The following is a 57,671-nucleotide window of genomic DNA, read 5'->3' on the forward strand; positions in this document are numbered from 1 at the left end:
GACGAGGTCGAGGGCCCCCTCGGCTGGGAGCTGCGCGCCCAGGTTCCGGTGCAGCTGCCGGACGGCACCGGCGGCGTGCAGGTCGTCCGGTTCGTCGGCGTGGACGGGCCGCGCTGGTTCCTGCGCGGCGTCATCTCCGGCCAGGGCGCGGTGCAGCCGGAGGCCGCGGGGCTGCTCGAGCAGATCTTCCTGGACACCGTGGTGGTGCGTGGCGAGGCCCCGATGGCGCCGCGCGACCCGATCGTGCTCAAGCTTCCCGAGGACGCCCAGATGGTGGCCGAGGGCTCCCAGGAGAGCGAGGAGGGCTCCCGCTTCGCCGGCGGCATGGCCCGGCTCGCCCGCGGACCCGAGATCACCGAGGTGCGCTGAGCGCCTCGTCCCCGCCTTCGTCGAGAGGTCTACGGGAGGGCCGCACCCCGCGCTGTAGGGTGCGGCCCTTCCGCGTACGCGGGCAGCCCCCGCCGTGGCCGTGGCCGTGGCCCATCAGAATCGCGTCAAAGGCGCCGGGAGAGGCCCCCCTCGTCCGTTATGCCGGAAATCCTGGCCGTAAGGTCCTACGCAGGTGCACGGCGAGTCTGCCGGGCGGCTGACGGAAGATACTGGGGCCATGGGACGCGGCAAACTACGCATTTACCTCGGGGCGGCACCGGGCGTGGGCAAGACCTACGCCATGCTCGCCGAGGCGCACCGCCGTGTGGAGCGGGGCACCGACTGCGTGGTCGGCTTCGTGGAGCCACACGGCCGCCCCCGTACCGAAGTGCTCCTGCACGGCCTGGAACAGGTGCCGCGCAAGCAGCTGGAGTACCGCGGCGCCGTCTTCTCCGAGATGGACGTCGACGCGGTGCTCGCCCGCCGCCCGGCCGTGGCCCTGGTCGACGAGCTGGCGCACACCAGCGTGCCCGGCTCGCGCAACGGCAAGCGCTGGCAGGACGTCGAGGAGCTGCTCGCCGCCGGGATCGACGTCATCTCGACCGTCAACATCCAGCACCTGGAGTCCCTCGGCGACGTCGTCGAGTCGATAACGGGCGTACGGCAGCGGGAGACCGTACCGGACGAGGTGGTGCGCCGCGCCGACCAGATCGAGCTGGTCGACATGTCGCCCCAGGCGCTGCGGCGCCGGATGGCGCACGGCAACATCTACCAGGCCGACAAGGTCGACGCGGCCCTGTCGAACTACTTCCGGCCCGGCAACCTCACCGCGCTGCGCGAGCTCGCGCTGCTGTGGACCGCCGACCGGGTCGACGCGTATCTCCAGCAGTACCGGGGCGAGCACAACATCCGCTCCACCTGGCAGGCCCGCGAGCGGATCGTCATCGGCCTCACCGGCGGGCCCGAGGGCCGCACCCTGATCCGCCGCGCCGCCCGGATGGCCACCAAGGGCTCCGGCAGCGAGCTCCTCGCCGTGTACATCTCCCGCAGCGACGGCCTGACCTCCGCGTCCCCGAAGGAGCTGGCCGTCCAGCGCACCCTCGTCGAGGACCTGGGCGGCACCTTCCACCACGTCGTCGGCGACGACATACCGGCGGCGCTGCTCGAGTTCGCGCGCGGCGTGAACGCCACGCAGATCGTCCTCGGCGTCTCCCGGCGCAGACCCTGGCAGTACATCTTCGGACCCGGCGTCAGCGCCACAGTGGCCCGCGAGTCGGGGCCCGACCTCGATGTGCACCTGGTGACCCACTCGGCGATGGGCAAGGGCCGCGGCCTGCCGGTGGCGCGCGGCGCCCGGCTCGGGACGTCCCGGATGGTGTGGGGCTGGCTCACCGGCCTGGCCGGACCGGCCCTGATGACGTTCCTGCTCACCCACATCGACACCGACCTCGGTCTCGCCAACGACATGCTGCTGTTCCTGGCGCTCACCGTGGCGTCGGCCCTGCTCGGCGGCCTGCGGCCGGCGCTCGCCTCGGCGGCCGTCGGGTCGCTGCTCCTGAACTACTTCTTCACACCGCCGTACCACCTGTGGGGGATCGCCGACTCCCGGAACATCGTCGCGATCGTGGTGTTCGTGGGCGTCGCGGTGGCGGTCGCCTCGGTGGTCGACCTCGCGGCCCGGCGCACCCACCAGGCGGCCCGATTGCGCGCCGAGTCGGAGATCCTCTCGTTCCTCGCGGGCAGCGTGCTGCGCGGCGAGACGACTCTGGACGCCGTCCTCGAACGGGTCCGGGAGACCTTCAACATGGAGTCCGTGGCGCTCCTTGAACGCTCCAGCGACGTCGAGCCGTGGACCCGCACCGCCAGCGTCGGACCCACGCCCCTCGGCCGCCCCGAGGACGCCGATGTGGAGATGCCCGTGGGCGACCACATGGCCCTGGCCCTCTCCGGCCGTGTGCTGCCCGCCGAGGACCGCCGCGTGCTCGGGGCGTTCGCCGCGCACGCCGCCGTCGTCCTCGACCGCCAGCGGCTGCGCAGCGAGGCCGAGCAGGCCCGCGCCCTGGCCGAGGGCAACCGCATCCGGACCGCGCTGCTCGCCGCCGTCAGCCACGACCTGCGCACCCCGCTCGCCGCGATCAAGGCGTCCGTCAGCTCGCTCCGCTCCGAGGACGTCGAGTGGTCCGAGGCCGACCAGGCCGAACTCCTCGAGGGCATCGAGGACGGCGCCGACCGCCTGGACCACCTGGTCGGCAATCTGCTCGACATGTCACGCCTGCAGACCGGCACCGTGATGCCACTGATCCGCGGCATCGACCTCGACGAAGTGGTGCCGATGGCGCTCGGCGGCGTGCCCGAGGGCAGCGTCGAACTCGACATCCCCGAGACGCTGCCGATGGTCGAGGTCGACAAGGGGCTGCTGGAGCGGGCCGTCGCCAACATCGTGGAGAACGCCGTCAAGTACAGTCCCGACGGCGTCCCCGTCACGGTGCACGCGAGCGCGCTCGGCAACCGGGTCGAACTGCGGGTCGTGGACCGCGGACCCGGCGTCCCGGACGAGGCGAAGGACCGTATCTTCGCGCCCTTCCAGCGGTACGGCGACGCTCCGCGCGGGGCGGGCGTCGGGCTCGGCCTCGCGGTCGCCAGGGGCTTCGTCGAGGCGATGGGCGGCACCCTGGCCGCCGAGGACACCCCCGGCGGCGGCCTCACCATGATCCTCGTACTGCGGGCCGCAGGAGACCAGGACCGGCCCGCACCGGACCTCCCCGCCCAGGTCACCTCGTGACCGCGACCCATCCGGCCCCGGCGGCAGCCGCCGCGCGGGCCGGCTCAGCAGAAAGGCAGCCCAACATGACCCGGGTGCTCGTGGTCGACGACGAGCCGCAGATCGTACGCGCCCTCGTGATCAACCTGAAGGCGCGCAAGTACGAGGTGGACGCGGCCTCCGACGGCGCCTCCGCCCTCCAGCTCACCGCCGCGCGCCACCCCGACGTGATCGTGCTCGACCTGGGGCTGCCCGACATGGACGGCGTCGACGTCATCAAGGGCATCCGCGGCTGGACCCGGGTGCCGATCCTGGTGCTCTCCGCCCGGCACAGCTCGGACGAGAAGGTCGAGGCCCTGGACGCGGGCGCGGACGACTACGTCACCAAGCCCTTCGGCATGGACGAGCTGCTCGCCCGGCTGCGCGCCGCCGTCCGCCGCGCCGAACCGGTCGGGGACGGCGAGGAGGACGAGGTCGTCGTCGACACCGGCGACTTCACCGTGGACCTGGCCGCCAAGAAGGTCCACCGCGACGGGCGCGACGTACGGCTGACCCCCACGGAGTGGCACCTGCTCGAAGTGCTCGTACGCAATACGGGACGCCTCGTCTCCCAGAGACAGCTGCTCCAGGAGGTCTGGGGGCCGTCGTACGGGACGGAGACCAACTATCTGCGGGTCTACATGGCCCAGCTGCGCCGGAAGCTGGAGGGCGACCCCTCGCACCCGCGGCACTTCATCACGGAGCCGGGGATGGGGTACCGCTTCGAGCGGTGAGGGCGGCGCGTTCGAGCGGTGCGTCCAGCGGCGAAGTGCGTGGTGAAGTGCGCGGTGATGCGGGCGGAGACACTGGCCACGGACGGTGTCGGTGGTCCCCGGTACGCTTCCTGTATGAGTGAGGTTCCTCGTTCCGAAAAGCCGGTGGGCCGGTTCAAGCGGCTCCTCGGCCGGCTGTCCTCGACCCAGGAGGAGCTGGAGTCCGAGGAGCTCCGTGAGGACGCCGCGACAGCCGGATGTACCCGCATCGGGGACTGCCAGGATCGAGAGATAGTCACGGTTACTGGTACCTTGCGCACGGTCACTCTGCGCCCACGCGCGGGCGTCCCGGCCCTGGAGGCCGAGCTGTTCGACGGCAGTGCCGCCCTTGACGTGGTGTGGCTCGGCCGGCGCTCCATCGTGGGGATAGAACCGGGGCGCAAGCTGATCGCATCGGGCCGGATCTCGCTGAGCCGGGGACGCCGGGTGCTGTTCAACCCCAAGTACGAACTCAGACCGCTCGGACGGGAGTAGCCGGTGACGTCTGCCGACAAGCCGACCGACCACCACACCGCGCCCGGTCAGGCCGAGGGGCCCGACGCCGGTGTGAAGACCGTGACGGAGGCCGCGCTCTTCGAGGCGTTCGGCGGACTGCGGGGCATGGTGGAGACCGTTCTCCCCGGCCTCCTGTTCGTGACGATCTACACGATCAACAAGGACCTGCACCTCTCCGCGCTCGCCGCGCTCGGGGTGGCCCTGGTGTGCGTCGTCGTCCGCCTGATCATGCGGGACACCGTCAAGCACGCCTTCAGCGGCGTCTTCGGCGTGGCCTTCGGTGTGGTCTTCGCGATGATGACCGGCAACGCCAAGGACTTCTATCTGCCGGGCATGCTCTACACGTTGGGGCTCGCCATCGCCTACATCGTGACCACGCTGGCCGGGGTGCCGCTGATCGGGCTGATCCTCGGGCCGGTGTTCAAGGAGAACCTGTCCTGGCGCACCCGTAACCCCGGCCGCAAGAAGGCCTATGCCAAGGCCAGTTGGGCCTGGGGCCTGATCCTGCTCGCCAAGTGCGCGATCCTCTTCCCGCTCTACTTGTGGGCGGACACCACGCAGCTCGGGTGGGTCCTCGTCGCCCTGAAGATTCCGCCGTTCCTGCTCGCGGTCTGGCTGACCTGGATCTTCCTCGCGAAGGCACCGGCGCCGATCGATGTGTTCGCGGAGATGGAGGCGGCGGAGGCCGCCGAAAAGGCGGCAAAGGCCGAGCGGACGCGGGCGGCTGAGACGGAGGCGCAGTTCTCCGAGGCGATGCAGCCGGTCGTCGACGAGACGCTGCAGCGGCTTGCCGAAGGGGAGACGGGAGCTCGGCACCGCAAGCCCTGAGGCGGCGCTCGGCCAGCCCTAGGTGCCCCCGAGCCGGGGCACCCCAGGTCGTCCGTTGCGCACTCGGCGACGCTCAGCCCGCCGCTTCCTCCCGGCGCACCGACAGGAGTTCCTCAAGCTGCTCCTCGCGGGCCTGCGCGGCCACGAAGAGGAGTTCGTCGCCCGCCTCGAGGGAGTCCTCGACCGTGGGGGAGAGGACCCGGGTGCCGCGGATGATGGTGACCAGCGAGGTGTCCGCGGGCCACTCGATGTCCCCGATCCTGGTGCCCGCGAGCGCCGACTCGGGCGGCAGCGTCAGCTCCACCAGGTTCGCGTCGCCGTGGCTGAAGCGGAGCAGCCGGACCAGGTCGCCGACGCTGACCGCCTCCTCGACCAGGGCCGACATCAGGCGCGGCGTGGAGACCGCGACATCGACGCCCCAGGACTCGTTGAACAGCCACTCGTTCTTGGGGTTGTTGACACGGGCGACGACACGCGGGACGCCGTACTCCGTCTTCGCGAGCAGCGAGACGACCAGGTTCACCTTGTCGTCGCCCGTCGCGGCGATCACGACATTGCAGCGCTGCAGCGCCGCCTCGTCCAGGGACGTGATCTCGCAGGCGTCGGCGAGCAGCCACTCCGCCTGCGGCACCCGCTCCACCGAGATGGCGGTCGGGGCCTTGTCGATCAGGAGCACCTCGTGCCCGTTCTCCAGGAGCTCCCCGGCGATGGACCGGCCCACCGCGCCCGCTCCGGCAATGGCGACCCTCATCGGTGACCGCCCTCCTCAGGACCTTCGGCGAACGCCGCCTCGACCTTCTCGATCTCGTCGGTGCGCATCATCACGTGCACCAGGTCGCCCTCCTGGAGCACCGTCTGCGAGGTCGGCAGGATCGCCTCGCCCAGGCGGGTGAGGAAGGCGACGCGGACGCCGGTCTCCTCCTGGAGCCTGCTGATCTTGTGCCCGATCCAGGCGCTGTCCGTGTGCACCTCCGCGAGCTGCACCCCGCCGCTCGGGTCCCGCCACAGCGGCTCCGCGCCCGAGGGCAGCAGCCGGCGCAGCATCTGGTCGGCGGTCCAGCGGACCGTGGCCACGGTCGGGATGCCCAGGCGCTGGTAGACCTCGGCGCGGCGCGGGTCGTAGATCCGGGCCGCGACGTTCTCGATGCCGAACATCTCGCGGGCCACCCGGGCGGCGATGATGTTCGAGTTGTCGCCGCTGCTGACCGCCGCGAAGGCGCCGGCCTCCTCGATGCCCGCTTCCCGCAGGGTGTCCTGGTCGAAGCCGATTCCGGTGACGCGGCGCCCGCCGAAGCCGGCGCCCAGGCGGCGGAAGGCGGTGGGGTCCCGGTCGACCACGGCGACCGTATGCCCCTGCTGCTCCAGGGCCTGCGCGAGTGCGGCACCCACGCGTCCGCAGCCCATGATGACGATGTGCACGACCGTCCTTCCGGCTTCAAGCGTTCTGATACGTGACTACGTCGGCCGATACGGGTCCGGCGCGGGATGTGGCGTCGCGTCCGCTCGGCCCTCACAGGGTCTCAGACCGCCGCCCAAGCTACACACGCGCGGTCGGCCGACGGGACCCCCGTGCGGCGGCCGGTGCGACGGGCTCGATCCGGTTCGTGGTGTGGCTTCGGTGCACCTTCGAGTGAACCCTTACGATCCTCGGGTGTCCAAACTGACCGACCTGCCCAAACGCATTCTCATCGGGCGCGCACTGCGCAGCGACCGGTTGGCGGAAACGCTCCTGCCCAAGCGCATCGCGCTCCCCGTGTTCGCCTCCGACCCGCTGTCGTCGGTGGCGTACGCGCCGGGAGAGGTGCTCCTCGTCCTCTCCCTCGCGGGTGTGTCGGCGTACACCATGAGCCCCTGGATCGCGGCCGCGGTCGTGGTGCTGATGTTTACGGTCGTCGCGTCGTACCGGCAGAACGTGCACGCGTATCCGAGCGGCGGCGGCGACTACGAGGTCGCGGGCACCAACCTCGGCCCGAAGGCCGGACTCACCGTGGCGAGCGCGCTGCTCGTCGACTACGTCCTGACCGTGGCCGTGTCCATTTCCTCCGGCGTGGAGAACCTGGGTTCGGCGATCCCCTTCGTCGTGGAGCACAAGACGTTCTCCGCGATCGCCGTCATCGTGCTGCTCACGCTGATGAACCTGCGCGGAGTCAAGGAGTCCGGGCGGCTCTTCGCCATACCGACGTACGTTTTCGTCTCCGGTGTCTTCCTGCTGATCGCCTGGGGCACCTACCGCAGCATGATCCTCGGCGACTCCATGAAGGCGCCCACCGCCGATCTGCATATCGAGCCGGAGCACCAGGGCATCGCCGGATTCGCGCTCGTCTTCCTGCTGCTTCGGGCCTTCTCCTCCGGCTGTGCCGCGCTCACCGGCGTCGAGGCGATCAGCAATGGCGTGCCCGCCTTCCGCAAGCCGAAGAGCAAGAACGCCGCGACGACGCTCGCCCTGATGGGCGGCATCGCGGTCACCATGTTCTGCGGCGTCATCGCGCTCGCCCTCGCCACTGACGTACGGATGGCCGAGAACCCCGCGAAGGACCTGATCCGGGACGGCGAGCCGGTCGGCTCCGGCTATGTCCAGGATCCGGTGATCTCGCAGGTCGCGGCGGCGGTCTTCGGGCAGGGCACCTTCTTCTTCGTGCTGCTCGCGGCGGCTACGGCGCTCGTACTCTTCCTCGCCGCCAACACCGCGTACAACGGCTTTCCGCTGCTCGGCTCGATCCTCGCGCAGGACCGCTATCTGCCGCGCCAGCTGCACACCCGCGGCGACCGGCTCACGTTCTCCAACGGCATCGTGCTGCTCGCGGGCGCCGCGATCCTGCTCGTGTGGATCTACGAGGCCGACACGACACGCTTGATCCAGCTCTACATCGTCGGCGTCTTCGTCTCGTTCACGCTCAGCCAGACCGGCATGGTGCGGCACTGGAACCGTCACCTGCGCACCGAGAAGGACCCGGCCAAGCGCCGCAAGATGATGCGCTCGCGGGCCATCAACACCTTCGGCGCCTTCTTCACCGGGCTCGTGCTCGTGGTCGTCTTCGTCACCAAGTTCACGCACGGCGCCTGGGTGGCGCTGCTCGGCATGGTGATCTTCTACGTCACGATGAGTGCGATCCGCCGCCACTACGACCGGGTGGCCGAGGAGATCGCCGCCCCCGAGGGCCCCTCGGACGACACCGCCCGGCCGTCCCGGGTGCACTCCATCGTCCTGGTCTCCAAGCTGCACCGGCCGACGCTGCGCGCCCTCGCGTACGCCAAGCTGATGCGCTCGGACCGTCTGGAGGCGCTCAGCATCAATGTCGACCCGGACGAGACCCAGGCTCTGCGCGAGGACTGGGACCGGCGGAACATCACCGTCCCGCTGAAGGTCCTCGACTCCCCGTACCGGGAGATCACCCGCCCCGTCGTCGAGTACGTGAAGAGCCTGCGGCGCGAGTCGCCGCGGGACGCGGTCAGCGTGATCATTCCGGAGTACGTGGTCGGCCACTGGTACGAGCAGCTGCTGCACAACCAGAGCGCCCTGCGCCTCAAGGGGCGGCTGCTCTTCACGCCGGGCGTGATGGTGACGTCGGTGCCGTACCAGCTGCGGTCCTCCGAGATCGCGAAGAAGCGCGCGGGCAAGCGCGCCGAGTGGAGCGCCCCGGGTTCGGTGCGGCGGGGCCTGGTCGAGGGCGGTCACGGCAGGAAGCAGAAGGCGGGGGCGGCGGGCGACAGCAAGAGCTGAGGCGCCGGGCCGGGCCGGGACACGGGTCCGGCGCGCGGGGTGTCCGTCCCCGCGGGCGGCGGGCGGCGGGCGGCGGGCGGTTCGGGCGCACGTAGACTGGTGGGCTGTTGTCCGGCCCGTCACCCTTGATCGCTTGGAGCCATCCCGCCATGCAGGCAGAACCGAAGAACTCGCTGGTCGGGGTGGAGTACGAGGTCGAGGTCGGCCCCGTCGCCCACGGCGGCCACTGCATCGCCCGTACGTCCGAGGGCCGCGTCCTCTTCGTACGTCACACGCTGCCCGGTGAGCGGGTCGTCGCGCGCGTGACGGAGGGCGAGGAGGACTCCCGGTTCCTGCGCGCCGACGCGGTGGAGATTCTGGAGCCCGCCAAGGACCGGATCGAGGCGCCCTGCCCGTTCGCCGGGCCGGGGCGCTGCGGCGGCTGCGACTGGCAGCACGTCAAGCCGGGCGCCCAGCGCCGCCTCAAGGGCGAGGTGCTCGCCGAGCAGTTGCAGCGGCTCGCGGGGCTGACCCCCGAGGAGGCCGGCTGGGACGGCACGGTCATGCCGGCCGAGGGCGACAAGCTGCCCGCGGGCGAGGTGCCCGCCTGGCGCACCCGCGTGCAGTACGCGGTCGACCCGGAGACGGGGCAGGCCGGTCTGCGCCGCCACCGCTCGCACGAGGTGGAACCGATCGACCACTGCCTGATCGCGGCCCCCGGGGTCTCCGAACTCGGCATCGAGCGGCGCGAGTGGCCCGGCATGGCGTCCATCGAGGCGATCGCGGCGACGGGCTCCCAGGACCGCCAGGTCATCCTCACGCCTCGCCCCGGCGAGCGCCTGCCGATCGTCGAACTCGACCGCCCGGTCTCGGTGTTGCGGGTGGAGGAGAAGGACGGCGGCGTGCACCGGGTCCACGGCCGCCCCTTCGTCCGCGAGCGCGCCGACGGCCGTACGTACCGCGTCGGCAACGGCGGCTTCTGGCAGGTCCACCCGAAGGCCGCGGACACCCTGGTCACGGCGGTCATGCAGGGCCTGCTGCCGCGCAAGGGTGACATGGCGCTCGACCTGTACTGCGGCGTCGGCCTGTTCGCGGGCGCCCTCGCGGACCGGATCGGCGAGCAGGGCGCGGTCCTCGGCATCGAGTCCGGCAAGCGCGCGGTCGAGGACGCCCGGCACAACCTGCGGGACTTCGACCGGGTCCGCATCGAACAGGGCAAGGTCGAGTCCGTCCTGCCCCGCACCGGCATCACCGACGTCGACCTGATCGTCCTCGACCCGCCCCGCGCGGGCGCGGGCCGCCAGACGGTGCAGCACCTGACGGAACTGGGCGCCCGCCGCATCGCCTACGTGGCCTGCGATCCGGCAGCCCTCGCACGGGACTTGGGCTACTTCCGGGACGGGGGGTACCGGGTGCGGACGCTGCGGGCGTTCGATCTTTTCCCGATGACGCATCATTTGGAGTGCGTGGCGATTCTGGAGCCGGCCGAGAAGGGGCGCTGACCTGCGGTTCCCGCGGATGCCGGGGCTGTTCCCTGACGTCCCCTGATGTTCCCCCTGTTGTTCCCCCGAGTGGCGCGACGTGGGTCTCGGCTGGCGAGGGGCCCGGTCCTGCAACACGATGAAGGGACACGGGCTAGGAGGTCGACCGGTGTCCGCTTCGCATGTTCCCCATGTTCCCTCCCACGTGGCCGAGGCCGCCGTTCTCTTTGAGCGGGGTCCCGGCCCGGTTGATGTCACGTTGTCGGTCAACGGCGTCGAGCACGTCTGCGCCATCGAGCCACGGGTGAGTCTGCTCGACGCACTGCGTGAGCGCCTGCATCTGACGGGCGCGAAGAAGGGCTGTGATCAGGGCACCTGTGGTGCCTGCACGGTGTGGGTGGACGACCGCCGGGTCCTGGCGTGTCTCACCCTCGCCATCTCCTGCGAGGGACGCGAGATCACCACCATCGAGGGCCTCGCCGAGGGCGACGAACTCGACGCGATGCAGGCCGCGTTCGTCGAGCAGGACGCCTTCCAGTGCGGCTACTGCACACCCGGCCAGATCATGTCGGCCGCGGCGCTCCTGAAGGAAGGCCACGCTCGTGATGATGCCGAGATCCGCGAAGGGATGAGCGGCAACATCTGCCGGTGTGCCGCCTACCCGAACATCCGCGCCGCGATCTGTGCCGTGCGTGACCAGTCCTAGGGAAACAGGGAGAACCCTCCATGCGGCCTATCAGCTACTCCCGCGCCAGCGCCGTCGCCGAGGCCGTGGCGACGGTTGCCTCCGACCCCACCAGCGATTTCCTGGCCGGTGGGACGACCGAGGTGGACCTGCTGCGCCAGAACGTCCTGCTGCCGCGGCGGCTCGTGGACATCAATGACCTGCCCCTCACCGAGATCGAGGACCGGCCGGACGGCGGCCTGTATATCGGCGCCCTCGCGCGCATGAGCGATGTGGCCGAGGCTCCCGGCGTACGCGAGCGGTTCCCGATGATCGCCGAAGCCCTGGAACGGGGGGCCTCGGCGCAGTTGCGGCACATGGCCAGCATGGGCGGCAACATGATGCAGCGGGTGCGCTGCGGGTACTTCCGTGACGGCGCGTCGGCGTGCAACAAGCGGGAGCCGGGCAGCGGTTGCAGCGCCCTCGACGGATTCAACCGCGGCCACGCCGTGCTCGGCGTCAGCGACGACTGCATCGCCACCCACCCCTCGGACGTGGCCGTGGCCCTGACGGCGCAGGATGCCCGCATCCACACCGAGGGGCTGCAGGGCCGACGCGTGTACACGATCGACGACTTCTTCCTGCTGCCCGGGCATACGCCCCACCTGGAGCACCCCATCGAGCACGGGGAACTGGTGGTCGGCATCGAGATCCCCGGCACGCCCCTGGCCCGCAACTCCCTCTATCTGAAGGTCCGGGACCGAGAGTCGTACGAGTTCGCGCTCGCCTCCGTGGCGGCGGCGGTGACCGTGGCCGACGGCATCATCAGCGACGTACGGCTCGCGCTCGGCGGCGTGGCCACCAAACCGTGGCGGGCCCGGCGCGCCGAGGAGGTGCTGCGCGGGGCACCGGCCGACTCCGGCACCTTCGCGCGGGCCGCCCGTGAGGAACTCGCCGACGCCCGTACCGCACCGCTCAACGCGTTCAAGGTCGAGCTGGCCCAGCGGACCATCGTCCGCGCCCTGCAGACCCTCACCAGCCAGGACTTCACCAGTACGCAGACCAGTACGGAGAGCCGATGAGCACCGCAGTCGCGATCGGAGCCCCCGCCGACCGGGTCGACGGCCGCCACAAGGTCACCGGCGGCGCACGCTATACGGCCGACGTACCGATGGAGGGCATGGCGTACGCCCTCGTGGTCGGCGCACACGTGCCCAGCGGGCGCATCACGCGGATCGACACCAGCGAGGCGCTACAGGCCCACGGGGTGCGCGCGGTCCTCACCCACGAGAACCTGCCGCGCATCGCCGCCCAGCCGCCGCTGCTCCCGTCGCTCGCCGGGATGCCCGCCCCGGGGCAGACGTTCTTCCCGTTGCAGGACGAGGTCGTGCACTATGCGGGCCAGCCCGTGGCCATCGTGGTCGCCGACACGTTGGAGCGTGCGCAGCACGGCGTCGCGCTCGTCCGCGTCGACTACGAGGAGTCGGCCCCGGTCACGACGCTTGACCAGGGGCGCGACCAGGCGTACGAGCCGGAGGCGATCTTCGCGGGCTTCGTCCCCGGGCGGAACGAGCGCGGCGACATCGAGGCCGGTCTCGCGCAGGCCGCGGTGCGCACCGACGCGACGTACACCTTCGCCGCCAACAACCACAATCCGATCGAGCCCTCCGCCACCACCGCGATGTGGGACGGCGACCAGCTCACCCTCTACGACGCCACCCAGGGCGTGGCCGCCACGCAGCTCACCGTCGCCGCCCTTCTCGGCCTGACCCCCTCGAAGGTCCGGGTGATCTCCCACTTCGTGGGCGGCAGCTTCGGCTGCAAGGCGATGATCTGGGCGCACCCCGCGATGGCCGCCCTCGCCGCGCGCGAGGTGGGGTGCCCGGTCCGGCTGACGCTCACCCGCGAGCAGATGTTCACTTCCGTCGGCCACCGGGAGGAGCAGGAGCAGCAGGTCACCCTCGGCGCCACCAGTGAGGGCCGCCTGACCGCGCTGCGGCACCACAAGCTCTCGCCCACCTCGCACTTCGACGACTGGGCCGAGCCGTCGCTCGGTGCGGCCTCCCAGATGTACGCCTGTCCCAACTACGAAGGCGTATACCGGCTGTTCCGCGCCAACACCATGACGCCCACGTTCATGCGGGCCCCCGGCGAGGCATCCGGCATGTTCGCCCTCGAATGCAGCATGGACGAACTCGCCCACGAGCTCGGCATGGACCCCATCGAGCTCCGGCTGCGCAACTACACCGACACCGACCCCAATACGGGCCATCCCTGGTCCAGCAGCGGCCTGAAGGAGTGCTACGAGCGCGGCGCCGAACGCTTCGGCTGGCACCGCCGCAGCCCCGAACTCGGTGCGCAGCGCGACGGCAACTGGCTCATCGGCTACGGCATGGCGAACGCGGGCTACCCCGTCTACGGGCCGAACAACCCCCAGCGCGCCCGGGCCCGCCTGTACGCGGACGGGACCGCCGTCGTCCAGGCCGCCACGCCCGACTTCGGCACGGGTGTCGCGACCGTGATGACGCAGGTCGCCGCCGACGCCCTCGGTGTCCCCATGGAGCGGTGCCGTTTCGAGGGCGGCGACACCACGCTGCCCTCCATCGCCGCGGCGGTCGGCTCGTCGGGGGCGGGCATGATCAGCGCCGCGGTCCACACCGCCGCCGTCAACCTGCGCGACCAACTGATCGCCCTGGCCGTCTCCGACGCCGAGTCACCCCTGCACGGCGCCGACCCCGCCGCCGTGACGGTGCGGGACGGCCGCATGATGCTGCGCGAGCGGCCGGAAACCGGCGAGCCGTACAGCGACCTGCTCCACCGCAACTTCCTGCCCGACACCGAGGCCATGGGGGCCTGGACCCCCGACCCTCAGACCGCCAACTACGGGATGATGACCTTCGGCGCCCAGTTCGCCGAGGTCGCCGTCGACCCCGAGCTCGGCCTCGCCCGGGTCCGCCGGATGGTCGGCGCCTTCGCCCCCGGCCGGGTACTCAACGCCAAGACCTCCCGGAGCCAGCTCATGGGCGGCATGCTCTGGGGCCTCGGCCAGGCTCTGTTGGAAGCGAACTACATGGATCCGCGGCGCGGGAGCTGGGTGGCCTCCAGCCTGGGCGACTACCTGGTCCCGGTGAACGCCGACGCCCCCGAGGTCGACGTCGAGATCATCGAGGTGGAGGACAAGGTGGTCAATCCACTTGGCGTCAAGGGAGTTGGGGAGGTCGGCCAGGTGGGCGCGGCCGCGGCGATCGCGAACGCGATCCATCACGCCACGGGGCGCCGGATCCGCAAACTGCCCATCACCATCGAGGACTTGCTCTGACGCCCGGCTGACTCTTCGACAGCGCGGCGACCAGTTCGTCGAGTCCGTTGAACCGCCCGTCGAAGACGTCCGAGTTCGTCGGCGGATCCCCGACCGGCCGCTGGACGTAGGCGGTCCGCATGCCGCTCGCCCGGGCTCCGCGAAGGTCCCAGGCGTGGGCGGCCACCATGAGGACGCGTTCTGCTGGGCATCCGGCGGTGTCGAGGGCGAGTCGGTAGACCTCCGGCGCGGGCTTGTACGCGCGAACGGCTTCCGCGGACAAGGCTGTGTGCCAGCGCAGCCCGGCGTATGCGTTGAGTCGCAGCAGAGTGGTACGGCCGGCGTGGGAGAGCCCGAGTACGGGGAGATGCTCGGCGAGCCGCTCGAGACCGGTGACCGAGTCGCCCCAGGGCGGCAGGCGCCGACTGGCCGTGGCCAGGCGGGCGATGGCCGCGGGATCGGTGATTCCGGCCTGGTCGGCCACCATCTGAGCGGCCTCCGCGTCGATGGTCTCGGTGTTGACGTACGCACGATGGCCTTGCCGAATGCGTTCCTCCTCGCGCTCGCGATGCCGCTGCCAGGTGGTGAGCAACACGTCGACGGACGACGCGTCGTCGAGCGACGCGGGCAACGCGGTGCGGATTTCCGCTCGCAGGCCACCGGGTTCGTCGACCAGGGTGCCGAGGACGTCGAAGACGACGACATCGATATCGCGGATCTCGCCCATGCGCTCTCCTGTTCCTGGTGTCATGTCGTCACCGGTTCAACAGGTGACGACCTCGTCACCGGACTCGTCACCGGTCAAGATGGTGACGTGGATTTCGCGTTCGTGAGCGGCAACCCCGCCCTGGATCTGGCCGCCACCGTGGGGTCGCGTCGCGGCGAGCCCGGCCCCGTCGACGGACTGGCCGCGCCCGCGGACCTCGAGCGGTGGGTGGCCGCGTGTGACGAGCTCCCCGACGGTGTGAGCGTCGACCCCGCAACGTTCGCGTCCGCGCTGTCACTTCGAGAAGCGATCTACCAACTGGCCCTCGACCGCGTGCTCGACCGCCCCTTCGATCCGGGCAGCCTCGAGATCGTCAACGACGCGGCCGCCGGGCCCGTGCCCACGATCCGGCTCAGCGACGCGGGGCTGCGCAGATCGGGAGACCTCCGCGCGGTCCTCTCCCACCTGGCCAGAAGCGGCATCGCCGTGCTCGCCGATCCGCACGCCTGCCTCAAGGAGTGCGGTCGTACGGGCTGCACTCGCATCTATGTCGACCGCTCGCGCGGCGCCCGGCGCACCTGGTGCGGGATGGACGCGTGCGGCAACCGGGTCAAGGCCGCGGCTTATCGGGCTCGCAGACGCGCTTCTGCCGCAGCCGAGGGGCGCGGGCGTCGCGAAGTCCGGTGAGGGCAGACCGCGCGCGTACTGACGGACCGTGCGCGTACGCGGGCCCTTACTTCGACGCTTATTCCAGGCTGATGAGGACGCTCATTTCAGGCCCATGAGTTCGAGGACCTTGTTGATGGCCTCCACGACCGGTACGCCGACCGCGCCCACGGTCGCGGCGATGCCCGCGACGGCGAGCAGGGCGCGGTGCCGTTCCTGTGGTGGGACGTCCGCCTCGGCGCGCAGCACGGGCAGTGAGTCATCGAGGGTGCTGGCGCTGGCGCTGGCCTGTGGCACCTGGGCGCGCAACTCCTCGACCAGGGTGAGGAGTTCGCGCAGGGCTTCCTGGACGGCCTGGGCCAGTTCCGGGGCCGGGGTGACGCGTTTGTCGATGCCGACGTTGCCCGAGCCGCCGTGCATGGCGACGTGGTCGCCGCTGCCGAAGTAGTAGTGCTGGTCTCCGCCGCTCATCAGCTCGCCATCCCCACGTTGCCGGTGCCGCCGTACATGTTGACGTTGTCTCCGAAGTAGTAGTGCTTGGGGCTGATGGTGATGGTGTCCACCCGCACCTCGAACTCCGCCTCCCGGTTCTCGATCGCGTCGGCGATCTGGCGGGCGAGCCGCCGCAGTTGGCCAGGGTCGCGGCTGGTCACCACGGCGGTGGACGGGCCGGACGTCTCCACCGCAAGGACGAAGTGCGAGGGCGCGCCGAGCACCTTCAGCATCTCCACCAGGGAGTACATCAGCGCCGCGCCCGCGATGATCAGGACCAGTGCGGTGAGCCCGGCGGAACCGCCGCCGCCACCCCCGAAGCCACTCGATACGTCGATCGCGGCGGCGAGCAGCCCGAGCAGGGTCGAGACCACCCCGATGATCAGCAGCCGGATCACGAAACGTACGACGGCGTCCTTGCGCCGGGGATGGATCGTGAGGGTGTACACGCGGGCGATGTTCTGCAGCGGGTAGTACGCGTCACCGACCCAAAGGAGCCGTTTGCTGACCCGCAGGTCGACCCCGATGATCGGCGTTGCTGAGGCCGGCGGGGGTACGTCGGGGTGCGGATCCGGGTGCGGATCGGCGGTGGGCGGGGCGACCGGAGGCGGCGGAGCGGCGGGCGGAGGCGGGCCCTGCGGTGCGGGTACGGCGCTCGTCTGCTCGTTCCCTGATGGTCCTGCCGGGTCGGCTGACGTCATACGGTCCCCCTCGGTTGCTCTTCAAAAGTCTTATCACAGAGGGGAGTTGAGACTCCGTGGGAGATCTGTGCGGGATCCGTGGGCAGAACGGTTCCGGTCCCGTTCCGGTGGCCGGGCCGACGGCGCGGACGGTGATCCGTACGGCGGTCCCTGGTGCCCCCGTGTCGCAGTTGGGCCGAACGGGTGAGTTGGCGTAAGAATTGACCGATGCAGACAACCAGTGCGAGCCGAGGAACAGGCGCGGCGCACGGCGCTCCGGCCGGGGGCGGCGGGCACCGTGCGGGCGGGGGAGTGCCTTGAACAGCCACGACGTCACCGATGAGCAATGGGAGGGCCTGGCCCAGGTCGTCCCGCTGCGCGGCCGCAACGAGTGGCCCTCCTGGCCGGGCCACCGCGCCATGCCGGAGGCGGAGACCGAGACGCGGCGGCGCTTCGTGGTGCTGCGCGTGAACGTGTTCTCGGACGCCCGCGAGGTCGCGGAGACCCTCATGGCACGGATTCCGGTTCTGCTCGATCTGACCGGCGCCGAGACCGAAGTCGCCAAGCGCGTCCTCGACTTCAGCAGCGGCGTCGTCCTCGGCCTCGGCTGCGGAATGCACCGGGTCGACCGCAACGTATTCCTGCTCGCACCTTCCGGAACCGAGGTGCAGGGGTTCGTCCCGGACGCTGTCGCCGAAGCCTGAGCCGCGGGCGAGCTGCGGTCGAGCCGCGGGCGAGCTGCCGGGGTGTGCAGGGAGTGTGCGGGGGTGTACCGCCGAGCGTGACCCATGGCCCGTACCCGCCCCGGTCTCGGGGCACCGTCCCCCGATCGTAGGAAAATCACGGCGGCAAAACGGTTCGCCCTTCCCGGGGCTGCATACCGTCCGGCCATGAGTGTGCTCTCCCAGGGGGTCCAGGGGGCGGCCGACGGGCCGGAACCGGCCCGTCCCGCGGCCCGTCCCACGGTCGCCGAACTGCGGCTCTCCGCCTTCAAGTCCCTCCGGGGAGCGGCCTTTCCGCTCGGCCCGGTCACGCTCCTGTCAGGGGCGAGCGGCAGTGGAAAGACCACGGTCCTCCAGGCGTACGAGGCGCTCGCCCGGCTCGGTTCGGGGAGCACCCTCGAGGAGGTGTTCCCGGACCCGGCGTCCTGTGTCCCCGAGTCGGCCCGGCCCGACCGGCAGCGGCGCCGAGGCTTCCGCATCGGCTGCACCGTCGACGGACCCGCGGGCCCGGTCCGCCTCGACCTCGCCGTACAGGCCGAACCCGAACTCCGCATCGTGGGCGAACGCCTGACGGCCGACGGGACCGTCCTGCTCGAATCCGCGCTCCGCGACCCCGCACGCCGTACGGTCCAGGCCGCCTGGCACACCGCGGGCACCGCCCCCGTGACCCGCGCCCCGCTGCCCGACGACCGGCTCGGCACCGCGCTCGTGCCGCTGCGCGTCGCGGGCAAGACCGACGGCCAGCGCCGCGTGATCGCCGCGGCGGAACAGGTCGTCGTGGCGCTGCGCTCGGCCTTCGGCTGTGACCCCCGCCCGGCCGGGATGCGGGCACCCGCACGGATCGGCGACGGCCGCCTGCGGCGCGGCTGCGACAACCTCGCCGAGGTGCTCCGCCGCACCCATACGGAGTGCGGCATCCGGCACGCGGCCCTGGTGTCGGCGGTACGGGAGGGCTGTGCGGGGCCGGTCGCGGACCTACTGCCGCAGGTGCTCGAGGACGGCCGGGTGCGGGCCGTTATTGATCGGGGTGGTGCGGGCGGCGCGGGCGGTGCGGGTGGTGCGGGCGGTGTAGGTGGCACGGGTGGTACGCGCGGCGCGCGCAATGGGGCGGTCGGGGCCCGGACCGGAGCCGGGGCTGGCGCCGGGGCCGATGCCGGGAACGCGTCCACCGGAACGCCCGTGGAGCGGCTCGGGGACGGCGAGTTGAGGTATCTCGCCCTGGCTCTCGTGCTGCTCACCGGGCCCGGAGTGCTCGCCGTCGACCCGGTGGCCGAGGTGCCCGATGCCTACCAGACGCTCACGGTGCTCGCCGACGGGTTCGTACGATCCCTGGACCCCGCGCAGGCACGTCAACTCGCGGCGCTCGCCGTCCGGATGGCCGCCAGGGGACATCTGCGCCTGGTCGGAACGGTGAGCGACGCCTCCTGGGCGCGCGGGCTCACCGGGCTAGACGTGGTGGACCTCGACCGCGTCGGTGCTGCCGCGCGGGAGGCGGACGTCTGACGACAGGGCTCAGCGGTCTTGATAGACCTGGCGTGTGACGGAACTGGACATCAAGGAATTGCAGCGCAGGCTGGCCGAGTTCGCGGCGGCCCGCGACTGGCAGCCGTACCACACGCCGAAGAACCTGGCCTCGGCGCTCAGCGTAGAAGCGGCCGAACTCGTCGAGATCTTCCAGTGGCTGACGCCCGAGCAGTCGGCCGCGGTGATGGACGACCCGAAGACCGCGCACCGGGTGACGGACGAAGTGGCCGACGTCCTCGCCTATCTGCTGCAGCTCTGCGAGGTGCTCGGCATCGACGCGCTCGCCGCTCTGGCCGCCAAGATCGAGCGCAACGAGCAGCGCTTTCCGGTGGGTTCGACCGATCCCTTGATCCCTCGTCGTCACTCTACGGAGTGATCGAGTTTTCCACAGTTCTATTTCTGTCCACAGATTTCCGAATTCCCCTGGCCTTTCCGTCGCGCATCCCTCACGCTGGGTAGTGGCAGGTCAAGGTCTACGCCGGGTGACAGTACGGAAACGGAAGATCGACGGACGACCGGTGGACGGGGGCGAACTCATGGACGCGGTACGGCTCATCAGGACAAGCAGAGGCGCATTGGCGCGGAGTCATGACGTACGGGAGATCATGGCCGAGGGGTGGCAGGCACAGGCCTTGGCCCAGGCGGTCGGCAGCCGACTCGCGGTCTGCGGCCCGCCGGAGCTGCGGGGTGAGGCGCTGAGGCTGAGCGAGGTCAGCGGCCGGGGCTGCGGCGCGCTCGACGGCCCGCTGCGGAGCGCCGGGGAGGTGCGCGCGGCACGCATGACGGACATCGGCGACGCGCGGGCCGCCCTGCTCGAACTCGGCGGGCTGCTCGGGGAGGTCGGCATCGCACTGGTCGGCGTCGCGTGCTCGGCCGACGCGGAGGCGGACTACTGGAGTTGCATCGAGGCCATCGACGCCGCCGACGAGTCCCGGGACCGGGTCCTCGACATGCTGCGCCGCCTGGCCCTACGGGACCAGGGCCTCTCGCCACCGGACCGGACGGCGGAGCAGTCGTAACGGATAAGGCGGCGCCCCGCAGCGCGGGACCTTCCGTCAGTGGTCTTTCTCGGTGGGCGAAGAGTGGGGGCCGCCGGACTGCAAGTCGGCGTCGAGCTGGGAGAGGTCGGCGTTCAGCGCGGCCATCAGCTCTTCCATCTGCTGCAACAGGCCCTTGGGTTGTCCGCCCTGATCGGGTACGGACGGTGCTCCCTGGTCCGGCGCGGCTTCCTGGGACATGAAGGACTCCTAGGCCCTGGCCCGCCCGGCGCGGGGAGGGCAGTGGTGCAAAGGGGCGCGTCGGCAGTGACCGCCGGCGCGGGTGCCGGGCGGTCCGGCTCCGTCCGGGCCAACGATCTCCCTGGGCGGCCGTCACTGGCCCAGGAGGCAACGGCCCTGAGGTGTTGACGCAATTCACCCGACCGAGACGGTGGGGGAAGGGGGAAAGCGGTGCGGTTGACGCACGTTCGGGCAGGCAGGATGGAGCCATGGATCTTCGCATCTTCACAGAGCCCCAGCAGGGGGCCACCTATGACACATTGCTCAGCGTTGCCAAGGCTACGGAAGACCTGGGTTTCGACGCCTTCTTCCGCTCCGACCACTACCTGAGGATGGGCTCGAGCGACGGGCTGCCCGGGCCCACCGACGCCTGGGTCACGCTGGCAGGGCTCGCCCGGGAGACGCGGCGCATCCGGCTCGGGACGCTGATGACGGCCGGGACCTTCCGGTTCCCCGGTGTCCTCGCCATCCAGGTGGCCCAGGTCGACCAGATGTCCAGCGGGCGGGTCGAACTCGGCCTGGGCGCGGGGTGGTTCCAGGCGGAGCACACGGCGTACGGCATTCCGTTCCCGAAGGAGAAGTTCGCGCGGCTCGAGGAACAGCTCGCGATCGTCACCGGGATGTGGGCCACGGAGGTCGGCAAGACCTTCGACTTCCAGGGCACGTACTACCAGCTCACGGACTCGCCCGCGCTGCCCAAGCCCGCCCAGGACAAGGTGCCGGTGCTGATCGGCGGGCACGGCGCACAGCGCACGCCCCGGCTCGCGGCGCAGTACGCCGACGAGTTCAACATCCCGTTCGCCTCGATCGAGGACAGCACACGGCAGTTCGGACGGGTAAGGGCGGCCGCCGAGGCGGCCGGGCGCAAGGGCGATGACCTCGTCTACTCCAACGCCCTGGTCGCCTGCGTCGGCAAGGACGACGCGGAGGTGGCGCGGCGCGCGGCGGTCATCGGGCGCGAGGTGCAGGAGCTCAAGGCCAACGGGCTTGCCGGGTCGCCCGCTGAGGTGGTCGACAAGCTCGGACGGTACGCGGAGATCGGCTCGCAGCGGGTCTATCTGCAGATCCTCGACCTGCATGACCTCGACCACCTGGAGCTGATCTCGTCCCAGGTGCAGGCCCAGCTGTCCTGAGCCGAATCGGGCCGGGCCGGGCCGAGTTGGGGGAGAACGATTCGCTAAGGTGACGCGCCGGAGGACGGGCCCGAGGGGGCGACGAGGCCAAGGGGGGCTGGTGACACAGGTACGTAAGAGCGGTGCCGGTCAGTGGGTGCACGCCGTGATCAGCGTGGTGGCGGGGGCGGCCGCGCTACTGACGCTCGGGGTCAACTGGTTCGACGCCACTACGGCAGGAGCGGTGGCGGGCGCCGTGGCGCTCGTGGGGCTGGTACGCGAGGCACAACACGGCGACGTGTCCCGACGCCGCAACCTGCACCTCGTCGGCTTGATCCTGGGCGTGGGCTCCGCGGCGCTCGCCCAGATACTGCCGGGGTTGCTGGGGTTCCTTCTGCTGTAGCGGGCCCTGGACCTGTGGCGACCTGTGGCGCTCGGCCCGGCTGGTGTATCGGGTGGGAGCGTGGCTGAGCTGACGGGGGATTCCCGGAGGGGCGACCTGCGGCGCGCCGGAAAACCGGTACGCCGGTCGGGGCCGAACGGGGAGAATCGGCCGTATGTTCCTGACGATCAGTACCACGGGTACGGCCGAGCGGCCTGCCACCGACCTCGGGTTTCTGCTGCACAAGCATCCCGACAACGCGCAGGTGTTCAGCACCGCGCACGGCGACGCGCACGTTCTCTACCCCGAGGCGAGCGCGGAGCGGTGCACGGCGGCGCTGCTGCTCGAGGTGGACCCCGTGGCGCTGGTGCGGCGGAACAAGGGGGGTGGGAGGGGGCGGGGCGGGGCCCCCGATGCGGCGCTTGCGCAGTACGTCAACGACCGCCCATACGCAGCGTCCTCGCTCCTCGCCGTAGCCCTGAGCACCGTATTCAAGAGTGCGCTGCGTGGCGTGTGTGCGGCTCGGCCCGAGTTGGTCGGGCAGGCGTTGCCGCTGCGCATCGAGGTGCCCGCTCTGCCTGCTCGGGGCGGTGCCGACTTGGTGCAGCGGCTCTTCGGGCCGCTGGGCTGGGCCGAGGTGCGCGCGGAACCCGTCCCGCTCGACGAGCAGTTTCCCGAGTGGGGTGAGTCCAGGTACGTACGCCTGGTGCTTGAGGGCGAGTTGACGCTGGCGGATGCGCTGCGTCAGTTGTACGTGCTGCTGCCGGTGCTCGATGACGCCAAGCACTACTGGGTCGCGCCGGACGAGGTGGACAAGTTGCTGCGGGCGGGGGAGGGCTGGCTGGCCGGTCATCCGGAGCGGGATCTGATCACCCGCCGGTATCTGGCGCGGCGGCGGTCGTTGACGCGGCAGGCGCAGGAGCGGCTTGAAATGGTGCGGCTTGCCGATGCCGAGGGGCTTCAGGTCGAAGATCTCGACAACGCCGTGGACGAGGATGCCGACACCGAGGAGAAGCCGGTGCCGCTCGCCGTGCAGCGGCGCGAGGCGATCCTCGCGGCGCTGCGGGCGACGGGTGCGAGCCGGGTGCTCGATCTCGGCTGCGGCCAGGGGCAGTTGGTGCACGATCTGCTCAAGGACGTGCGGTTCACCGAGATCGTCGGGGTCGATGTGTCGATGCGGGCGCTCACCGTGGCCGCGCGTCGGCTGCGGCTCGAGCGGATGGGGGAGCGGCAGGCCGGGCGCGTCCGGCTCGTGCAGGGCTCGCTCGCGTACACCGACAAGCGCCTCAAGGGATACGACGCCGCCGTGCTCAGCGAGGTCATCGAGCACCTCGATCTGCCGCGGCTGCCCGCCCTGGAGTACGCGGTGTTCGGCTCCGCGCGGCCCGCGACCGTCCTCGTGACGACGCCGAACGTCGAGTACAACGTGCGCTGGGAGTCGCTGCCCGCCGGGCAGGTGCGCCACGGCGACCACCGCTTCGAGTGGACCCGCGCGGAGTTCCGCACCTGGGCCACGGCCGTGGCCGAACGGCACGGATACGGCGTGGAGTTCACCCCCGTGGGGCCGGACGACCCCGAAGTGGGGCCGCCTACCCAGATGGCCGTCTTCACGATCGGTACCGCTGCCGACGGCACCTCTGCCACCACAGCCACCACCGCTGCCACCACCAAAGCCACCACCAAGACCTCGAAGGGAGCCAGGGCCGCATGACCAGCACCACCGACAACGCCGACAACGCCGACAACGCCGACAACGCCGACGGCGCCGCCGCCGGGCCGCGGGTTCTGTCCGTCACCGACCTGTCCCTCGTGGTCCTGGTCGGTGCCACCGGATCCGGTAAGTCCTCCTTCGCGCGCAAGCACTTCATGCCGACCGAGGTGCTCTCCAGTGACTTCTGCCGCGGCCTGGTCGCCGACGACGAGAACGACCAGGGCGCGAGCCGCGACGCCTTCGACGTGCTGCACTACATCGCGGGCAAGCGGCTCGCGGCCGGCCGACTCACCGTCGTGGACGCCACGAACGTGCAGGCGGAGAGCCGTAAGCAGCTGATCAGGATCGCGCGGGAGCACGACGTGCTGCCGATCGCGATCGTCCTCGATGTGCCCGAGTCCGTGTGCGCCGAACGCAACGCCGCGCGCCCGGACCGGGCGGACGTGCCGCGCCGCGTCATCCAGCGGCACCAGCGCGAACTGCGGCGCTCGCTGCGCCAGTTGGAGCGCGAGGGGTTCCGCAAGGTGCACATCCTGCGCGGCGTCGAGGAGATCGACCGGGTCGAGATCCGCCTGGACAAGCGGTACAACGACCTCGCTCACCTCACCGGCCCCTTCGACATCATCGGCGACATCCACGGCTGCCGCGCCGAGCTGGACGCCCTGCTCGACCGGCTCGGTTACGTCGACGGCGTGCACCCCGAGGGGCGTACCGCGGTCTTCGTCGGCGACCTCGTCGACCGCGGTCCGGACAGCCCGGGCGTGCTGCGCCGCGTCATGCGGATGGTGCGATCGGGCGACGCGCTGTGCGTGCCCGGGAACCATGAGAACAAATTCGGCCGTTACCTCAAGGGTAAGAAGGTTCAGCACACCCACGGACTCGCCGAGACCCTCGCGCAGATGGAGGGGGAGAGCGAGGAATTCCGCGCGCAGGTACGGGAGTTCATCGACGGGCTCGTCAGTCACTACGTCCTCGACGAGGGCAGGCTGGTGGTCTGCCACGCCGGGCTGCCCGAGAAGTACCACGGCCGCACCTCCGGCCGGGTCCGCTCGCACGCCCTGTACGGCGACACCACCGGTGAGACCGACGAGTTCGGCCTGCCCGTGCGCTACCCGTGGGCCGAGGAGTACCGCGGGCGCGCCGCCGTCGTCTACGGCCACACTCCGGTACCGACGGCGACCTGGCTGAACAACACCATCTGCCTGGACACCGGTGTGGTCTTCGGCGGCAAGCTGACCGCGCTGCGTTGGCCGGAGCGCGAACTCGTCGACGTACCGGCCGAGAAGGTCTGGTACGAGCCGGTCAAGCCGCTGTCCATCGAGGCGCCCGGCGGGCACGAGGGGCGTCCGCTCGACCTCGCGGATGTGCACGGCCGCCGCACCGTGGAGACCCGGCACGCCGGGCGGATCACGGTGCGCGAGGAGAACGCCGCCGCGGCCCTGGAGGTGATGAGCCGCTTCGCGGTCGACCCGCGCCTCCTCCCGTATCTGCCGCCGACGATGGCGCCGACCGCCACCTCGAAGGTCGAGGGCTACTTGGAGCACCCGGCGGAGGCGTTCGCGCAGTACGCGGCCGACGGGATCGAGCGGGTGGTGTGCGAGGAGAAGCACATGGGCTCCCGGGCCGTGGTCCTGGTCTGCCGGGACGCGGACACGGGGCGGAAGCGCTTCGGCGTCGACGGCCCTACCGGCTCGCTGTGCACCCGCACCGGTCGCCCCTTCTTCGACGACGAGAAGATCACCGAGCAGATCCTCGACCGGGTCCGCGGCGCCGTCACCGCCGCCGGGCTCTGGGACGAGCTCGACACCGACTGGCTGCTGCTCGACGCCGAGCTGCTTCCCTGGTCGCTCAAGGCGTCCGGGCTGCTCCGGAGCCAGTACGCCGCCGTGGGCGCAGCCTCCGGCGCGGTGTTCCCGCGCGCTCTGACCGCCCTCGAAGCGGCCGCCGCCCGTGGGGTCGACGGCGCCGCCGAACTGCTCGCCCGGCACCGCGAACGGGCCGCGGACGCCGCCGCGTTCACCGAGGCGTACCGCCGCTACTGCTGGCCGACGGAGGGTCTCGACGGGGTGCGGCTCGCGCCGTTCCAGATCCTGGCCGTGCGCGGGCGCAGCCTCGCGGGGCTCGGGCACGACGAGCAGTTGGCGCTCATCGACCGGCTTGTCGCGCAGGACAGCCACGAGGAGCACGGGCTGTTGCAGGCCACGCGACGGTGTTACGTCGACACGGGCGATGAGGCGTCCGTGCGGGCGGGCGTCGAGTGGTGGCTGGAGCTGACCGGGCAGGGCGGCGAGGGCATGGTCGTCAAGCCCGTGCGGGCGCTTGCACGCGATGCGCAGGGGCGGCTTGTGCAGCCGGGCATCAAGTGCCGTGGGCGTGAGTACCTGCGGATCATTTACGGGCCCGAGTACACGCGGCCCGAGCAGCTGCGGCGGCTGCGCTCGCGGTCGCTCGGGCACAAGCGGTCGCTTGCGTTGCGGGAGTATGCGCTGGGGCTCGAGGCTCTGGACCGGCTGGCGGCGGGGGAGCCGTTGTGGCGGGTGCATGAGGCGGTGTTCGGGGTGCTCGCGTTGGAGTCGGAGCCGGTGGATCCTCGGTTGTGATGTGGGGCGCCGGGGGCCGGGGGGGCTGGGGGTCTTTTTCTTCCCCAGTCCCGCCCCTTCCCGTAGGCAGGGGCCCGCGGCGAAGCCGCTGATGGATGCAGCGCCCCCTGCACCCCCGTTCCTCGAACGCCGGAGGGGCTGGGGGTGCCGAACAGGCTGATAGTTGAGCCCCCGCGGAGCAGGATGGAGCCATGGGATTCCATGTCGACTCCGAGGCCGGGCGGCTGCGCCGCGTCATCCTGCACCGTCCGGATCTGGAGCTGAAGCGGCTCACCCCGAGCAACAAGAACTCGCTGCTCTTCGACGACGTGCTCTGGGTGCGGCGGGCCCGGCAGGAGCACGACGGGTTCGCGGACGTGCTGCGGGACCGCGGCGTGGAGGTGCACCTCTTCGGGGACCTGCTGAGCGAGGCCCTCGACGTGCCCGCGGCCAAGACCCTCGTCCTGGACCGGGTCTTCGACGAGAAGGAGTACGGTCCGCTCGCCACCGAGCCGCTGCGCGCCGCCTTCGAGACGCTGCCGTCCGCCGAGCTGGTCGAGGCCCTGATCGGCGGCATGACCAAGCGGGAGTTCCTCGAGCACTTCCCGGAGCCGACCTCCGTGCGCTTCCACGCCATGGAGCTGGACGACTTCCTGCTCGGCCCGCTGCCCAACCACATCTTCACCCGGGACACCTCCGCCTGGATCTACGACGGGGTGTCCATCAACGCGATGCGCTGGCCCGCCCGGCAGCGCGAAACCGTCCACTTCGAGGCGATCTACAAGCACCATCCGCTGTTCACGGGCCCCGAAGCCGCGCCGTTCCACCACTGGTCGGAGGGCCAGAGCGACTATCCCTCCACCATCGAGGGCGGGGACGTGCTCGTCCTCGGCAAGGGCGCGGTGCTCATCGGCATGAGCGAACGGACCACGCCGCAGGCCGTGGAGATGCTGGCGCACAAGCTGTTCGCGGCCGGGAGCGCCACCACGATCGTGGCCCTCGACATGCCCAAGCGCCGGGCCTTCATGCACCTCGACACCGTCATGACGATGATCGACGCGGATACGTTCACGCAGTACGCGGGCCTCGGCATGCTCCGCTCGTACACCATCGAACCCGGCGTCGACGCGCGCGAGCTCAAGGTCACCGACCATCCGCCCGAGCACATGCACCGCGCCATCGCGTCGGCCATCGGACTCAGCGGCATCCGGGTGCTCACGGCCACCCAGGACGTGCACGCGGCCGAGCGGGAGCAGTGGGACGACGGCTGCAATGTGCTCGCCGTGGAGCCGGGCGTGGTGGTGGCGTACGAGCGGAACTCGACCACCAATACGCATCTGCGCAAGCAGGGCATCGAGGTGATCGAGATCCGCGGCAGCGAGCTGGGGCGCGGGCGGGGCGGGCCGCGGTGCATGAGCTGCCCGGTGGAGCGTGCGGCTGTGTAAGAGGCTGTCCTGCCGCGCTCCCGCCCACTGCCCTCCGGACCCACTGTATAAACATGTTGGATGTCGTATAGACTTCCAGCGTCATTGTGTCGTCCGTCCTTCTGTCCGTACGTCCCCAGGAGCGCTCATGGCCCCCGTACTCACCGGCCGCCCCTTCCTCAAGGAGCTGGATTTCACCGCCGAGGAGTTCCGCGGTCTGATCGAGCTCGCGGCCGAGCTCAAGGCGGCGAAGAAGGCCGGGACGGAGGTCAAGCGGCTCCAGGGCCGGAATATCGCGCTGATCTTCGAGAAGACCTCGACCCGTACGCGCTGCGCCTTCGAGGTGGCCGCCGCGGACCAGGGCGCGTCGACGACGTATCTCGATCCCTCCGGCTCGCAGATCGGGCACAAGGAGTCCGTGAAGGACACGGCGCGCGTGCTCGGCCGGATGTTCGACGGGATCGAGTACCGCGGCGACAGCCAGGACGCCGTCGAGGAGCTGGCCGCCTACGCGGGCGTGCCCGTGTGGAACGGCCTGACCGACGACTGGCACCCCACCCAGATGCTCGCCGACGTGCTCACCATGACCGAGCACTGCGACAAGCCGCTCGAGCGGATCGCCTTCGCCTACCTCGGTGACGCCCGCTTCAACATGGGCAACTCCTACCTGGTCACCGGGGCGCTGCTCGGCATGGACGTACGGATCGTCGCGCCGAAGTCGTACTGGCCGAACGAGGAGATCGTGGCGCGGGCCCGGGAGCTCGCCGAGACGAGCGGGGCCCGGATCACGCTCACCGAGGACGTCGCCGAAGGGGTGCGCGGGGCCGACTTCCTGGCCACGGACGTGTGGGTGTCGATGGGCGAGCCCAAGTCCGTCTGGGACGAGCGGATCGCGGTGCTCTCGCCGTACGCGGTGACCATGGACGTGCTGCGGGCCACCGGTAACCCGGACGTGAAGTTCCTGCACTGCCTGCCCGCCTTCCACGACCTGGGTACGAAGGTGGGGCGGGAAATCTACGAGAGCCATGGGCTCAGTGCGCTCGAAGTGACCGATGAGGTTTTCGAGTCGGCGCACTCGGTGGTCTTCGACGAGGCGGAGAACCGGCTGCACACCATCAAGGCCGTGATGGTGGCGACGCTGGCCTAGCCCTGGCCTTAGGGGTGTCGCGCCGGAAGCCGGAACCACACCGCCTTCCCCGACTCCGTCGGGCGGTGGCCGCAGGACTGGCTCAGGGTGCGGATGAGCAGGAGGCCGCGGCCGTGCTCCTGCCAGGGGTCGGGCTCCTCCGTGGCGGCGCTCGGGTGGGCGAGGTCGCCGGGCGGGGCCGGGTCCGGGTCGTGGACCTCGACCTGGCAGCCGGTCGGGAGCAGCTCCACCACCAGCTCTATGGGGGTGTCGCCCGTGGTGTGCTCCACGGCGTTGGCGACCAGCTCCGCGGTGAGCAGTTCGGCGGTGTCGCAGTCGGCGGTCGCCTCGATCTCCTGCAGGGCGGTACGGACGAGCGCCCGCGCCACCGGTACGGCCGCCGGGGTGTGCGGGAGCGCGATGCGCCAGATGCCGGGCGTGCCGGCAGAGGGTTTGTGCAAGGCGGTTCCGTTCGGGCAAGCGGGAGGCGGAAAGCAGGCGGCGGCCAGAAGGCGGCAAGCTGTCCTGTTTTCAACCGTACGAATAGTAAGTCCGCCGTTGCAGGGGCGGCCGACAGGGTCGGATGGGACCTCTGTCGCACGGGTCCGGGACCTTTGGCCGGTGGGCGAGCGATAAGACTGCGCCTTATCGCGTACTCGTGACGGCGGTCACGGAGCGGTGATAACTTCGATGCATGAGTCCCTTCACCGGCTCCGCGTCCCCCACCCCGAAGTGGCGGCACATCCAGCTGACGACGGACGACTCCGGCGTCGCCACCGTCACCCTGGCCCGCCCCGACAAGCTCAACGCGCTCACCTTCGGCGCCTATGCCGACCTGCGCGATCTGCTCGCCGAGCTGTCCCGTGAGAAGTCCGTACGCGCGCTCGTCCTGGCCGGAGAGGGCCGCGGCTTCTGCTCCGGTGGCGACGTCGACGAGATCATCGGAGCCACGCTCGCCATGGACACCGCCCAGCTGCTCGACTTCAACCGGATGACCGGGCAGGTGGTCCGCGCCCTGCGCGAATGCCCGTTCCCGGTGATCGCCGCCGTGCGCGGGGTCGCCGCGGGCGCCGGTGCGGTGCTCGCGCTCGCCGCGGACTTCCGGATCGCGGACCCGAGCGCACGGTTCGCGTTCCTGTTCACCAAGGTCGGCCTGTCCGGCGGCGACATGGGGGCCGCGTATCTGCTGCCCCGTGTCGTCGGGCTCGGGCATGCCACACGGCTGCTCATGCTCGGTGAGGCGGTCCGAGCGCCGGAGGCCGAACGCATCGGCCTGATCAGCGAGTTGACCGACGAAGGCCGCGCCGACGAGCGGGCCCAGGAGCTCGCCCGGCGGCTCGCCGAAGGCCCCGCCCTCGCCCACGCCCAGACCAAGGCGCTGCTCACCTCCGAGCTCGACATGCCGCTCGCCGCCTCCGTCGAACTGGACGCGGCCACCCAGGCCCTCCTCATGAACGGCGCCGACTACGCCGAGTTCCACGCCGCGTTCACCGAGAAGCGGCCGCCGAAATGGCAGGGCCGATGACGGCCCCGGGCGGACGGCAACGGCCTCCCGCCGGACCGGAAAGGCCGCTGCGTGTAGCCGTCATCGGCGGCGGCCCCGGCGGGCTCTACGCCGCCGCGCTGCTCAAACGGCTCGGCCCGGACCGCGAGGTCACGGTCTGGGAGCGGAACGCGCCCGACGACACCTTCGGCTTCGGCGTCGTCCTCTCCGACGAGACCCTCGGCGGCATCGAGCACGCCGACCCGGCCGTCTACGCCGCGCTCCAGGCGGAATTCGTCCGCTGGGACGACATCGACATCGTGCACCGCGGCCACCGCCACACCTCCGGCGGCCACGGCTTCGCCGCCCTCGGCCGCCGTCGGCTGCTCCAGATCCTGCACGAGCGCTGCCACACCCTCGGCGTCGAGCTCCGCTTCCGCACCGAGGCGCCCCCGGCCAAGGACCTCGCGTCGACGTACGACCTGGTCGTGGCCGCCGACGGGGTGCACAGCCGCACCCGCGAGACGCACGCCGACGCCTTCCGGCCGAGCGTCGAGGAGCACCGCTGCCGCTACATCTGGCTCGCCGCCGACTTCGCCTTCGACGCCTTCCGGTTCGAGATCGCCGAGACCGAGCACGGCGTGATGCAGCTGCACGGCTACCCGTTTGCACCCGACGCCTCCACCGTCATCGTCGAGATGCACGAGGACGTATGGCACGCGGCCGGGTTCGACGAGCTCGACGAGCAGCAGTCCGTCGAGCAGTGCGCCAAGCTCTTCGCCGACGCGCTCGGCGGCCGCCCACTGCGCTCCAACAACTCGTCCTGGATCGCCTTCAAGACCGTCGTCAACGAGCAGTGGTCGTACGGCAATACGGTGCTGCTCGGGGACGCCGCGCACACCGCGCACTTCTCCATCGGCTCCGGCACCAAGCTCGCCGTCGAGGACGCCCTCGCGCTCGCCGCCTGCGTCGAGGAGCAGCCCGACCTCGCCGCCGCGCTCGCCGCGTACGAGGAGGAGCGGCGGCCCGTCGTCGCCTCCACGCAGCGCGCGGCGCGGGCCAGCCTCCAGTGGTTCGAGGAGCTCGGACTCTACGTCGACCAGCCGCCCCGCCAGTTCGCCTTCAACCTGCTCACCCGCAGCCGCCGCGTCACCCACGACAACCTGCGGCTGCGCGACGCCGGGTTCACCGCGTCCGTGGAGCGCGACTTCGGCTGCCCGCCGGGCACGCCGCCGATGTTCACGCCGTTCCGGCTGCGCGGCCTCACCCTGCGCAACCGCGTGATCGTGTCCCCGATGGACATGTACTCCGCCGAGGACGGCGTTCCCGGCGACTTCCACCTCGTCCACCTCGGGGCGCGCGCCCTGGGCGGCGCGGGCCTGGTGATGACCGAGATGGTGTGCGTCAGCGAGCAGGGTCGCATCACGCCGGGCTGCGCCGGGCTCTACACCCCGCAGCAGGCATCGGCCTGGCGCCGCGTCACCGACTTCGTGCACGCCCAGGCGCCGGGCACCGCCATCGGGGTGCAGCTGGGGCACTCGGGACGCAAGGGCTCGACGAAGCTGATGTGGGAAGGCATCGACGAGCCGCTTGACGAGGGCAACTGGCCTCTCGTGGCGCCCTCTCCGCTGCCGTACAAAGAGGGCAGCCAGCGCCCGCACGAGCTGACGCCCGGCGAACTCACCGCCCTCACCCTCCAGTTCGAACACGCCGCCGAGCGGGCCGCCCGGGCCGGTTTCGACCTGCTCGAACTGCACTGCGCGCACGGCTACTTGCTCTCCAGCTTCCTCTCCCCGCTCACCAACCGGCGCACCGACGCCTACGGCGGGTCCCTGGAGAACCGCCTCCGCTTCCCCCTCGAAGTCTTCGACGCGGTACGGGAGGTGTGGCCGGACGACCGGCCCATGACCGTCCGTATCTCCGCCACCGACTGGGCCGACGGCGGCACCACGGCCGAGGACGCCGTAGCGATCGCCCGCGCCTTCGCCGCGCACGGCGCCGACGCGATCGACGTCTCCACCGGCCAGGTCGTCGCCGACGAGCGGCCCGCGTACGGCCGCTCCTACCAGACGCCGTACGCCGACCGCATCCGCAACGAGACCGGCATCCCGGTGATCTCGGTGGGCGCCATCTCGTCCTGGGACGACGTCAACTCCCTGATCCTGGCGGGCCGTACGGACCTGTGCGCGCTCGCGCGGCCGCACTTGTACGACCCGCACTGGACGTTGCACGCGGCGGCCGAGCAGGGGTATGCGGGGCCCGGGGTGGAGTGGCCGGTGCAGTACCGGGCGGGGAGTCGGCGGCCGCAGACGGGGCGGGTGGATGCACCGAAGCCGCGGTTGCGGTTGGGAAATTGAGCCCGTCCGGCGATTGAGGACGAGCCCGAAGGGCGATGGGGGCGCCTGGGGGCGTAGGCCCCAGGGACAGCACCCCGGACGACGGCACCGTCAGCGCTGGGCTGCGAACCGCCCCCCGGCTTCCCGCAGCCGAGCGTCCAGCGCCTCAAAAACCGCCGCCGACCGTTCCCCCGGCCAGTCCTCCGGCAGCAGCTCCGCCGGGAGGCCCGGGTCGATGTACGGCAGGCGGCGCCAGGAGTCCAGGGCGAGGAGGTAGTCGCGGTAGGCCGCCTCGGGGTCGGCGGTGGCGTCGCCGCGGGACTCCCAGGCGTGGAGGACCGGCTCGTGTGCGGCGCGGAACTCCTCGTGCCGCTCGGCGATCGCCGTGAGGTCCCACCAGCGGGCCACCGCCTCGGCCGTGGGGGTGAACCCCAGGTGCTCGCCGCGGAACAGATCGACGTACGGGGAGAGCTGTAGCCGGTCCAGGGTGTGCCGGGTCTCCTCGTACAGGCGGGCCGGGGCGATCCACACCCCGGGCGCCGCCGTGCCGAAGCCGAGCCCGGCCAGGCGGGAGCGGAGCACGTGCCGCTTGCTGCGCTCCGGCTCGGGCACCGAGAAGACCGCGAGCACCCAGCCGTCCTCCAGCTTGGGCTCCTCGGTCAGGTAGATCCGCCGGTCCCCGTCGTCCAGGAGCTGCCGCGCCTCGGCCGACAGGACGTACCCGGCGGCGCCCTCCGCCGTGCGCTCGGGAAGCAGCAGGCCGCGCCGCTTGAGCCGGGACACCGACGAGCGCACCGACGGCGCGTCCACGCCCACCGGGCCGAGCAGCCGGATCAGCTCGGCGACCGGTACGGCCCCCGCCGTGCGGCGGCCGTACGCGCCGTAGTAGGTGACGATCAGGGATCGCGGAGTGTGCTGCTCTGCCACGTGATCACTTTAAGGCTTGTCGTACGGGGACACGTTCTGGGCCGCGCGCAGCCGGAACCGCTGCAGCTTCCCCGTGGGCGTACGCGGCAGCTCCTCGGCGAAGAGGATCTCGCGCGGGCACTTGTACGGCACCAGCTCGGCCTTCACGAAGTCCCGGAGCAGCGCCACCGTCGCGTCGCCGCGTGGCACCCCGTCCCGCAGCACCACGTGCGCCACCACGATCTGGCCGCGCAGCTCGTCCGCCTGCCCGACCACCGCGGCCTCCAGGACGTCCGGATGGCGCAGCAGCGCGTCCTCGACCTCGGGGCCCGCGATGTTGTACCCCGCCGAAATGATCATGTCGTCCGCGCGGGCCACATAGCGGAAGTAGCCGTCCGGCTCGCGGATGTAGGTGTCGCCGGTGACGTTCCAGCCGTCGCGTACGTACTCCGACTGCCGCGGGTCGGCGAGGTAGCGGCAGCCGACCGGGCCGCGCACCGCGAGCAGGCCCGGCTCGCCGTCGGCCACCGGCTTGCCCGAGCCGTCCACCACGCGCGCCTGCCAGCCGGGCACGGGCACGCCGGTGGTGCCGGGGCGGATCGCGTCGTCCGCGGCGGAGATGAAGATGTGCAGGAGCTCGGTCGCGCCGATGCCGTTGATCAGGCCGAGCCCGGTGTGCTCCCGCCAGGCGTCGAAGGTCGCCGCGGGCAGGTTCTCACCGGCCGAGACGCAGCGGCGCAGCGAGGAGACGTCGTACGCGTCCAGCCCGTCGAGCATCGCGCGGTACGCCGTCGGCGCGGTGAACAGGACCGAGACCCGGTGCTCGGCGACCGCGGGCAACAGCTGCTTGGGACCGGCCTGTTCGAGCAGCAGCGAGGCCGCGCCCGCCCGCAGCGGGAAGACCACCAGGCCGCCGAGGCCGAAGGTGAAGCCGAGCGGCGGGCTGCCCGCGAACACGTCGTCCGGCTCAGGGCGCAGCACGTGCTTCGCGAACGTGTCGGCGATGGCGAGTACGTCGCGGTGGAAGTGCATACAGCCCTTGGGCCGCCCCGTGGTGCCGCTGGTGAACGCGATCAGGGCCACGTCGTCCGCCGCGGTGTCCACCGGATCGAAGCGCTCCGGCTGCCGGGCCGCCCGGTGCAGCAGGTCGTCAGGCCCGTCCCCGCCGAAGGTGGTGACCCGCAGGCCCGGCACCTCGGCCCGGTGCAGGTCCGCGACGCTGCGGGCGTCGCACAGGGCGTGCCGGACCTCGGCGATCTCGCAGATCGTGGCCAGCTCGGTGGCCCGCTGCCGGTCCAGGACGGTGACCGCCACCGCGCCCGCCTTCAGGACCGCGAGCCAGCAGGCCGCCAGGTGCGGTGTGGTGGGGCCGCGGAGCAGCACCCGGTTGCCGGGTACGACGCCGAGCTCGGTGGTCAGGACGTGCGCGATCCGGTCGACCTCGCCGCGCAGCCGTCCGTAGGTCCAGGCCCCGCCGTCCGGGAGCCGGAACGCGGTACGGTCCGCGCCGAACCGCTCCACGGTGCGGTCGAGCAGCTCGGTGGCGCAGTTGAGCCGGTCCGGGTAGCGCAGTTCCGGCAGATCGAAGAGCAGGTCCGGCCACTGGTCCGTGGGCGGCAGATGATCGCGCGCGAAGGTATCGGCGTGGGCCGAGGTCGTCAGCTCCATGGTGCGCCCCTCTGACGTACTGGAGACGTGGTGGCGTCGCGCAACGAGCGTATCGTGATGGTGACGGCAGTCAACGGTTCGCGATAACTCCACGATAAGGGGGCATGTCGGTGTCGGCATTCTCGCTGGATCCGAAGGAGCAACAGTGGTGCGCCGAGCTGCGGGAGCTCGCTGCGGAACGCCTGCGTCCGCTTGAGCGGCCCGATGGGGGCGGGGGCCCGGGCGCTGGGCGGGTGAACCGTCCGCTGGTGGCCGCGCTCGGTGAACTCGGGCTGATTTCCCGCCTGTTCACCTCCGGCGCGCTCGACCTCTGCCTGCTGCGCGAGTCCCTCGCCTACGCCTGTACGGAGGCCGAGACCGCGCTCGCCCTGCAGGGTCTGGGCGCCCACCCGGTGCACGCCCACGGCACCCCGGAGCAGCGGGCGGCCTGGCTGCCCCGGGTGACCGCGGGCCAGGCGGTCGCCGCCTTCGCGCTCACCGAGCCGGACGCGGGCTCGGACGCGGCGGCCCTGTCCCTCAACGCCGCGCCGCACGCCGGGGGGTGGCGCCTGACCGGCGAGAAGTGCTGGATCTCGAACGCCCCGGACGCCGACTTCTACACTGTCTTCGCGCGTACGACCCCGGGTACGGGCGCTCGCGGAGTGACCGCCTTCCTGGTCCCGGCGGACCGTCCCGGCCTCACCGGCCGCCGCCTCGACATGCTCGCCCCGCACGCGATCGGTGCCCTGACCTTCGACGGGGTTCCGGTCGGCCCGGACGACGTACTCGGCGAGGTCGACCGGGGCTTCCGGGTGGCGATGGGCACGCTCAACCTGTTCCGCCCGAGCGTCGGGGCCTTCGCGCTCGGCATGGCCCAGGCGGCCCTCGACGCCACGGTGACGCACACCGCGGGGCGGCAGGCGTTCGGCGGCCCGTTGAAGGACCTCCAGTCCGTGGCCCACCAGGTCGCCGAGCTCGCCACGCACACGGAGGCGGCCCGGCTCCTCGTGTACGCCGCGGCGGCCGCGTACGACCGAGGCGACCCGGATGTGCCGCGGCGCGCGGCGATGGCCAAGCTGCTCGCCACGGAGACCGCGCAGCGGGTCGTCGACGCGGCGGTCCAACTGCACGGCGCACGCGCCCTGGAGCGGGGCCATCTGCTGGAGCACCTGTACCGCGAGGTGCGGGCGCCACGGATCTACGAGGGGGCGACCGAAGTGCAACGCACCATCATCGCCAAGGAGTTGTACGCACGGCAGGCCGAGCGCCAGGAGGGGTCCGAGTGAGCCTGGAGCGCGTCAACCCCGCGGAACTCTCCCCGGCCACCGGCTTCTCGCACGCCGTCACGGTCACCGGCTCCCGGCTGGTCTTCCTGGCCGGTCAGACCGCCCTCGACGGCGACGGCAAGGTGATCGGCGCGACGCTGCCGGAACAGTTCGAGGTGGCCCTCGGCAATCTCCTCGCCGCACTGCGCGCGGCCGGGGGTGATCCGTCCCGCCTGGCCCGGGTCACGGTCTATGCCACCGACGTCGCCGACTACCGCGCGCACGCCCCCGAACTGGGCCGCATCTGGCGCCGGTTGGCGGGCCGCGACTATCCGGCGATGGCGGTGATCGGCGCGGTCCGGCTCTGGGACGAGCAGGCCATGGTGGAGCTTGATGGGGTGGCGGTGCTGCCCGACAGCGCGTAAGGGCGCCCCCCGAGGGAGGCGCCCCGCTGCGTCGGCCTGGGGTCAGGCGGCGCAGTTGTGTGCCGCGCTGGTGCTGGAGCCGAGGACGACGTCGATGCCACCGGGTGCGGTGAGGTGCACCGCGTTGACGGTGAGCTTGTCGGCGCCCTCGACCTGTTGCTTCACCTGCTCGTTGACGACGAGCTTGGTGCCCGCCACGCCGAGGTCGACCTCGAAGTTCGGGGTGTCCCCGATCTTCACGGGCGTACCGGCGACGGTCAGGGTGAGGTCCACGCTGCCGGACTGTGCCGAACACGAGCTCGTCGAGGTGGACTTGACGCCGGAGACGCCGACGACGGGCAGTCCGGGCAGCCCGACGCGGGCCTCTTCGAGGCTGGCCGTGGACGTCGCCGTGCTGGGACCGGTGGAGCCGGTGACCTCGGCACAGAGCGTGTCGGCGGAGAGCACGAGCGCGTTGACGCGCTGCGCGCAGGGCGGCTTGACGCTCTCGGCCTCGGCGGTGCGTACGTCGCCGGTGTCCGGGGTCGGCTCGATCGCGAGCGGCAGACCGAGCAGCGGAACGTCCGCCTTCAGGCCGTACGCACGTCCGGACACGTACTCCAGCTTCACCTCGGCCTCGGCCTTGGACGCCTTGAACTCGTCGTCCCCCGCGAACGCGAGTGCCACGGGGACCGTGCCGTCCCCGTTGAGCTTCTGCTTGACCGGGTCGATGGTGCAGCCGGCCGAGCCCTTGTCGTCGGTCGTGCCCTCACAGGTCTGCTCGCTGTCCCCGGTCCCGAGCGCGAAGCTCACCTTCCGCTTGGCGACGGCCTTGCCGTCCTCGTCCTTGAGGGTCGCGGACAGTTCGGCGGGCGAGCCGTTGGAGAGGGACTCGACGCCGGTGTAGGCGAGTTCGGTCGCCTTGGGCTCCTCCGGCTCCTCCGGCGGGTCCTCGCCGTCGCAGGAGTTGGTGCTGGTCACGGTCTTGAAGTCCGGCTCGTACGGGTACGGGTGGAGCGACTTGCCGTCGAAGCCGATCTTCTGGAGCGCGCCGTTCAGCTTCACTTGGTAGTGCAGGTGCGGCGGGACGCCGCCGGTGCCGCCGACCGTGCCGATCTGCTTGCCGCGCGCGACCTTGTCGCCGACCTTGACGAGCTGCTTCTCCAGGTGGAAGTAGCCGCTCTCCCAGCCGTCGCCGTGGTCGATCAAGACGTAGTTGCCGCCGCCCTCGCCGTCGAAGGCGACGGTCTTGACGGTGCCTTCGGCCGAGGCGAGGGCCGGCTTGCCGAGGTCGGCGTCCGGGCTGTCGCCCCAGTTGAAGTCCAGAGCCAGGTCGTCCGTCCCATGGCCGTCATAGGTGAAGTAGCGCCACTCCTCGCCACAGACGAACGGAGCCTTGAAGTCCGGTTCGGCCAGAATGGTGGCGCCCTCGCCCTCCGGCTCGGCCGCGTGCGCGGTACCCACCGGGCCCACGCCCAGCGCGACCGCCGCCAGCGCGACGGTCAGGACGCCGGCGAGTCTCGTACGTAAGGAAGACATCTACCCCTCCTCGGTAGCCATGACAGGTGCTGTCGTGCCGAGGGCCGGGGGATGCCCTGTGGTGTTCTCGGGGTAAAGCGGTCCGTGCCGGGTGTGTCGGCTCGCGGGCCGACCGGAAGGCTCGATGAGGGGGATGCTCACGTCAAGGAAGGTGCCGGTGTTCCGGCCAGGCCCGACGGGCGAGTTGGTGAATGACCGGTGAAACGGAGGCGGACGGAATCAGGACTTCCGCCACCAGAAGGGGCGTAAGCGTACGGACGGACCGGCCGAGCGCCGCCCGGCCCGCGCCTGGAGGTGAATATTCCGGATGTACGCCCACAGGCGAGAGTTGTCCGAATAACGCCCCCGGTGGCTTATGTTCCGCATACGCAGGACCGGACCAGGGGCCGGACCGCAACGAAAGGGCCGGACCACCACGAAAGGCGGGCGAGTGCGCGCTCCGCACCCGCCCGCCCTCAGGGGCTGCCAGTCCCTAGATGTCCCGGAACGTCTCGATCTGCGCCCCCACCGAGTTGAGCCGCTCCGCCAGCTCCTCGTACCCGCGGTTGATGACGTACACATTGCGCAGCACCGACGTGCCCTCGGCCGCCATCATCGCGAGCAGCACCACCACGGCGGGCCGCAGCGCGGGCGGGCACATCATCTCGGCGGCCCGCCAGCGGGTCGGGCCCTCGACCAACACCCGGTGCGGATCGAGGAGTTGGAGCCGTCCGCCGAGGCGGTTGAGGTCCGTGAGATAGATCGCACGGTTGTCGTAGACCCAGTCGTGGATCAGCGTCTTGCCCTGAGCGGCCGCCGCGATGGCCGCGAAGAACGGCACGTTGTCGATGTTCAGGCCGGGGAACGGCATCGGGTGGATCTTGTCGATCGGCGCCTCCAGCTTGGAGGGCCGGACGGTGAGGTCCACCAGGCGGGTGCGGCCGTTGTCCGCCGGGTACTCGGCCGAGCGGTCGTGGTCGAGGCCCATCTCCTCGAGGACCGCGAGCTCGATCTCCATGAACTCCACCGGCACGCGCCGGATGGTGAGTTCGGACTCGGTGACCACGGCCGCGGCGACCAGGCTCATCGCCTCGACCGGGTCCTCGGACGGCGAATAGTCCACGTCGACGTCGATGTCCGGCACGCCGTGCACGGTCAGTGTGGTGGTGCCGATGCCCTCCACGCGTACGCCCAGGGCCTCGAGGAAGAAGCAGAGGTCCTGGACCATGTAGTTGGAGGACGCGTTGCGGATGACCGTCACGCCGTCGTTGCGGGCCGCGGCGAGCAGCGCGTTCTCGGTCACCGTGTCGCCGCGCTCGGTCAGGACGATCGGGCGGTCCGGGGACGTCCGCGCCACCACGGCGTGGTAGAGCCCCTCGGTCGCGGTGATGTCCAGACCGAACCGGCGCAGCGCGATCATGTGCGGCTCGACGGTGCGGGTGCCGAGGTCGCAGCCGCCCGCGTACGGCAGCTTGAAGTGGTCCATGCGGTGCAGCAGCGGACCGAGGAACATGATGATCGAGCGGGTGCGGCGGGCGGCGTCCTCGTCGATCGACGCCATGTCGAGGTCGGCCGGGGGCACGATCTCCAGGTCCACACCGTCGTTGATCCAACGGGTGCGTACGCCGACGGAGTTGAGGACCTCCAGGAGCCGGAAGACCTCCTCGATCCGGGCGACCCGGCGCAGCACGGTACGGCCCTTGTTGAGCAGCGAGCCGCAGAGCAGCGCGACACAGGCGTTCTTGCTGGTTTTGACGTCGATGGACCCGGAGAGCCGGCGCCCGCCGACCACGCGCAGGTGCATGGGACCGGCATAGCCAAGAGAGACGATTTCGCTGTCGAGAGCTTCACCGATGCGGGCAATCATCTCAAGACTGATGTTCTGGTTACCGCGCTCAATGCGGTTGACGGCGCTCTGGCTGGTACCGAGTGCCTCGGCGAGCTGCGACTGTGTCCAGCCCCGGTGTTGACGGGCGTCACGGATGAGCTTGCCGATGCGTACGAGGTAGTCGTCTGCCATGGCCGCAGGTTATCTCAGATATGAGATGCCTCCCTGCGGGGGGTGTCCATTCGGGTGACAGTGCCTAATACGGAGCATATCGGGCGTCCACCCGAGGCGCCCGTCCGGGGTTTGGCGGACTGTCAGAGGCTGAGTGCGGCCGAGGCGCCGCGGTGTCTCGGCCAAGCGTGACTCCGTCACGAGGAATTCGGATAAACTGGCCGTCGTGCGCTGCGAGAACCAAGCGCGTACGCCGTGCTGAGCGAGAGCCAAGCCAGCACAAGCACCACCAAGCTGTGCCGTATCAAACCGGGCAGGTTCCGTCCCGGCTGGTGTTGATCGTGTAAGGCCTGCTGGCCCGCTGCGTCGCAGGCAACGTGAGCCACGAATCCCCCAGCTTTGGCTGAGGGAGGGTTCAAGTGCGCGCCGCTGAACACATGGGGCGATCGTCGCGGCTCCGGGTTCCGGCAACCGGCCGGTACCGGAGCCGCTCACGACTCCACGGCCCGCCGCCAGTACTGCTGCTTACGCCCGCCCGTCCCCCCGGACTTCTCATCGCGTACGTACACGCCGAGCCGTGCCAACTCGGCGCGCAGCTCCCGGACCTCGGCCTCCGCACCGGTCCGCTTCAGGGCCCGGGCCCGCGCCTTGAGCAGGGCGTCGGCGCCGTCCGGAAGCCCCGGCAGGTCGGGCACCCAGAGCCGGAACGCCTCGCGGTGCGGGTCGGCGTCCGCCCAGGGCCAGCCGTGCGCGTCGAAGGCCTCGGCCAGTCGGCGGCCATTCAGGTCGCATTCCTCGCGGGCGAGTTCCTCGGTTCCGGGCCCGAGCAGCACGAGCTGCTTGCCGTCCCGGGCGACCAGGGCGACATCGGCGCGCGCGACCTCGCGGCTCACGTCGCCCCGGGTGAGGGTCGTCGCGTCCGGCGTGACCCGGAGCCCCAGCTCCTCGTGCACCGCGATGAGCCCGACGACGAGCCCGGCGGCCGCGCCCACTGCGGCGGTGCCGATGGTCAGCCAGGGCTGCGGCACGGAGGCGAGCAGCCGGGCCGGTCCCTCGAAGGGCGCCCAGGGAAGCTTGAGGAGCACATGCGCGAGCAAGGCGACCAGCGGCCCGGCCACCGCTCCGCAGAGCGCGAAGGCGGGCGCGAGCCAAGGGGGCGGGCCCAGGGTCTGGGCCGGAAGTCCCACCTGCCCCGCGACGCCCGGCCCAGACCCTGGTTCGGTGGCCTTGCGGGTGACCTTGCCCACGTGCGGTTCTGCCGTCATGCCGACAGGGTAGGAAGGCCGGGTCCGGCGCCGGATCGGCCGACGGGATCAACAGGTGCGACCAAAGTCGCTGTCGCCCGCGCGGATCCGGTCCAAAGGTCGGTCCACACACCTGACGCACGCGCAAGAGGGCGTGACAAAGAGCAAGAGGGCAGGGCAGGGCATGACCCCGCCTCCGCCATGTACTAGAGTTATCTCGACATCGAGATATCTGCCGAGGCGTGCCGCAGCCGTGCGGGTTTGCCGGGTCTGGCGGTAAGGGTTACCTAACTTAGCCCTACCTTAGCGGATCGGCCAACCGGCCTGACGGCAGGATTGCGGTGGAACGCGCACATATATGAAGGAGACTGTCGTGTCGGCGAACAGCTTCGACGCCCGCTCCACGCTGAGCGTGGGCGGCGAGTCGTACGAGATCTTCAGGCTGGACAAGGTCGAGGGCTCCGCTCGCCTTCCCTACAGCCTGAAGGTTCTCCTGGAGAACCTGCTCCGCACCGAGGACGGCGCGAACATCACCGCCGACCACATCCGCGCGCTCGGCAGCTGGGACTCCCAGGCGCAGCCGTCGCAGGAGATCCAGTTCACGCCGGCCCGCGTGATCATGCAGGACTTCACCGGTGTGCCCTGCGTCGTGGACCTCGCCACCATGCGCGAGGCCGTGAAGGAGCTCGGCGGCGACGCCGCGAAGATCAACCCGCTGGCCCCGGCCGAGCTGGTCATCGACCACTCCGTCATCGCCGACAAGTTCGGCACCAACGAGGCGTTCCGGCAGAACGTCGAGCTGGAGTACGGCCGCAACCGCGAGCGCTACCAGTTCCTGCGCTGGGGCCAGACCGCCTTCGACGAGTTCAAGGTCGTCCCGCCCGGCACCGGCATCGTGCACCAGGTCAACATCGAGAAGCTGGCCCGCACGGTCATGGTCCGTAACGGCCAGGCCTACCCGGACACCTTGGTCGGCACCGACTCGCACACCACCATGGTCAACGGCCTCGGCGTGCTCGGCTGGGGCGTCGGCGGCATCGAGGCCGAGGCCGCGATGCTCGGCCAGCCGGTCTCGATGCTCATCCCGCGCGTCGTCGGCTTCAAGCTGACCGGTGAGCTCAAGCCCGGCACCACCGCCACCGACCTGGTCCTCACGATCACCGAGATGCTCCGTAAGCACGGCGTCGTCGGCAAGTTCGTCGAGTTCTACGGCGAGGGCGTGGCCGCCACGAGCCTCGCCAACCGCGCCACCATCGGCAACATGTCGCCGGAGTTCGGCTCCACCGCCGCGATCTTCCCGATCGACGACGAGACCCTGAACTACCTGCGCCTGACGGGCCGTGACGAGCAGCAGGTCGCGCTCGTCGAGGCGTACGCGAAGGAGCAGGGCCTGTGGCTCGACCCGGCCGCCGAGCCGGACTTCTCCGAGAAGCTGGAGCTCGACCTCGCCACGGTCGTCCCGTCGATCGCCGGTCCGAAGCGCCCGCAGGACCGCATCGTCCTGGCCAACGCCGCGGAGCAGTTCGCGGTCGACGTACGCAACTACGTCGAGGACGACGAGGAGGCGGGCAAGGAGTCCTTCCCGGCCTCCGACTCCCCGGCCGAGCACAACGGCATCCCGACCCGTCCGACGCCGGTCACGGCCCCCGACGGCTCGACGTACGAGATCGACCACGGTGCGGTGACGGTCGCGGCCATCACCTCCTGCACCAACACCTCGAACCCGTACGTCATGGTCGCCGCCGCCCTGGTGGCCAAGAAGGCGGTCGAGAAGGGCCTGACCCGCAAGCCGTGGGTCAAGACCACCCTCGCGCCGGGCTCCAAGGTCGTCACCGACTACTTCGACAAGTCGGGCCTGACCCCGTACCTCGACAAGGTCGGCTTCAACCTGGTCGGCTACGGCTGCACCACCTGCATCGGCAACTCCGGCCCGCTGCCGGAGGAGGTCTCCAAGGCCGTCAACGACCACGACCTCGCGGTCACTTCGGTCCTCTCCGGCAACCGGAACTTCGAGGGCCGGATCAACCCCGACGTCAAGATGAACTACCTGGCGTCCCCGCCGCTGGTCGTCGCGTACGCCCTCGCCGGTTCCATGAAGGTGAACATCACCAAGGACGCCCTGGGCGTCGACCAGGACGGCAACCCGGTCTACCTCGCGGACATCTGGCCGTCCGAGGCCGAGGTCAACGACGTCGTGGCGAACGCCATCGGCGAGGACATGTTCAACAAGTCCTACCAGGACGTCTTCGCGGGCGACGCCCAGTGGCAGGCGCTTCCGGTCCCGACCGGTGACACCTTCGAGTGGGACGCCGAGTCCACCTATGTCCGCAAGCCCCCGTACTTCGACGGCATGACGATGGACCCGGCCCCGGTCGAGGACATCGCGGGCGCCCGCGTCCTGGCCAAGCTGGGCGACTCGGTGACGACGGACCACATCTCGCCCGCCGGTGCCATCAAGGCCGACACCCCGGCCGGTAAGTACCTCACCGAGCACGGCGTGGAGCGTCGCGACTTCAACAGCTACGGCTCGCGCCGCGGCAACCACGAGGTCATGATCCGCGGCACGTTCGCCAACATCCGCCTGCGCAACCAGATCGCGCCGGGCACGGAGGGCGGCTACACCCGCGACTTCACGCAGGCGGACGCCCCCGTCTCGTTCATCTACGACGCCTCGCGCAACTACATCGAGCAGGGCATCCCGCTCGTCGTGCTCGCGGGCAAGGAGTACGGCTCCGGCTCGTCCCGTGACTGGGCCGCCAAGGGCACCGCGCTGCTCGGCGTCAAGGCCGTCATCGCCGAGTCGTACGAGCGCATCCACCGCTCGAACCTCATCGGCATGGGCGTCCTGCCGCTCCAGTTCCCGGAGGGCGCCTCGGCCGAGGCCCTCGGCCTCACCGGCGAGGAGACCTTCTCCATCTCCGGCGTCACCGAGCTGAACGAGGGCACGACGCCGCGCACGGTCAAGGTGACCACGGACACGGCCCCCGGCGAAGCCGATAATGTACGCCGTGAGTTCGACGCGGTCGTCCGCATCGACACCCCCGGCGAGGCGGACTACTACCGCAACGGCGGCATCATGCAGTACGTGCTGCGCAACCTGATCCGCAAGTAAGCGGCCGGTAGCGGCAGTTGAGGGCCGCACCCCTGGGCTTCCGGGCCCGGGGGTGCGGCCCTCGCGCGTTACTACGCGTTACCGCGTCGCTTTGTCCGTACGAGCGTCGCGCGCCGGCACCGTCAGGAACTCGTCCAGGATCCCCGGCGCCGCCTCGGCCGCGAACCCCGCGGCGGACGTCGCGTCCAGGTCCGGCATCCGGTACCCGTCCTCGCCCGCCGCCACGGCCGCCGTCAGCGTCACCACTCCCGCCCTGCGGGCGAAGGGGGACCCGGAGAAGGTCCAGGCGAGCACCGCGGAGCGGCGCAGCGCCACCGTGTCCCGGCTGAACGTGCCCGAGCGGGCCACCAGATGGCGGCCGTCGAGCCCGTGCCCCAGATTCCGGTACGCGTCCCGGGCCAGCCACAGGACCACGGGCGTGGCCACCACCGCGTACGCCCAGGCGCAGTGAAGCAGCACGGGCGAGGAGAGGGGAACGCCCAGGGCGGCGAAGGTCAGCACGCCGGGCAGCACCCCGAACACCAGCCCCCGAGTCCGCCGTCGGCGCAGCGCCGCCCGCGGGTGCCGGGTCAACTCCGGTGCGGGGAACGGGTGCCGGAGCGCGCCGGAGGCGGCGCGGACCGCCCGGGCGCGCGGTGCCGGGGGCATCAGGGCGCTGCGGCGGCGGTTGTCCTCGCGGTTGCCGAGGCCGCCCGCGACCGCCTTGACCAGGGCGCCGCCCCCGCCGCGTAGCAGCAGCGGCTCGCGCAGCAGGACGCCGCGCAGGCGGGCCCGTTCGATGGTGACCGAGCGGGTGGTGAGCAGCCCGCGGCGGATCCGCAGGGTGCGGTCGTCGGTCCACTCCAGGCGGTAGTTCCACCAGTTCTCGACGAACAGGGCGAGGGAGCCGAGGGACCCGAGGGCGAGGACGGCGAGCAGCGCCGCCGGGACCGTCAGCCACAGGACGCTGCTGCCGAACTCCGTGAACGCCCGCTGCACGAAGGGCAGTCGCCAGGGTTCGATGCCGATGCCGTCCAGGATCCGGTAGGCCGCGCCGACCGCCACGCCCACCCCGCCGATCACCCAGAAGGTGAGCGGTGCGTAGCGCAGCCAGCGCCAGTCGATCCGGGCGAGCACCGGCTCCTCGTCGGCCGCCGAGCGGGTGTCGGCGCGGGCGAGGAGCACGGCCCGCAGCCGTTCCGCGTCCCGTACGGCGAGTGCCTCCAAGGACAACTCGCCGCTCCCGTCGCCCGATCCGGCCGTGCCCGCGCGCAGCACCGTGACGCGGAGCAGCCGGTGCAGCGGGGTCGCGGTGAGGTCGACGGTGCGGATGCGGTGCAGCGGGACGGTGCGCAGGCGGCGCGTGAACAGGCCGGTGTGCACATCGAGGGAGTCGGCCGTGACCCGGTAGTCGGTACGGGCCCAGCGCGCCAGGCCGACGGCGGTGACCGCGGCGAAGGCGACGGCGACGCAGCCGAGGGTGAGCCACGCCTCGGTGCCGATCCGGCCGCCGGTGGCGAGCGCGGTCAGGGCGAAGGTGCCGAGCGGCGCGCCCAGCCAGCCGCAGTGCACGAGCAGCGTCCGCCGGTCCAGTCGGCGCCAGTCGGCGAACTCCGGCCCCGCGGCGGCCGGGGCAGTGGGACGGCTCATGCGGCATCACCCGGTACCGCCTGCGCCGCAACCCCGATCCGGTGTGACAGCTCCTCGGCATCCGCGTCGGAGAGCCCGGCGATCCGGATGTCCCCGGCCGTGGACGCGGTCGTCACGGTCACCGTGGCCAGGCCGTACCGGCGCTGGAGCGGGCCGCGCACCGTGTCCACGGTCTGCACCCGGGACAGCGGGGCGATCCGCCGCTGCTGCCAGTACCAGCCGCTCGCCGCGTACACCGCGGCACCGCCCAACTCCCAGGCGTGCACGGCGTACCGCCAGCGCGGCATCACCAGCAGATGGCCGAGGGCGGGTAGTACAAGCACCGCGCCGACGAGCGGCGCGAGCCACGGCAGTGCGCCCGGAAAGAACAGGGCCGCGACGGTGAGCAGGGCGACGGCCGTGAGCAGCAGCGGGCCGCTGAAGCAGAGCAGCGCCTGGACGGTCCACCAGCGGCGGGCGCGTGGGTCCACCCGGTGCCGGGGCGGGCGCAGTTGGGGTGGTGGTTGCGTGGTCATGGAAATGGAGCTGGTCATGGAACCCCCGTTCGCAAGTCATCTGTATTGAATAAGCTCAGGCTATACAATACAGATGACTTGTCAAAGCGGCGGAGGGAGAGCGGCGCGTGCCGAAGCAGGTGGATCACGAGGCCAGGCGCCAGGAGATCGCCGCGGCCCTCTTCCGCATCGCGAGCACCCGGGGCCTGGAGGGTGCGAGCCTGCGGGACGTCGCCGCCGAAGCGGGCATCTCGCTCGGCCGCCTTCAGCACTACTTCCGCACCAGGGAAGAGATGCTGACCTTCGCGCTGCGCCGCATGAACGAGCTGGCCGACCAGGGCATCCGGGAGCGCATCGCGGCCCTCGGCGCGGAGCCCTCGCCGCAGGCGGTGCTGCGCGAGTGCCTGCGCGGAATGATCGCCCTCGACGAGAAGAGCCGCACCGGATACCTGGTGGGTGTCGCCTACTTCGTGCGCGCCGTGCACAACGCGCAGCTGCGGTCCCTCGCCCAGGAGGGCATCCCGCAGCTGCGCGCCTTCTTCGCGGACCAGCTGCGGCAGGCGCAGCAGAGCGGCGAGGTGCCGCAGCGCCGCGACCCCGACGCCGAGGCGATGCGGCTGATCTGCCTCGTCGAGGGCCTGAACTCCTATATCGCCCTGGAGGTGCACACCCCCGAGGAGGCCGTCCGCCTCCTCGAGGGGCACCTCGCCGAACTGTTCGGCGGCTGATCCAGCGGGCCGTTGCTACCGGCTCAGGAGCTCCACCTCCGCCAGCGTCGACGCACCCGTAGGAACCAGGCGGTAATGGGCGTACGTGCCCGGACGGTCGATGGAGAAGACCCGGGTCTGCTGGTCCCACGCGAAGCGTTGCTCCGTACGGCGGTCGAGCACCCGCCACTCCTTGCCGTCCTCCGAGCCCTCAAGGACCCATCCGGACGGGGCCTTCGACCGCTCGGTCGACGACGTCAGCGTGTACTGCACCGCCCGCGTCGCCCCCCGTACCGGAAGGTTCACCGAGGCCACCTCGGCAGCCGTCGTCGAGGAGTTGTCGAAGAGCGGGCCCTCGCCGCGGACCGCGTCCTCGCGCGGGCTCGGCACCTCGTCGTCGTCCGTGATGGAGGCCGGGGCCGCGTCCTTGCCCGTGCCCCACTTCGACGGCTTCGGGCCCATGGCGAACTCGATCGTGCCGCCGTCGGCGATTTCCTCGTGGGGCAGGGCCGTTGAGGTCCACTTCTCGCCGTTGACCCGTACGCCCTGGACGTAGACGTTCTCCGCGCTGTTCTTCGGGGCCTTGATCACCAGGTCCTTGCCGCCGTCCAGGTGGACGGTCGCCTTGGTGAACAGCGGGGATCCGATGGCGTATTCGCCACTGCCCATGACCAGCGGGTAGAAGCCGAGCGCCGAGAACAGGTACCAGGCCGACTGCTCGCCGTTGTCCTCGTCGCCGTGGTAGCCCTGGCCGATCTCGCTGCCGACGTACAGGCGGGAGAGGACCTCGCGGACCTTCTCCTGCGTCTTCCACGGCTGCGCCGCCGCGTTGTACATGTACGTCGCGTGGTGGGCGACCTGGTTGCTGTGCCCGTACATGCCCATCCGTACGTCCCGGGCCTCCGTCATCTCGTGGATGACGCCGCCGTACGAACCGGCGAACTCGGGCTTGGCCGTCTCCGGCGTGGAGAAGTACGTGTCCAGCTTCTCCGCGAGCCCGCTCCGGCCGCCGTACAGATTGGCCAGGCCGCGCGAGTCCTGCGGGGCCGTGAAGGCGTAACCCCAGCCGTTGGTCTCCGTGTAGTCGTAACCCCAGATGCGCGGGTCGTACTTCGACGACTCCACTCTCCAGTCGCCCTTGACGTCACGGCCCTGGAAGAAGCCCTTGCTACCGGAGTCGTCGACGCCGCCCGCGTCCGCGTCGAAGAGATGGACGTAACCCCGGGCGCGGTTCAGGAAGTAGTCCGCCTCCTCCTTGTACCGGTCCTCACCGGTCTTCTTGTGCAGGGCCGTGGCCATCCTCGCGATGCCGTAATCATTGAGGTAGCCCTCCAGGGCCCAGGACAGGCCCTCGTGCGTCTCCGTGCTGGTGTAGCCGAGGAACGGGGACGTCGCCATGCCCTTCCGGCCCACGCCCGGGCTCGGGGGTACGGCCGTGGCGTTCTTCAGGGCCGCCTCGTACGCCGCCTTCGCGTCGAAGTCCACGCCCTTGACGTACGCGTCGGCGAACGCCACATCCGAGGACGTGCCCGTCATCAGGTCCGCGTACCCGGGAGACGACCAGCGCGAGATCCAGCCGCCGTCCTTGTACTGCTGCACAAATCCGTCGACCAGTTCGCCCGCCTTCTTCGGAGTGAGGAAGGAATAGGCGGGCCAGGTCGTGCGATACGTATCCCAGAAGCCGTTGTTGACGTACACCTTGCCGTCGACGATCTTCGCGCCGGTATGGGTCGGGGTGTCCGGACCGGTCTGCGGTGAAAACGGGCTCGCGTACTGGTACTTGGCCTTGCCGTCCTTCTGTACGACCTTCTCGAAGCCGGAGTTGGGGTACAGGTACAGGCGGTACAGGCTGGAGTAGAGCGTCGTCAGCTGGTCCTCGGTCGCGCCCTCCACCTCGACCTTGCCGAGGAGCTCGTCCCACTGCGCCTGGGCCCGGTCCTTGACCGTGCCGAACGACGTGCCCTGCGGAATCTCCCGGTCCAGGTTGGCCTTCGCCTGGTCCACCGAGATGAGCGAGGTCGCCAGGCGCAGCGTGACCGTACGGTCCGCACCCGGATCGAAGCGGAAGAATCCCTTCACGCCGCTGCCGTCCGCATCCGTCACCGGGCGGTCGAAGGTGCCGTACACGAAGAGCCGCGTGGCGCCGGTCGACAGACCGCTCTTGACGTCCGAGTAGCCGGTCACGACGCCGTTCTCGCGGTCGAGGGTCAGGCCCGCCTTGTCGGAGACATTGTCGAAGCTCACCGACGCGTCGTCTCCCGGGAATCGGAAACGCATCATCGACGCATGGTCGGTAGGCGTCATCTCGGCCCGTACGCCGTTCTCGAACCGCACCCCGTAGTAGTGCGGCCGGGCCGTCTCGCGCTCGTGCCGGAAGGCCAGTTCACGGTCGTCCCGGCCGGTCGGCGGGGTGCCGGACGCGGCGGACGGCATCAACTGGAAGGTTTGCCGCTCGCCCATCCAGGGGCTCGGCTCATGGCTGGCGCTGAACGCCTGGATCGTCGGCAGATTGTCCGCGTTGTTGCCGCGCGCGTAGTCGTACAGCCAGCTCAGCGAGCCCGCATTGGTCACCGGCGTCCAGAAGTTGAAGCCATGCGGCACGGCCGTGGCGGGGAAGGCGTTGCCGCGCGAGAAGCCGCCCGAGGAGTTGGTGCCGCGCGTCGTGGACACGTAGTCCGACAGATGGGCCTTCGGCTTCTCCGGGGCCTTCGGGGCGATCCGGACATCGTCCACCCAGCCGCGGAACTGCGCCGGGCCCTTCGGCGCGTCGTACGCCACGAGCACCCGGTCGACCGTCTTACCGGCCGCGACCGCGCCGATCCGCGAGGCCACCTGGTTCCACTGATTGACGTAGAGCCGCTTCGCGGCCGCCTGACCCTGCGGCGTGAGCACCCCGCCGTGACGGTCGACCGCCTTCAGATCACTCAAATAGGTGCCATCCGTGAACGCCAGGTCGACGGAGGCATGCGTCGCCGCATAGCCCAGGTCGGGCGCGGGCTCGGGCTGGGACGGGAAGATCCGATAGGACAGCTCGGTCGCGTCGGTGACCGGCACGTCGACGTCGAAGACCTTGTTGTACGAGTACGCCCGGCCGTCCGGCTTGTGCCGCCCGGCATAACGCAGCGCCCGCTTACCGGTGAACCCGGCGCCCGCCTTGGCGGTCGGGGAGCCGGTGGGGCCGCGGTCGACAGAGGCCTGCATGTCCTCGGGGGGCGGCTGTTCACCCTTGTCGACGGCGAACTGCACGTCCGCGAGCTGGGTGATCCCTTCTGCGCCGTTGTTGGCGGTGATGTCCAGGCGGTAGTGGGCGTAGGCCGTGTCGTTCGTGAAGTCGTACGTTTTGGTCTTGAAGCGGCCCGGGAAGGTCTCGCCGGAGCGGGTGTCGAGGGTCTTCCACTCCTTGCCGTCCGTGGAGCCCTTGAGCGTGAAGTCCTTGGGGTCGCGCTCGGCGTGGTCGTTGGCCGAAGTCAGCGCGTACGTCACGACCTTGGCCGGTTCGTCGAGGTCGAACTCGGCCCAGCCGGTGGGCGCGAAGGTCAGCCACTTCGTGGTCGGCTCACCGTCGACGAGGTTCTCCTTGACCTCACCGGCGCCCGCGTTCTCGCCGCTGGCGCGGACCTCCGTGACGCGATCGGTGACATTGCCGGGGATGCCACTGCTGTAGGCGCCGTCGACACCGGAGGCCTTCTTGCCGCCGTCGGGGGTGGTCTCGGGGGTGTCGGTCCAGTCCGGCGGAGTTTCATCCGCTTCGAAGGAAGAGCTGAACTCCCGGGCGGAATCGGCCTTTTGGGGTGCCGCCGCCGCGGTAGCCGAGACGGCACCCTGCGCCGTGGCGACGAGCAGCAGCGCGGCCGCCGCGATGGCGGGGCGGTGGCCTTGATGAGGTCTTCTCCGGGGATTTCGGTACGGGACTCTGCCCTGCATTCCGGGGCCTCTCTGCGAGTTGGACAACGTTGTCACACCGCTTGCAGGGTCCAGTAGGGCGGCAAGTGGTGTGGTGTGTCAAGGGTGTTGAGGTGCGCGAGAGGCTGATGCGAGACGGTCCCGGGGCCCGCTCGGGCGGAAACGAAAGTCCACAAGGTCCCACGCAAAAGTCCAGTGGGTGACGGAGGACGGGTGGGAGAGGGTCGAGTCAGGGGCGTACGGCGTGCTGACGCGACCGCGCGACCGCACCACACGAGGTCTCAACTCGGGAAAGACTGCCGGGTAATGGTGTATTCGATCTTGCTCCTGCGAAGGCGAGTGGACTATACCTGTCCGCGTCTGCACCCGGGGCAGCACCGTACGACCCTGCTTCACCACACCGCGCGGTGCCGGGGAGGATCCGGTTCACCGCCTGAGTCCTGGAGAAGGCGAGGACTTGAGCATGAGCATGGGATCCACCTCAGGAATCGGCCGGCGCGACCTGATCAAGCGGGCCGCCGCCCTCGGCATCGTGTCCATCCCCACCATGAGCGCGCTCTCCGCCTGCGCCGCAGGTGGCAGCAGCAGCGACGACAAGGTGAAGAAGGGCGAGACGAGTAAGCAGAACCCCTTCGGCGTCACCAAGGACAACCCCCTCGACGTCTTCATCTTCAAGGGCGGTTACGGCGACGCCTACGCCAAGCAGTGGGAGACCTCCTTCAAGAAGGAGTGGGGCGGCGAGATCACCCACACCGGCGAGCAGGACGTCACCGGGCGCCTCCAGCCGCGCTTCAATAAGGGCAATCCGCCGGACGTGGTGGACAACTCCGGCGCCAAGAAGATCAAGCTGGACCAGCTCGCCAAGCAGGGCCAGCTCACCGACCTCACCCAGCTTCTCGACGCCCCGTCCTTCGACGACCCGGGCAAGAAGGTCCGGGACATCCTGCTGCCCGGCGTCATCGAACAGGGCACGTTCGGCGGCAAGTTCCAGGCGCTGTTCTACGTCTACGCGGCCTGGGGCCTCTGGTACGACGGCAAGATGTTCGAGAAGCACGGCTGGGAAGTCCCCCAGACCTGGGACCAGTTGATCGACATCATGAAGGACGCCAAGTCCAAGGGCATCGGCGGCCTGGCCCACCAGGGCAAGTACCCGTACTACATGAACATCGTGATCATGGACCTGATCGCGAAGACCGGCGGCATGGACGCCGTGAAGGCGATCGACAACCTCGACCCCAAGGCGTTCGTCGGCAACGAGGCGGCCGAGCGGTCCATCGAGGCGGTCTACGAGATCGTGGAGAAGGGCCTGCTCATGCCGGGTACCAACTCCCTTGAGCACACCGAGGCGCAGACCCGCTGGAACCAGGGCAAGGCCGTCTTCATCCCCTCCGGCTCCTGGCTGGAGAACGAGCAGATCAAGCAGACCCCCAAGGGGTTCGTGAGCACCTTCCTGCCGCTGCCGCTGCTTCCGGACAGCAAGATGAAGCTGCACGCCCTGCGCACCGGCGCCGACGAGCCGTTCATCGTGCCGAAGGACGCCAACAACCAGCCCGGCGGCCTGGAGTTCCTGCGCCGGATGCTCTCCAAGGAGGGCGCCACCACCTTCGCCAAGACGGCCAGCTCGCTCTCCGTGCTCGGCCCCGAGTACGTCGATTCCAGCGTCCAGCTGCGGCCCGGCATCAAGACCGCGCTCAAGGCGGTCGAGGCCTGCCCGGTCGAGGAGCGCTTCAACTTCCGCTACCCGGAGTGGTACAGCGAGATGGACACCGCCATCCAGAACGCCACCGGTGAACTGATGGCCAAGCGCATCACGCCCAAGAAGTGGCTGGAGCGCGCCCAGAAGGCCGTCGACAAGGAGGCCAAGAAGAACCCCGACCACCAGCGGGACTGATCCGCCGGACAGCAACAGGGAACAGGCACCAGGAGCAGGTGTTATGCATCGCAACAAGTACCCGTTCATCGCGGGTTTTCTGTTCGTCCCGGTCGGGCTCTACGTCCTCCTCGTGATCTGGCCGTATCTGCAGACGATCGGCTACTCGTTCACGGACTGGGGAGGCACGAAACAGACCTTCAACTTCATCGGCCTGGACAACTACAAGAAGATGCTCCAGGACGACGTCTTCTTGCAGGCGTTGGGGCATAACGCGCTGCTCCTGGTGCTCGTGCCGAGTCTGACCATTCTGCTCTCGCTGTTCTTCGCGTTCATGGTGAACGTCGGCGGCAGGGGCGGCGCCGGGGGAGTGACCGGCGTGAAGGGCTCCCGCTTCTACCGCGTGGTGTTCTTCTTCCCGCAGGTGCTCTCCATCGCGATCCTCGCGATCCTCTTCCGGGCGGTGTACCGGGGCGACGAGGGCGGCCTCATCAACGGCACGTTGAACGCGGTCGGGTTGGGCGAGAAGAGGCGGCCGGTCGAGTTTCTGAACGACCCCGATCTGGTGCTTCCCGCGGTCATCTTCGTGATGGTGTGGGCGGGCGCCGGTTTCTACATGGTGTTGTTCTCGGCCGCCATGCAGTCCATTCCCAAGGACGTGTACGAGGCCGCGCTGCTCGATGGCGCGACCCGGGTGCAGACGTTCTTCCGGGTCACGCTCCCGTTGCTCTGGGAGACCATCCAGACGGCCTGGGTGTTTCTGGCGATCCTGGCGATGGACGGGTTCCTGCTCGTCTCCACGCTGACCGCGGGCGACTTCGGCGGTGGCCCCGACCACCACAGTGAGGTCATCTCCACGTATCTGATGCGGAACTTCCAGATCTTCAACAAGAGCGGATACGCCTGCGCCATGGGTGTGGTGATGCTTCTGCTCACCCTGATCGTGTCCATCGTCACGCTGCGGGCCAGCCGCCGCGACCGCATCGAATTCTGAGGAGGGGCGCACCATGACCGCTCCCGCGACGCAGCCGCCCGACACCTTGGCAAAGCTCCCGGGCCAGCGCGGCACGGGCACCGGGTTCCGCGACAACAGCCAGGTCGAGGGCAAGACCCTCAACGCCTTTTCGCACGGATTCCTGATCCTCTGGGCGATCATGATCGTGCTGCCGCTGATCTGGATTCTGCTGGGCAACTTCAAGACCGACGCACAGATCAGTGCGAGCGCCTGGGCCTGGCCCAAGGAGTGGAACTTCGACGCCTTCGCGCGCGGCTGGGAGAAGGGCGTCGGGGACTATCTCCTCAACACCGTGATCGTGATGGCGTTCTCCGTCCCGCTCACGATGCTTTTCGGGGCCATGGCCGCGTATGTCATCGCTCGTTATGACTTCGTCGGTAACCGGTTCTTCTACTACTTCTTCGTCGCCGGTTCGATGTTCCCGGTCTTCCTGGCCCTGGTGCCGCTGTACTTCATGGTGGACCGGCTCGGCATGCTGAACACCTATCAGGGCCTGATCCTCGTCTATATCGCGTACTCGATGCCGTTCACGGTGTTCTATCTGCACTCGTTCTTCCGCACCCTGCCGAGCGCGGTGCACGAGGCGGCGGTGATCGACGGGGCTTCGCACACCCGGGTGTTCTTCCAGATCATGCTGCCGATGGCCAAGCCCGGCCTGGTCAGCGTCGGCATCTTCAATGTCCTCGGGCAGTGGAACCAGTACATTCTGCCGCTCACCCTGATGCAGCGGCAGAGCGGCGCGGACCCGGACCGGTCGATGCTCGCGCAGGGCCTGGTGCAGCTGATCAACCAGGGCAATTACGAGACCGACCTGCCCGCCCTGTACGCCGCGATGACGATCTCCATGGTGCCGGTCCTGGTGGTCTATCTCTCCTTCCAGCGGCAGGTGCAGTCCGGGCTCACCGCGGCCACGATCAAGTAACCCGATTTCGACGATCCAGTAACCCCGATAACCCCGATTTCGGAGCCCGGCGCCGCGTCGGCGAGAATCCTCTGGTGAACCCAGCGGAGCGCATCCTCGTCACCGGCGGCGCCGGCTTCATCGGCTCGCACTATGTGCGGGCCCTGGCGGCCGGTCCCGAGCCGCGCCGGGTCACCGTCCTGGATGCCCTGACCTACGCGGGGAACAAGGCCAACCTCGATCTCGGCGGGCCCGAGGTCGAGCTCGTGCACGGGGACGTGTGCGACGCCGGTCTGGTCGACGAGCTGGTCGCGGCGCACGACCAGGTGGTCCACCTGGCCGCCGAGTCGCACGTGGACCGCTCGATCGAGGACGCCGCGCTCTTCGTACGCACCAATGTGCTCGGCACCCAGACCGTGCTCGACGCCGCGCTCCGGCACCGCCGCTCCGTGATCCTGGCCTCCACCGACGAGGTGTACGGCTCCCTCGCGCGCGGCTCCTGGACCGAGAACGCCCCGCTCGCCCCGTCCTCGCCGTACAGCGCGAGCAAGGCCTCCGCCGACCTGCTCGCGCTCGCCCTGCACCGCACCCACGGCCTCGACGTACGCATCACCCGCGCGGCCAATACCTACGGCAGCCACCAGTACCCCGAGAAGATCATCCCGCTGTTCGTGGCCCGCATCCTGAGCGGCGAGGACGTCCCGCTCTACGGCGACGGGCGGCAGGTCCGCGACTGGCTGCATGTCGACGACCACGTCCGCGGCCTCGACCTGGTCCGGCTGCACGGCAGACCCGGCGAGATCTACCACATCGGCGGCACCGCCCAGCTGACCAACCGCGACCTGACGTACCGGCTGCTCGGGCTGCTCGGCGCGGACCGTTCACGGATCGCGTATGTCGCCGATCGCAAGGGCCACGACCAGCGCTACGCCCTCGACGACCGCAAGATCCGCGAGGAGTTGGGTTACCGGCCGCTTCGTGACTTCGACGAGGGCCTGGCGGAGACCGTCGAGTGGTACGTACGCCACCGGGACTGGTGGCGCCCGTCGCTTTCAAGTTCAAGCGCTTGACTTCAAGGGCTTGACGCCGGTCACGGGATCGGGCTGAGCTTAGAGTTCATAAGTTGGATGGAGCCGGGACCCGGTCAAGGGAGACCGCGGCCCGGCAAGGGAGGTCGTCGTGGAGACTCCGGGGTCGCAGTCATCACTGCACCGGGCCAATCTGGAGCGAGTCGTCCGAGCGGTACGGATGGCCGGCTCGCTCACCCAGGCGGAGATCGCCAGGACGACGGGCCTCTCGGCGGCCACCGTCTCCAATATCGTCCGCGAGCTCAAGGGCAGCGGCACGGTCGAGGTCACCCCGACCTCGGCGGGCGGCCGCCGGGCCCGCAGCGTCTCGCTCAGCGGTGACGCGGGCCTGGTCGTCGGCGTCGACTTCGGCCATACGCACCTGCGCGTCGCCATCGGCAACCTCGCCCACCAGGTGGTCGCCGAGGAGTCCGAACCGCTCGACGTGGACGCCTCCGCGGCGCAGGGCCTCGACCGGGCCGAGGAGCTGGTGCTCCGCCTGATCGACTCGACCGGAGTGGACCGCTCCAAGGTCGTCGGCGTCGGCCTCGGCGTGCCCGGACCCATCGACCTGGAGACCGGAACGCTCGGCTCCATCTCCATCCTGCCGGGCTGGCAGGGCACCAAGCCGGGCGAGGAGCTCTCCGCCCGCCTGCGCATGCCGGTGCACGTCGACAACGACGCCAACCTCGGCGCACTCGGCGAGCTGGTCTGGGGGAGCGGGCGCGGAGTGAAGGACCTCGCGTACATCAAGGTCGCCAGCGGCGTAGGCGCCGGGCTCGTGATCGACGGGCGGATCTACCGGGGGCCCGGCGGCACCGCTGGCGAGATCGGGCACATCACGCTCGACGAGTCGGGCCCGGTGTGCCGCTGCGGCAACCGCGGCTGCCTGGAGACCTTCGCGGCGGCGCGGTACGTGCTTCCGCTGCTTGAGCCGAGCCACGGCGCCGGACTGACCATGGAGAAGGTGGTCCGGCTCGCCAAGGAGGGCGACCCGGGCTGCCGGCGCGTGATCGCCGACGTCGGGCGGCACATCGGCTCCGGCGTGGCGAGCCTGTGCAACCTGCTCAACCCCTCGCGGATCGTGCTCGGCGGGGACCTCGCGGACTCCGGCGAGCTGGTGCTCACGCCCATCCGGGAGTCGGTCGGGCGGTACGCGATCCCCAGCGCCGCACGGAAGTTGACGGTGCTTCCGGGCGCGCTCGGGGGCCGGGCCGAGGTGCTGGGCGCGCTGGCGCTCGCGCTCAGCGAGATGGGCGACTCGACGCTGCTGGAGGGCGCGGTGGGGGCCGAGCCCGCCCTCACGTAGCGGACCGGCCGGCGGCGCGGCCTGCCGTTACCGCCGGGTCGAGCCTGCCTTCC

At 70.5% G+C, this 57,671-nt stretch carries 47 protein-coding genes (1 of these 47 cut by a window edge); 32 read left to right on the top strand and 15 right to left on the bottom strand.

Annotated features, from left to right (window positions below; translation table 11 throughout):
- The 5 genes from ACWD10_RS09260 to ACWD10_RS09280 all read left to right on the top strand — a co-directional run.
- Positions 1 to 369, top strand: the final stretch of a protein-coding gene (locus tag ACWD10_RS09260) for a DUF3710 domain-containing protein (protein ID WP_451088634.1). It extends 432 nt beyond the left edge of the window; 369 of the gene's 801 nt are visible here — the last part of the coding sequence; its start codon lies off the left edge, out of view; the stop codon is at positions 367 to 369.
- 238 nt (positions 370 to 607) lie between these two features.
- Positions 608 to 3,151: an ATP-binding protein gene (locus ACWD10_RS09265; RefSeq protein ID WP_451088638.1), complete on the top strand. Its 2,544-nt coding sequence runs from the start codon at positions 608 to 610 to the stop codon at positions 3,149 to 3,151.
- A gap of 65 nt (positions 3,152 to 3,216) precedes the next feature.
- Positions 3,217 to 3,903, top strand: coding sequence for a response regulator (locus ACWD10_RS09270; protein WP_451088640.1), 687 nt, complete (start codon positions 3,217 to 3,219; stop codon positions 3,901 to 3,903).
- 114 nt (positions 3,904 to 4,017) lie between these two features.
- Positions 4,018 to 4,416, top strand: a complete 399-nt coding sequence (locus tag ACWD10_RS09275) for an OB-fold nucleic acid binding domain-containing protein (protein ID WP_451088642.1) — start codon at positions 4,018 to 4,020, stop codon at positions 4,414 to 4,416.
- Positions 4,417 to 4,419: 3 nt separating this feature from the next.
- Positions 4,420 to 5,265: a DUF3159 domain-containing protein gene (locus ACWD10_RS09280; protein WP_451088644.1), complete on the top strand. Its 846-nt coding sequence runs from the start codon at positions 4,420 to 4,422 to the stop codon at positions 5,263 to 5,265.
- Between the two features lie 73 nt (positions 5,266 to 5,338).
- On the opposite strand, the gene ACWD10_RS09285 is transcribed toward ACWD10_RS09280, so the two are convergent.
- Together ACWD10_RS09285 and ACWD10_RS09290 are read right to left on the bottom strand one after the other, a co-directional pair.
- A complete protein-coding gene (locus ACWD10_RS09285; RefSeq protein ID WP_451088646.1) occupies positions 5,339 to 6,016 on the bottom strand; it encodes a potassium channel family protein in 678 nt (225 codons plus the stop codon).
- Entirely contained in the window at positions 6,013 to 6,684 is a 672-nt protein-coding gene (locus tag ACWD10_RS09290; RefSeq protein WP_451088648.1) for a potassium channel family protein, read from the bottom strand. Before ACWD10_RS09290 ends, ACWD10_RS09285 begins: the two co-directional genes overlap by 4 nt.
- A gap of 232 nt (positions 6,685 to 6,916) precedes the next feature.
- Here ACWD10_RS09290 and ACWD10_RS09295 point away from each other — a divergent pair, with 232 nt between their 5' ends.
- The 5 genes from ACWD10_RS09295 (at position 6,917) to ACWD10_RS09315 (ending at position 14,429) form a co-directional block, all read left to right on the top strand.
- The gene (locus tag ACWD10_RS09295) at positions 6,917 to 8,986 is read left to right on the top strand and encodes an APC family permease (RefSeq protein ID WP_451088650.1); all 2,070 of its coding nucleotides are present in this window, start codon (positions 6,917 to 6,919) and stop codon (positions 8,984 to 8,986) included.
- Positions 8,987 to 9,135: 149 nt separating this feature from the next.
- Complete coding sequence (locus ACWD10_RS09300; RefSeq protein ID WP_451088651.1) at positions 9,136 to 10,467, top strand: class I SAM-dependent RNA methyltransferase; 1,332 nt, start codon at positions 9,136 to 9,138, stop codon at positions 10,465 to 10,467.
- A gap of 148 nt (positions 10,468 to 10,615) precedes the next feature.
- The gene (locus ACWD10_RS09305) at positions 10,616 to 11,152 is read left to right on the top strand and encodes a (2Fe-2S)-binding protein (protein WP_451088653.1); all 537 of its coding nucleotides are present in this window, start codon (positions 10,616 to 10,618) and stop codon (positions 11,150 to 11,152) included.
- Between the two features lie 20 nt (positions 11,153 to 11,172).
- Positions 11,173 to 12,192: an FAD binding domain-containing protein gene (locus ACWD10_RS09310; RefSeq protein WP_451088655.1), complete on the top strand. Its 1,020-nt coding sequence runs from the start codon at positions 11,173 to 11,175 to the stop codon at positions 12,190 to 12,192.
- Positions 12,189 to 14,429 (top strand): xanthine dehydrogenase family protein molybdopterin-binding subunit, encoded by a 2,241-nt coding sequence (locus tag ACWD10_RS09315; protein WP_451088657.1) that lies wholly within the window; start codon positions 12,189 to 12,191, stop codon positions 14,427 to 14,429. Before ACWD10_RS09310 ends, ACWD10_RS09315 begins: the two co-directional genes overlap by 4 nt.
- Here the strand turns inward: ACWD10_RS09315 and ACWD10_RS09320 are convergent.
- Entirely contained in the window at positions 14,407 to 15,135 is a 729-nt protein-coding gene (locus ACWD10_RS09320; RefSeq protein WP_451088659.1) for a haloacid dehalogenase type II, read from the bottom strand. The genes ACWD10_RS09315 and ACWD10_RS09320 overlap by 23 nt on opposite strands.
- Positions 15,136 to 15,222: 87 nt before the next feature.
- Between ACWD10_RS09320 and ACWD10_RS09325 the strand changes: the two genes are divergently transcribed.
- Entirely contained in the window at positions 15,223 to 15,801 is a 579-nt protein-coding gene (locus ACWD10_RS09325; RefSeq protein ID WP_451088661.1) for a CGNR zinc finger domain-containing protein, read from the top strand.
- Between the two features lie 81 nt (positions 15,802 to 15,882).
- Here the strand turns inward: ACWD10_RS09325 and ACWD10_RS09330 are convergent, their stop codons facing one another.
- Together ACWD10_RS09330 and ACWD10_RS09335 are read right to left on the bottom strand one after the other, a co-directional pair.
- Positions 15,883 to 16,251 (bottom strand): hypothetical protein, encoded by a 369-nt coding sequence (locus tag ACWD10_RS09330; protein ID WP_451088663.1) that lies wholly within the window; start codon positions 16,249 to 16,251, stop codon positions 15,883 to 15,885.
- Positions 16,251 to 16,973 carry a DUF6232 family protein gene (locus ACWD10_RS09335; protein WP_451088665.1) on the bottom strand — a complete coding sequence of 241 codons (723 nt, stop codon included), beginning with the start codon at positions 16,971 to 16,973 and terminating at the stop codon, positions 16,251 to 16,253. Before ACWD10_RS09335 ends, ACWD10_RS09330 begins: the two co-directional genes overlap by 1 nt.
- Positions 16,974 to 17,269: 296 nt before the next feature.
- Between ACWD10_RS09335 and ACWD10_RS09340 the strand changes: the two genes are divergently transcribed.
- The 4 genes from ACWD10_RS09340 (at position 17,270) to ACWD10_RS09355 (ending at position 20,217) form a co-directional block, all read left to right on the top strand.
- Positions 17,270 to 17,656, top strand: coding sequence for a cell division protein SepF (locus ACWD10_RS09340; protein ID WP_451088667.1), 387 nt, complete (start codon positions 17,270 to 17,272; stop codon positions 17,654 to 17,656).
- 186 nt (positions 17,657 to 17,842) lie between these two features.
- Positions 17,843 to 19,177 carry an ATP-binding protein gene (locus ACWD10_RS09345; RefSeq protein WP_451088669.1) on the top strand — a complete coding sequence of 445 codons (1,335 nt, stop codon included), beginning with the start codon at positions 17,843 to 17,845 and terminating at the stop codon, positions 19,175 to 19,177.
- Between the two features lie 34 nt (positions 19,178 to 19,211).
- Positions 19,212 to 19,574 carry a nucleotide pyrophosphohydrolase gene (locus tag ACWD10_RS09350; protein ID WP_451088671.1) on the top strand — a complete coding sequence of 121 codons (363 nt, stop codon included), beginning with the start codon at positions 19,212 to 19,214 and terminating at the stop codon, positions 19,572 to 19,574.
- Between the two features lie 160 nt (positions 19,575 to 19,734).
- On the top strand, positions 19,735 to 20,217 hold the full coding sequence (locus tag ACWD10_RS09355; RefSeq protein ID WP_451088808.1) for a DUF6099 family protein: 483 nt from the start codon (positions 19,735 to 19,737) through the stop codon (positions 20,215 to 20,217).
- A 36-nt stretch (positions 20,218 to 20,253) separates the two neighbouring features.
- On the opposite strand, the gene ACWD10_RS09360 is transcribed toward ACWD10_RS09355, so the two are convergent.
- Positions 20,254 to 20,436, bottom strand: coding sequence for a hypothetical protein (locus tag ACWD10_RS09360; RefSeq protein WP_451088673.1), 183 nt, complete (start codon positions 20,434 to 20,436; stop codon positions 20,254 to 20,256).
- Between the two features lie 248 nt (positions 20,437 to 20,684).
- Between ACWD10_RS09360 and ACWD10_RS09365 the strand changes: the two genes are divergently transcribed.
- The 6 genes from ACWD10_RS09365 to argF all read left to right on the top strand — a co-directional run bounded on the left by ACWD10_RS09365 (position 20,685) and on the right by argF (position 28,830).
- Positions 20,685 to 21,608 (top strand): LLM class F420-dependent oxidoreductase, encoded by a 924-nt coding sequence (locus tag ACWD10_RS09365; RefSeq protein ID WP_451088675.1) that lies wholly within the window; start codon positions 20,685 to 20,687, stop codon positions 21,606 to 21,608.
- 100 nt (positions 21,609 to 21,708) lie between these two features.
- Positions 21,709 to 21,990 (top strand): hypothetical protein, encoded by a 282-nt coding sequence (locus ACWD10_RS09370; RefSeq protein WP_451088677.1) that lies wholly within the window; start codon positions 21,709 to 21,711, stop codon positions 21,988 to 21,990.
- A gap of 154 nt (positions 21,991 to 22,144) precedes the next feature.
- Positions 22,145 to 23,680 (top strand): 3' terminal RNA ribose 2'-O-methyltransferase Hen1, encoded by a 1,536-nt coding sequence (locus ACWD10_RS09375; protein WP_451088679.1) that lies wholly within the window; start codon positions 22,145 to 22,147, stop codon positions 23,678 to 23,680.
- Positions 23,677 to 26,280, top strand: coding sequence for a polynucleotide kinase-phosphatase (locus ACWD10_RS09380; protein ID WP_451088681.1), 2,604 nt, complete (start codon positions 23,677 to 23,679; stop codon positions 26,278 to 26,280). Before ACWD10_RS09375 ends, ACWD10_RS09380 begins: the two co-directional genes overlap by 4 nt.
- 191 nt (positions 26,281 to 26,471) lie before the next feature.
- Positions 26,472 to 27,704, top strand: coding sequence for an arginine deiminase (locus ACWD10_RS09385; RefSeq protein WP_451088683.1), 1,233 nt, complete (start codon positions 26,472 to 26,474; stop codon positions 27,702 to 27,704).
- Between the two features lie 127 nt (positions 27,705 to 27,831).
- A complete protein-coding gene (argF, locus tag ACWD10_RS09390; RefSeq protein WP_451088685.1) occupies positions 27,832 to 28,830 on the top strand; it encodes an ornithine carbamoyltransferase in 999 nt (332 codons plus the stop codon).
- Positions 28,831 to 28,838: 8 nt separating this feature from the next.
- Here argF and ACWD10_RS09395 read toward each other — a convergent pair whose 3' ends face one another.
- Complete coding sequence (locus ACWD10_RS09395) at positions 28,839 to 29,270, bottom strand: ATP-binding protein (protein ID WP_451088687.1); 432 nt, start codon at positions 29,268 to 29,270, stop codon at positions 28,839 to 28,841.
- A 233-nt stretch (positions 29,271 to 29,503) separates the two neighbouring features.
- Here ACWD10_RS09395 and ACWD10_RS09400 point away from each other — a divergent pair, with 233 nt between their 5' ends.
- Both ACWD10_RS09400 and ACWD10_RS09405 read left to right on the top strand, forming a co-directional pair.
- Complete coding sequence (locus ACWD10_RS09400; protein WP_451088689.1) at positions 29,504 to 30,334, top strand: enoyl-CoA hydratase family protein; 831 nt, start codon at positions 29,504 to 29,506, stop codon at positions 30,332 to 30,334.
- Positions 30,319 to 32,649: a bifunctional salicylyl-CoA 5-hydroxylase/oxidoreductase gene (locus tag ACWD10_RS09405; protein ID WP_451088691.1), complete on the top strand. Its 2,331-nt coding sequence runs from the start codon at positions 30,319 to 30,321 to the stop codon at positions 32,647 to 32,649. Before ACWD10_RS09400 ends, ACWD10_RS09405 begins: the two co-directional genes overlap by 16 nt.
- A 90-nt stretch (positions 32,650 to 32,739) precedes the next feature.
- On the opposite strand, the gene ACWD10_RS09410 is transcribed toward ACWD10_RS09405, so the two are convergent.
- Positions 32,740 to 33,555: a PaaX family transcriptional regulator gene (locus ACWD10_RS09410; RefSeq protein WP_451088693.1), complete on the bottom strand. Its 816-nt coding sequence runs from the start codon at positions 33,553 to 33,555 to the stop codon at positions 32,740 to 32,742.
- A gap of 9 nt (positions 33,556 to 33,564) precedes the next feature.
- Positions 33,565 to 35,202 (bottom strand): AMP-binding protein, encoded by a 1,638-nt coding sequence (locus ACWD10_RS09415; protein ID WP_451088695.1) that lies wholly within the window; start codon positions 35,200 to 35,202, stop codon positions 33,565 to 33,567.
- Between the two features lie 110 nt (positions 35,203 to 35,312).
- Between ACWD10_RS09415 and ACWD10_RS09420 the strand changes: the two genes are divergently transcribed.
- Both ACWD10_RS09420 and ACWD10_RS09425 read left to right on the top strand, forming a co-directional pair.
- Complete coding sequence (locus tag ACWD10_RS09420; RefSeq protein WP_451088810.1) at positions 35,313 to 36,467, top strand: acyl-CoA dehydrogenase family protein; 1,155 nt, start codon at positions 35,313 to 35,315, stop codon at positions 36,465 to 36,467.
- Complete coding sequence (locus tag ACWD10_RS09425; protein WP_451088697.1) at positions 36,464 to 36,871, top strand: RidA family protein; 408 nt, start codon at positions 36,464 to 36,466, stop codon at positions 36,869 to 36,871. Before ACWD10_RS09420 ends, ACWD10_RS09425 begins: the two co-directional genes overlap by 4 nt.
- A gap of 42 nt (positions 36,872 to 36,913) precedes the next feature.
- Here the strand turns inward: ACWD10_RS09425 and ACWD10_RS09430 are convergent, their stop codons facing one another.
- The 3 genes from ACWD10_RS09430 to ACWD10_RS09440 all read right to left on the bottom strand — a co-directional run bounded on the left by ACWD10_RS09430 (position 36,914) and on the right by ACWD10_RS09440 (position 41,632).
- Entirely contained in the window at positions 36,914 to 38,389 is a 1,476-nt protein-coding gene (locus tag ACWD10_RS09430; protein WP_451088699.1) for a choice-of-anchor P family protein, read from the bottom strand.
- Positions 38,390 to 38,861: 472 nt separating this feature from the next.
- Complete coding sequence (locus tag ACWD10_RS09435; RefSeq protein ID WP_451088701.1) at positions 38,862 to 40,388, bottom strand: helix-turn-helix domain-containing protein; 1,527 nt, start codon at positions 40,386 to 40,388, stop codon at positions 38,862 to 38,864.
- A 470-nt stretch (positions 40,389 to 40,858) separates the two neighbouring features.
- Positions 40,859 to 41,632, bottom strand: coding sequence for a YqeB family protein (locus ACWD10_RS09440; RefSeq protein ID WP_451088703.1), 774 nt, complete (start codon positions 41,630 to 41,632; stop codon positions 40,859 to 40,861).
- A gap of 352 nt (positions 41,633 to 41,984) precedes the next feature.
- Here ACWD10_RS09440 and acnA point away from each other — a divergent pair, with 352 nt between their 5' ends.
- Complete coding sequence (gene acnA / locus ACWD10_RS09445) at positions 41,985 to 44,723, top strand: aconitate hydratase AcnA (protein ID WP_451088705.1); 2,739 nt, start codon at positions 41,985 to 41,987, stop codon at positions 44,721 to 44,723.
- A gap of 78 nt (positions 44,724 to 44,801) precedes the next feature.
- On the opposite strand, the gene ACWD10_RS09450 is transcribed toward acnA, so the two are convergent.
- Together ACWD10_RS09450 and ACWD10_RS09455 are read right to left on the bottom strand one after the other, a co-directional pair.
- Positions 44,802 to 46,352, bottom strand: coding sequence for a PH domain-containing protein (locus ACWD10_RS09450; RefSeq protein WP_451088707.1), 1,551 nt, complete (start codon positions 46,350 to 46,352; stop codon positions 44,802 to 44,804).
- A complete protein-coding gene (locus tag ACWD10_RS09455) occupies positions 46,349 to 46,885 on the bottom strand; it encodes a PH domain-containing protein (RefSeq protein ID WP_451088709.1) in 537 nt (178 codons plus the stop codon). Before ACWD10_RS09455 ends, ACWD10_RS09450 begins: the two co-directional genes overlap by 4 nt.
- An 89-nt stretch (positions 46,886 to 46,974) precedes the next feature.
- On the opposite strand from ACWD10_RS09455, the gene ACWD10_RS09460 reads away from it, so the two are divergent.
- Positions 46,975 to 47,574 (top strand): TetR/AcrR family transcriptional regulator, encoded by a 600-nt coding sequence (locus ACWD10_RS09460; RefSeq protein ID WP_451088711.1) that lies wholly within the window; start codon positions 46,975 to 46,977, stop codon positions 47,572 to 47,574.
- 15 nt (positions 47,575 to 47,589) lie between these two features.
- On the opposite strand, the gene ACWD10_RS09465 is transcribed toward ACWD10_RS09460, so the two are convergent.
- A complete protein-coding gene (locus ACWD10_RS09465; protein WP_451088713.1) occupies positions 47,590 to 51,477 on the bottom strand; it encodes a GH92 family glycosyl hydrolase in 3,888 nt (1,295 codons plus the stop codon).
- A gap of 448 nt (positions 51,478 to 51,925) precedes the next feature.
- Here ACWD10_RS09465 and ngcE point away from each other — a divergent pair, with 448 nt between their 5' ends.
- The 5 genes from ngcE to ACWD10_RS09490 all read left to right on the top strand — a co-directional run bounded on the left by ngcE (position 51,926) and on the right by ACWD10_RS09490 (position 57,618).
- Entirely contained in the window at positions 51,926 to 53,347 is a 1,422-nt protein-coding gene (ngcE, locus tag ACWD10_RS09470; protein WP_451088812.1) for an N-acetylglucosamine/diacetylchitobiose ABC transporter substrate-binding protein, read from the top strand.
- Between the two features lie 43 nt (positions 53,348 to 53,390).
- A complete protein-coding gene (locus ACWD10_RS09475) occupies positions 53,391 to 54,320 on the top strand; it encodes a carbohydrate ABC transporter permease (protein ID WP_451088715.1) in 930 nt (309 codons plus the stop codon).
- A gap of 13 nt (positions 54,321 to 54,333) precedes the next feature.
- Complete coding sequence (locus ACWD10_RS09480) at positions 54,334 to 55,263, top strand: carbohydrate ABC transporter permease (protein WP_451088717.1); 930 nt, start codon at positions 54,334 to 54,336, stop codon at positions 55,261 to 55,263.
- Between the two features lie 71 nt (positions 55,264 to 55,334).
- Positions 55,335 to 56,312 carry a dTDP-glucose 4,6-dehydratase gene (gene rfbB, locus ACWD10_RS09485; protein ID WP_451088814.1) on the top strand — a complete coding sequence of 326 codons (978 nt, stop codon included), beginning with the start codon at positions 55,335 to 55,337 and terminating at the stop codon, positions 56,310 to 56,312.
- 109 nt (positions 56,313 to 56,421) lie between these two features.
- Positions 56,422 to 57,618, top strand: coding sequence for an ROK family transcriptional regulator (locus tag ACWD10_RS09490; protein ID WP_451088718.1), 1,197 nt, complete (start codon positions 56,422 to 56,424; stop codon positions 57,616 to 57,618).
- Positions 57,619 to 57,671: the final 53 nt, after the last annotated feature.

The organism is Streptomyces sp. NPDC002851, from assembly GCF_053591935.1.

Bases quoted from the DNA above. Each gene is read 5' to 3' on its own strand.
- ACWD10_RS09355 (WP_451088808.1), top strand. From the start codon at position 19,735: ATGGACGCGGTACGGCTCATCAGGACAAGCAGAGGCGCATTGGCGCGG.
- ngcE (WP_451088812.1), top strand. From the start codon at position 51,926: ATGGGATCCACCTCAGGAATCGGCCGGCGCGACCTGATCAAGCGGGCC.
- ACWD10_RS09450 (WP_451088707.1), bottom strand. From the start codon at position 46,352: ATGAGCCGTCCCACTGCCCCGGCCGCCGCGGGGCCGGAGTTCGCCGAC.
- ACWD10_RS09310 (WP_451088655.1), top strand. From the start codon at position 11,173: ATGCGGCCTATCAGCTACTCCCGCGCCAGCGCCGTCGCCGAGGCCGTG.
- ACWD10_RS09365 (WP_451088675.1), top strand. From the start codon at position 20,685: ATGGATCTTCGCATCTTCACAGAGCCCCAGCAGGGGGCCACCTATGAC.
- ACWD10_RS09375 (WP_451088679.1), top strand. From the start codon at position 22,145: ATGTTCCTGACGATCAGTACCACGGGTACGGCCGAGCGGCCTGCCACC.
- ACWD10_RS09300 (WP_451088651.1), top strand. From the start codon at position 9,136: ATGCAGGCAGAACCGAAGAACTCGCTGGTCGGGGTGGAGTACGAGGTC.
- ACWD10_RS09285 (WP_451088646.1), bottom strand. From the start codon at position 6,016: ATGAGGGTCGCCATTGCCGGAGCGGGCGCGGTGGGCCGGTCCATCGCC.
- ACWD10_RS09345 (WP_451088669.1), top strand. From the start codon at position 17,843: ATGAGTGTGCTCTCCCAGGGGGTCCAGGGGGCGGCCGACGGGCCGGAA.
- ACWD10_RS09335 (WP_451088665.1), bottom strand. From the start codon at position 16,973: ATGACGTCAGCCGACCCGGCAGGACCATCAGGGAACGAGCAGACGAGC.
- ACWD10_RS09415 (WP_451088695.1), bottom strand. From the start codon at position 35,202: ATGGAGCTGACGACCTCGGCCCACGCCGATACCTTCGCGCGCGATCAT.
- ACWD10_RS09400 (WP_451088689.1), top strand. From the start codon at position 29,504: ATGAGTCCCTTCACCGGCTCCGCGTCCCCCACCCCGAAGTGGCGGCAC.
- ACWD10_RS09455 (WP_451088709.1), bottom strand. From the start codon at position 46,885: ATGACCAGCTCCATTTCCATGACCACGCAACCACCACCCCAACTGCGC.
- ACWD10_RS09315 (WP_451088657.1), top strand. From the start codon at position 12,189: ATGAGCACCGCAGTCGCGATCGGAGCCCCCGCCGACCGGGTCGACGGC.
- ACWD10_RS09465 (WP_451088713.1), bottom strand. From the start codon at position 51,477: ATGCAGGGCAGAGTCCCGTACCGAAATCCCCGGAGAAGACCTCATCAA.
- ACWD10_RS09275 (WP_451088642.1), top strand. From the start codon at position 4,018: ATGAGTGAGGTTCCTCGTTCCGAAAAGCCGGTGGGCCGGTTCAAGCGG.
- ACWD10_RS09360 (WP_451088673.1), bottom strand. From the start codon at position 20,436: ATGTCCCAGGAAGCCGCGCCGGACCAGGGAGCACCGTCCGTACCCGAT.
- ACWD10_RS09320 (WP_451088659.1), bottom strand. From the start codon at position 15,135: ATGGGCGAGATCCGCGATATCGATGTCGTCGTCTTCGACGTCCTCGGC.
- ACWD10_RS09440 (WP_451088703.1), bottom strand. From the start codon at position 41,632: ATGACGGCAGAACCGCACGTGGGCAAGGTCACCCGCAAGGCCACCGAA.
- ACWD10_RS09405 (WP_451088691.1), top strand. From the start codon at position 30,319: ATGGCAGGGCCGATGACGGCCCCGGGCGGACGGCAACGGCCTCCCGCC.
- ACWD10_RS09475 (WP_451088715.1), top strand. From the start codon at position 53,391: ATGCATCGCAACAAGTACCCGTTCATCGCGGGTTTTCTGTTCGTCCCG.
- ACWD10_RS09270 (WP_451088640.1), top strand. From the start codon at position 3,217: ATGACCCGGGTGCTCGTGGTCGACGACGAGCCGCAGATCGTACGCGCC.
- argF (WP_451088685.1), top strand. From the start codon at position 27,832: ATGGCCCCCGTACTCACCGGCCGCCCCTTCCTCAAGGAGCTGGATTTC.
- ACWD10_RS09380 (WP_451088681.1), top strand. From the start codon at position 23,677: ATGACCAGCACCACCGACAACGCCGACAACGCCGACAACGCCGACAAC.
- ACWD10_RS09435 (WP_451088701.1), bottom strand. From the start codon at position 40,388: ATGGCAGACGACTACCTCGTACGCATCGGCAAGCTCATCCGTGACGCC.
- ACWD10_RS09385 (WP_451088683.1), top strand. From the start codon at position 26,472: ATGGGATTCCATGTCGACTCCGAGGCCGGGCGGCTGCGCCGCGTCATC.
- ACWD10_RS09265 (WP_451088638.1), top strand. From the start codon at position 608: ATGGGACGCGGCAAACTACGCATTTACCTCGGGGCGGCACCGGGCGTG.
- ACWD10_RS09480 (WP_451088717.1), top strand. From the start codon at position 54,334: ATGACCGCTCCCGCGACGCAGCCGCCCGACACCTTGGCAAAGCTCCCG.
- ACWD10_RS09330 (WP_451088663.1), bottom strand. From the start codon at position 16,251: ATGAGCGGCGGAGACCAGCACTACTACTTCGGCAGCGGCGACCACGTC.
- ACWD10_RS09430 (WP_451088699.1), bottom strand. From the start codon at position 38,389: ATGTCTTCCTTACGTACGAGACTCGCCGGCGTCCTGACCGTCGCGCTG.